General features: G+C 65.4%; 58 protein-coding genes and 1 tRNA gene (2 of these 59 running past the window's edge). 35 read left to right on the top strand and 24 right to left on the bottom strand.

Annotation, left to right across the window (positions count from 1 at the left end):
* The 3 genes from nudC to ACXAGF_RS00780 all read left to right on the top strand — a co-directional run.
* Nucleotides 1-137: the 3' end of an NAD(+) diphosphatase gene (gene nudC / locus ACXAGF_RS00790; RefSeq protein ID WP_475013729.1), read on the top strand. It extends 841 nt beyond the left edge of the window; the window shows 137 of its 978 coding nt (coding positions 842-978); its start codon lies beyond the left edge, outside the window; its stop codon occupies nt 135-137.
* Nucleotides 138-149: 12 nt separating this feature from the next.
* Nucleotides 150-839: a helix-turn-helix transcriptional regulator gene (locus ACXAGF_RS00785; RefSeq protein WP_475013728.1), complete on the top strand. Its 690-nt coding sequence runs from the start codon at nt 150-152 to the stop codon at nt 837-839.
* Nucleotides 840-907: 68 nt separating this feature from the next.
* Entirely contained in the window at nt 908-1162 is a 255-nt protein-coding gene (locus tag ACXAGF_RS00780; protein WP_475013727.1) for a hypothetical protein, read from the top strand.
* Nucleotides 1163-1258: 96 nt separating this feature from the next.
* On the opposite strand, the gene ACXAGF_RS00775 is transcribed toward ACXAGF_RS00780, so the two are convergent.
* Together ACXAGF_RS00775 and ACXAGF_RS00770 are read right to left on the bottom strand one after the other, a co-directional pair.
* Entirely contained in the window at nt 1259-2113 is an 855-nt protein-coding gene (locus ACXAGF_RS00775; protein ID WP_475013726.1) for a prephenate dehydratase, read from the bottom strand.
* A 10-nt stretch (nt 2114-2123) separates the two neighbouring features.
* Nucleotides 2124-2879: a 3-deoxy-manno-octulosonate cytidylyltransferase gene (locus tag ACXAGF_RS00770; RefSeq protein ID WP_475013724.1), complete on the bottom strand. Its 756-nt coding sequence runs from the start codon at nt 2877-2879 to the stop codon at nt 2124-2126.
* A 155-nt stretch (nt 2880-3034) separates the two neighbouring features.
* Between ACXAGF_RS00770 and ACXAGF_RS00765 the strand changes: the two genes are divergently transcribed.
* Both ACXAGF_RS00765 and ACXAGF_RS00760 read left to right on the top strand, forming a co-directional pair.
* The gene (locus tag ACXAGF_RS00765) at nt 3035-3760 is read left to right on the top strand and encodes a c-type cytochrome (protein ID WP_475013721.1); all 726 of its coding nucleotides are present in this window, start codon (nt 3035-3037) and stop codon (nt 3758-3760) included.
* 407 nt (nt 3761-4167) lie between these two features.
* Nucleotides 4168-4506: a hypothetical protein gene (locus ACXAGF_RS00760; RefSeq protein ID WP_475013719.1), complete on the top strand. Its 339-nt coding sequence runs from the start codon at nt 4168-4170 to the stop codon at nt 4504-4506.
* A gap of 57 nt (nt 4507-4563) precedes the next feature.
* Here ACXAGF_RS00760 and ACXAGF_RS00755 read toward each other — a convergent pair whose 3' ends face one another.
* Together ACXAGF_RS00755 and ACXAGF_RS00750 are read right to left on the bottom strand one after the other, a co-directional pair.
* Nucleotides 4564-4887: a hypothetical protein gene (locus ACXAGF_RS00755; RefSeq protein WP_475013718.1), complete on the bottom strand. Its 324-nt coding sequence runs from the start codon at nt 4885-4887 to the stop codon at nt 4564-4566.
* A gap of 379 nt (nt 4888-5266) precedes the next feature.
* Nucleotides 5267-5401, bottom strand: a complete 135-nt coding sequence (locus tag ACXAGF_RS00750; protein WP_475013716.1) for a hypothetical protein — start codon at nt 5399-5401, stop codon at nt 5267-5269.
* Nucleotides 5402-5624: 223 nt separating this feature from the next.
* On the opposite strand from ACXAGF_RS00750, the gene ACXAGF_RS00745 reads away from it, so the two are divergent.
* From ACXAGF_RS00745 to ppk2, 5 genes are all read left to right on the top strand, one after another.
* Entirely contained in the window at nt 5625-6263 is a 639-nt protein-coding gene (locus ACXAGF_RS00745; protein WP_475013715.1) for a thermonuclease family protein, read from the top strand.
* 844 nt (nt 6264-7107) lie between these two features.
* Nucleotides 7108-7455, top strand: coding sequence for a DUF3302 domain-containing protein (locus ACXAGF_RS00740; protein WP_475013714.1), 348 nt, complete (start codon nt 7108-7110; stop codon nt 7453-7455).
* A complete protein-coding gene (locus ACXAGF_RS00735) occupies nt 7455-8612 on the top strand; it encodes an HlyD family secretion protein (RefSeq protein WP_475013713.1) in 1158 nt (385 codons plus the stop codon). Before ACXAGF_RS00740 ends, ACXAGF_RS00735 begins: the two co-directional genes overlap by 1 nt.
* Nucleotides 8613-8652: 40 nt before the next feature.
* A complete protein-coding gene (locus ACXAGF_RS00730; protein ID WP_475013711.1) occupies nt 8653-10365 on the top strand; it encodes a SulP family inorganic anion transporter in 1713 nt (570 codons plus the stop codon).
* A gap of 16 nt (nt 10366-10381) precedes the next feature.
* The gene (gene ppk2, locus ACXAGF_RS00725) at nt 10382-11209 is read left to right on the top strand and encodes a polyphosphate kinase 2 (RefSeq protein ID WP_475013710.1); all 828 of its coding nucleotides are present in this window, start codon (nt 10382-10384) and stop codon (nt 11207-11209) included.
* Between the two features lie 17 nt (nt 11210-11226).
* Here ppk2 and ACXAGF_RS00720 read toward each other — a convergent pair whose 3' ends face one another.
* The 5 genes from ACXAGF_RS00720 to ACXAGF_RS00700 form a co-directional block, all read right to left on the bottom strand.
* Nucleotides 11227-12336: an AI-2E family transporter gene (locus tag ACXAGF_RS00720; RefSeq protein WP_475013708.1), complete on the bottom strand. Its 1110-nt coding sequence runs from the start codon at nt 12334-12336 to the stop codon at nt 11227-11229.
* A gap of 111 nt (nt 12337-12447) precedes the next feature.
* Nucleotides 12448-12903 carry a hypothetical protein gene (locus tag ACXAGF_RS00715; protein ID WP_475013707.1) on the bottom strand — a complete coding sequence of 152 codons (456 nt, stop codon included), beginning with the start codon at nt 12901-12903 and terminating at the stop codon, nt 12448-12450.
* Between the two features lie 218 nt (nt 12904-13121).
* Nucleotides 13122-15317: a TRAP transporter permease gene (locus ACXAGF_RS00710; RefSeq protein ID WP_475013704.1), complete on the bottom strand. Its 2196-nt coding sequence runs from the start codon at nt 15315-15317 to the stop codon at nt 13122-13124.
* A gap of 78 nt (nt 15318-15395) precedes the next feature.
* Nucleotides 15396-16364, bottom strand: a complete 969-nt coding sequence (locus tag ACXAGF_RS00705; protein ID WP_475013702.1) for a TAXI family TRAP transporter solute-binding subunit — start codon at nt 16362-16364, stop codon at nt 15396-15398.
* A 125-nt stretch (nt 16365-16489) separates the two neighbouring features.
* Nucleotides 16490-17407 (bottom strand): LysR family transcriptional regulator, encoded by a 918-nt coding sequence (locus tag ACXAGF_RS00700; protein ID WP_475013700.1) that lies wholly within the window; start codon nt 17405-17407, stop codon nt 16490-16492.
* Nucleotides 17408-17571: 164 nt separating this feature from the next.
* Between ACXAGF_RS00700 and ACXAGF_RS00695 the strand changes: the two genes are divergently transcribed.
* Nucleotides 17572-18645, top strand: a complete 1074-nt coding sequence (locus tag ACXAGF_RS00695) for a tartrate dehydrogenase (protein ID WP_475013697.1) — start codon at nt 17572-17574, stop codon at nt 18643-18645.
* Between the two features lie 339 nt (nt 18646-18984).
* On the top strand, nt 18985-19854 hold the full coding sequence (locus ACXAGF_RS00690; RefSeq protein ID WP_475013695.1) for an HD-GYP domain-containing protein: 870 nt from the start codon (nt 18985-18987) through the stop codon (nt 19852-19854).
* A gap of 239 nt (nt 19855-20093) precedes the next feature.
* Here ACXAGF_RS00690 and ACXAGF_RS00685 read toward each other — a convergent pair.
* Nucleotides 20094-20183 (bottom strand) — tRNA-Ser (locus ACXAGF_RS00685).
* A 234-nt stretch (nt 20184-20417) separates the two neighbouring features.
* On the opposite strand from ACXAGF_RS00685, the gene ACXAGF_RS00680 reads away from it, so the two are divergent.
* From ACXAGF_RS00680 to ACXAGF_RS00670, 3 genes are all read left to right on the top strand, one after another.
* Nucleotides 20418-20738: a hypothetical protein gene (locus ACXAGF_RS00680; RefSeq protein ID WP_475013692.1), complete on the top strand. Its 321-nt coding sequence runs from the start codon at nt 20418-20420 to the stop codon at nt 20736-20738.
* Nucleotides 20739-20784: 46 nt separating this feature from the next.
* Entirely contained in the window at nt 20785-21435 is a 651-nt protein-coding gene (gene msrA / locus ACXAGF_RS00675; protein WP_475013689.1) for a peptide-methionine (S)-S-oxide reductase MsrA, read from the top strand.
* Nucleotides 21436-21645: 210 nt separating this feature from the next.
* Entirely contained in the window at nt 21646-22638 is a 993-nt protein-coding gene (locus ACXAGF_RS00670) for a BMP family lipoprotein (protein ID WP_475013686.1), read from the top strand.
* Nucleotides 22639-22698: 60 nt separating this feature from the next.
* Here ACXAGF_RS00670 and ACXAGF_RS00665 read toward each other — a convergent pair whose 3' ends face one another.
* Complete coding sequence (locus tag ACXAGF_RS00665) at nt 22699-22929, bottom strand: SlyX family protein (RefSeq protein WP_475013685.1); 231 nt, start codon at nt 22927-22929, stop codon at nt 22699-22701.
* A gap of 167 nt (nt 22930-23096) precedes the next feature.
* On the opposite strand from ACXAGF_RS00665, the gene ACXAGF_RS00660 reads away from it, so the two are divergent.
* Genes ACXAGF_RS00660 through deoA form a run of 7 tightly spaced genes read left to right on the top strand, consistent with a single transcriptional unit; the run spans nt 23097 to nt 30020 of the window.
* A complete protein-coding gene (locus ACXAGF_RS00660) occupies nt 23097-24632 on the top strand; it encodes an ABC transporter ATP-binding protein (protein ID WP_475013684.1) in 1536 nt (511 codons plus the stop codon).
* Nucleotides 24629-25762: an ABC transporter permease gene (locus ACXAGF_RS00655; RefSeq protein ID WP_475013682.1), complete on the top strand. Its 1134-nt coding sequence runs from the start codon at nt 24629-24631 to the stop codon at nt 25760-25762. The genes ACXAGF_RS00660 and ACXAGF_RS00655 overlap by 4 nt, the downstream gene beginning before the upstream one ends.
* A 3-nt stretch (nt 25763-25765) precedes the next feature.
* On the top strand, nt 25766-26737 hold the full coding sequence (locus ACXAGF_RS00650; protein WP_475013679.1) for an ABC transporter permease: 972 nt from the start codon (nt 25766-25768) through the stop codon (nt 26735-26737).
* 2 nt (nt 26738-26739) lie between these two features.
* Nucleotides 26740-27132, top strand: a complete 393-nt coding sequence (locus ACXAGF_RS00645; RefSeq protein ID WP_475013677.1) for a cytidine deaminase — start codon at nt 26740-26742, stop codon at nt 27130-27132.
* Entirely contained in the window at nt 27129-27938 is an 810-nt protein-coding gene (locus ACXAGF_RS00640) for a purine-nucleoside phosphorylase (RefSeq protein ID WP_475013675.1), read from the top strand. The genes ACXAGF_RS00645 and ACXAGF_RS00640 overlap by 4 nt, the downstream gene beginning before the upstream one ends.
* The gene (gene deoC / locus ACXAGF_RS00635; protein ID WP_475013674.1) at nt 27931-28704 is read left to right on the top strand and encodes a deoxyribose-phosphate aldolase; all 774 of its coding nucleotides are present in this window, start codon (nt 27931-27933) and stop codon (nt 28702-28704) included. The genes ACXAGF_RS00640 and deoC overlap by 8 nt, the downstream gene beginning before the upstream one ends.
* A complete protein-coding gene (deoA, locus tag ACXAGF_RS00630) occupies nt 28701-30020 on the top strand; it encodes a thymidine phosphorylase (protein ID WP_475019185.1) in 1320 nt (439 codons plus the stop codon). Before deoC ends, deoA begins: the two co-directional genes overlap by 4 nt.
* Here deoA and ACXAGF_RS00625 read toward each other — a convergent pair.
* From ACXAGF_RS00625 to ACXAGF_RS00595, 7 genes are all read right to left on the bottom strand, one after another.
* Nucleotides 30010-30543: a TIGR02281 family clan AA aspartic protease gene (locus ACXAGF_RS00625; RefSeq protein WP_475013672.1), complete on the bottom strand. Its 534-nt coding sequence runs from the start codon at nt 30541-30543 to the stop codon at nt 30010-30012. The genes deoA and ACXAGF_RS00625 overlap by 11 nt on opposite strands.
* A gap of 124 nt (nt 30544-30667) precedes the next feature.
* Nucleotides 30668-31297: a uracil phosphoribosyltransferase gene (upp, locus tag ACXAGF_RS00620; protein WP_475013670.1), complete on the bottom strand. Its 630-nt coding sequence runs from the start codon at nt 31295-31297 to the stop codon at nt 30668-30670.
* Between the two features lie 130 nt (nt 31298-31427).
* Nucleotides 31428-32396 carry an adenosine deaminase gene (locus ACXAGF_RS00615; RefSeq protein ID WP_475013669.1) on the bottom strand — a complete coding sequence of 323 codons (969 nt, stop codon included), beginning with the start codon at nt 32394-32396 and terminating at the stop codon, nt 31428-31430.
* A complete protein-coding gene (locus tag ACXAGF_RS00610; RefSeq protein WP_475013667.1) occupies nt 32393-33622 on the bottom strand; it encodes a phosphopentomutase in 1230 nt (409 codons plus the stop codon). Before ACXAGF_RS00610 ends, ACXAGF_RS00615 begins: the two co-directional genes overlap by 4 nt.
* 119 nt (nt 33623-33741) lie before the next feature.
* Entirely contained in the window at nt 33742-34335 is a 594-nt protein-coding gene (locus ACXAGF_RS00605) for a TadE/TadG family type IV pilus assembly protein (protein ID WP_475013665.1), read from the bottom strand.
* The gene (locus tag ACXAGF_RS00600) at nt 34332-34907 is read right to left on the bottom strand and encodes a TadE/TadG family type IV pilus assembly protein (protein ID WP_475013663.1); all 576 of its coding nucleotides are present in this window, start codon (nt 34905-34907) and stop codon (nt 34332-34334) included. The genes ACXAGF_RS00605 and ACXAGF_RS00600 overlap by 4 nt, the downstream gene beginning before the upstream one ends.
* 215 nt (nt 34908-35122) lie before the next feature.
* Nucleotides 35123-35515: a pilus assembly protein N-terminal domain-containing protein gene (locus tag ACXAGF_RS00595; RefSeq protein ID WP_475019184.1), complete on the bottom strand. Its 393-nt coding sequence runs from the start codon at nt 35513-35515 to the stop codon at nt 35123-35125.
* Between ACXAGF_RS00595 and ACXAGF_RS00590 the strand changes: the two genes are divergently transcribed.
* The 10 genes from ACXAGF_RS00590 (at nt 35514) to ACXAGF_RS00545 (ending at nt 44967) form a co-directional block, all read left to right on the top strand.
* Nucleotides 35514-35699, top strand: coding sequence for a hypothetical protein (locus ACXAGF_RS00590; RefSeq protein WP_475019362.1), 186 nt, complete (start codon nt 35514-35516; stop codon nt 35697-35699). The two genes, ACXAGF_RS00595 and ACXAGF_RS00590, sit on opposite strands and share 2 nt — an antisense overlap.
* Before the next feature lie 222 nt (nt 35700-35921).
* The gene (locus ACXAGF_RS00585) at nt 35922-36098 is read left to right on the top strand and encodes a Flp family type IVb pilin (RefSeq protein ID WP_475013661.1); all 177 of its coding nucleotides are present in this window, start codon (nt 35922-35924) and stop codon (nt 36096-36098) included.
* A gap of 176 nt (nt 36099-36274) precedes the next feature.
* Nucleotides 36275-36787 carry an A24 family peptidase gene (locus ACXAGF_RS00580; RefSeq protein ID WP_475013660.1) on the top strand — a complete coding sequence of 171 codons (513 nt, stop codon included), beginning with the start codon at nt 36275-36277 and terminating at the stop codon, nt 36785-36787.
* A gap of 200 nt (nt 36788-36987) precedes the next feature.
* On the top strand, nt 36988-37797 hold the full coding sequence (gene cpaB / locus ACXAGF_RS00575) for a Flp pilus assembly protein CpaB (protein ID WP_475013658.1): 810 nt from the start codon (nt 36988-36990) through the stop codon (nt 37795-37797).
* Between the two features lie 14 nt (nt 37798-37811).
* Nucleotides 37812-39359, top strand: a complete 1548-nt coding sequence (locus ACXAGF_RS00570; protein WP_475013656.1) for a type II and III secretion system protein family protein — start codon at nt 37812-37814, stop codon at nt 39357-39359.
* Nucleotides 39360-39372: 13 nt separating this feature from the next.
* Nucleotides 39373-40071, top strand: coding sequence for a CpaD family pilus assembly protein (locus ACXAGF_RS00565; RefSeq protein ID WP_475013654.1), 699 nt, complete (start codon nt 39373-39375; stop codon nt 40069-40071).
* A gap of 56 nt (nt 40072-40127) precedes the next feature.
* Nucleotides 40128-41417: a CpaE/TadZ family protein gene (locus tag ACXAGF_RS00560; RefSeq protein ID WP_475013652.1), complete on the top strand. Its 1290-nt coding sequence runs from the start codon at nt 40128-40130 to the stop codon at nt 41415-41417.
* Between the two features lie 36 nt (nt 41418-41453).
* On the top strand, nt 41454-42944 hold the full coding sequence (locus ACXAGF_RS00555; protein WP_475013650.1) for a CpaF family protein: 1491 nt from the start codon (nt 41454-41456) through the stop codon (nt 42942-42944).
* 13 nt (nt 42945-42957) lie between these two features.
* A complete protein-coding gene (locus ACXAGF_RS00550) occupies nt 42958-43968 on the top strand; it encodes a type II secretion system F family protein (protein WP_475013648.1) in 1011 nt (336 codons plus the stop codon).
* A gap of 15 nt (nt 43969-43983) precedes the next feature.
* Nucleotides 43984-44967 carry a type II secretion system F family protein gene (locus ACXAGF_RS00545; protein ID WP_475013647.1) on the top strand — a complete coding sequence of 328 codons (984 nt, stop codon included), beginning with the start codon at nt 43984-43986 and terminating at the stop codon, nt 44965-44967.
* Between the two features lie 196 nt (nt 44968-45163).
* On the opposite strand, the gene ACXAGF_RS00540 is transcribed toward ACXAGF_RS00545, so the two are convergent.
* A complete protein-coding gene (locus tag ACXAGF_RS00540) occupies nt 45164-45982 on the bottom strand; it encodes a tetratricopeptide repeat protein (protein ID WP_475013645.1) in 819 nt (272 codons plus the stop codon).
* A gap of 133 nt (nt 45983-46115) precedes the next feature.
* Here ACXAGF_RS00540 and ACXAGF_RS00535 point away from each other — a divergent pair, with 133 nt between their 5' ends.
* The 3 genes from ACXAGF_RS00535 to ACXAGF_RS00525 all read left to right on the top strand — a co-directional run bounded on the left by ACXAGF_RS00535 (nt 46116) and on the right by ACXAGF_RS00525 (nt 48844).
* Complete coding sequence (locus ACXAGF_RS00535; RefSeq protein ID WP_475013643.1) at nt 46116-47507, top strand: leucyl aminopeptidase family protein; 1392 nt, start codon at nt 46116-46118, stop codon at nt 47505-47507.
* Nucleotides 47508-47637: 130 nt separating this feature from the next.
* Nucleotides 47638-47988 carry a MarR family winged helix-turn-helix transcriptional regulator gene (locus tag ACXAGF_RS00530; RefSeq protein ID WP_475013641.1) on the top strand — a complete coding sequence of 117 codons (351 nt, stop codon included), beginning with the start codon at nt 47638-47640 and terminating at the stop codon, nt 47986-47988.
* Between the two features lie 7 nt (nt 47989-47995).
* Nucleotides 47996-48844, top strand: coding sequence for a C40 family peptidase (locus ACXAGF_RS00525; RefSeq protein WP_475013639.1), 849 nt, complete (start codon nt 47996-47998; stop codon nt 48842-48844).
* A gap of 9 nt (nt 48845-48853) precedes the next feature.
* On the opposite strand, the gene ACXAGF_RS00520 is transcribed toward ACXAGF_RS00525, so the two are convergent.
* From ACXAGF_RS00520 to ACXAGF_RS00500, 5 genes are all read right to left on the bottom strand, one after another.
* Nucleotides 48854-49813 (bottom strand): 2-hydroxyacid dehydrogenase, encoded by a 960-nt coding sequence (locus ACXAGF_RS00520; protein WP_475013637.1) that lies wholly within the window; start codon nt 49811-49813, stop codon nt 48854-48856.
* Between the two features lie 46 nt (nt 49814-49859).
* Complete coding sequence (locus tag ACXAGF_RS00515; protein ID WP_475019183.1) at nt 49860-51494, bottom strand: ABC transporter ATP-binding protein; 1635 nt, start codon at nt 51492-51494, stop codon at nt 49860-49862.
* A 5-nt stretch (nt 51495-51499) separates the two neighbouring features.
* The gene (locus ACXAGF_RS00510; RefSeq protein WP_475013635.1) at nt 51500-52645 is read right to left on the bottom strand and encodes an ABC transporter permease; all 1146 of its coding nucleotides are present in this window, start codon (nt 52643-52645) and stop codon (nt 51500-51502) included.
* Nucleotides 52645-53727, bottom strand: a complete 1083-nt coding sequence (locus ACXAGF_RS00505) for a microcin C ABC transporter permease YejB (RefSeq protein ID WP_475013634.1) — start codon at nt 53725-53727, stop codon at nt 52645-52647. The genes ACXAGF_RS00510 and ACXAGF_RS00505 overlap by 1 nt, the downstream gene beginning before the upstream one ends.
* A 149-nt stretch (nt 53728-53876) precedes the next feature.
* Nucleotides 53877-54649: the final stretch of an extracellular solute-binding protein gene (locus ACXAGF_RS00500; protein ID WP_475013632.1), read on the bottom strand. Its footprint extends 1081 nt past the window's final position; only the last 773 of its 1854 coding nucleotides appear in the window; the start codon falls outside the window, past its right edge — the gene reads right to left on this strand; the stop codon is at nt 53877-53879.

Here is a 54649-nt window from a genome sequence, read left to right as displayed (position 1 = left end):
TCACCCGGGCCGAAACGGCGGAGATCCTGTCCCGCGCGGCACTGACCGATCCGGCGACCGGGGCGACCTCGTTCCCGCCGAAGGGCGCAATCGCCCACCGCCTGATGCGCGACTGGCTGGACTGGACCGACGAATAGGCTGAACAAGCGATGGCGCGCTCCGAACGCCTGCTGACCCTGTTGCAGACCCTGCGCCGATACCGCCGTCCGGTCAGCGGCGCGATGCTTGCGGCGGAGACCGGCGTCAGCATCCGCACGCTCTATCGCGACATCGCCAGCCTGCAGGCGCAAGGCGCGCTGATCGATGGCGAGCCCGGCGTCGGCTATGTGCTGAAGCCCGGCTTCATGCTGCCGCCGATGATGTTCTCGCAGGACGAGATCGAGGCGCTCGTGCTGGGCTCGCGCTGGGTCGCGCGCGCCGCCGATCCGCGCCTTGCCGCGGCAGGAGCGGACGCACTCGCCAAGATCGCCGACGTCCTGCCGCCGGAAATGCGCGCCGCGGTGGAGAGCTCGACCCTGCTCGTCAGTTCGCGGCTGCCGGTCGAAACGAAGGCCGACCTCAGCGCCATCCGCAAGGCGATCCGCACCGAGCGGATGCTGATGCTGACCTATGCCGACGAGAGCGGTTCGGTGTCCGTCCGCCGCATCTGGCCGTTCGCGCTCAGCTACTTCGAGCAGGTGCGCGTCATGGTCGCCTGGTGCGAGTTGCGGCAGGATTACCGTCATTTCCGCACCGACCGCATCATCGAGATGATCCCCGAGGAGGGGCGCTACCCGCGCCGGCGCGCGGTCCTGCTCCAGGAATGGCGCGACAGCGGCCAAGATGGCGGACGCGGGTGAAGCTACTGCCATAAACTGTCAGCAGGCGGCGCTATGATCCTTGTGCCTCAAAGCTAAAGGACATGACGATGGCGATCCTCAACCTCTCCCAGAATGTCGCCCCGATCCGGTTTGCCGGCCCGTTCGGACGGGATTTGCGACGCTCGCTGTTCTCGCGGCTCGTCGACCGCCTGTACCGCACCCGCGCCCCGCGCTGCCCGCGGCTCGACCTGGAGACGATGCCCGCATACCTGCAGCGCGACATCGGCATCATCGACTGGAGGCTGCCGTCCGGCTGCGAGACCGGCCGGCAAGCGCAATGGCCGGCCGCGCCCTGGACCTGAGCGGAGGTGCCCGCACCATTCGACCAGATGCCGGGCCGCCCCGCGGGTCGGCCCGGAGCAGCGCTTCCCGCCGTCAGGAAACGGCGGCGGGGAGCTTCAGAGCTGGTGGCGCATCGGATGGGCGGGATAGGTCCCGAGGATGCGCACCTTTTCGGAGAAGAAGCGAAGCTCGTCGAGCGCGCGACGGACATTGGCATCGTCGGGATGCCCCTCGATATCGGCGTAGAACTGGGTGGCGTAGAACTTGCCGCCGATCTGGTAGCTCTCCAGCTTCGTCATGTTGATGCCGTTGGTGGCGAAGCCACCCAGCGCCTTGTAGAGCGCGGCGGGGATATTGCGGACGTTGAAGACAAAGGTGGTGACAATGATCTCGTCGGGCTTCGTACGCGCCAGTTCCTTCATGTCACGTGCGAGCACGACGAAGCGCGTCACATTCGTCTCGATGTCCTCGACGTTCTCCGCGACAATCTCGAGCCCATAGAGTTCCGAAGCAAGGCGCGGCGCGAGCGCCGCCATGCTTCGGTCGCCGCTCTCGGCCACGAGCTTGGCCGCACCGGCCGTGTCGCCGGCGATCACCGGCTTCCAGCCGTTCAGTCGCACGATCTTGCGGCACTGGCCGAGCGCGTGGATGTGGCTGTGAACGGTGCGGATCTCGTCCTTTGCGACGCCGGGCAGGACCATCAACTGGAAGCGGATCGGCATGAAGTACTCGCCGACGATGTGCAGGCGCGATTCCGGCAGCAGGTGATGGATGTCGGCCACGCGTCCGGCGATCGTGTTCTCGATCGGGATCATGGCGAGGTCGGCGTCGCCGTTCTCCACGGCGAGAAACGCGTCCTCGAAGGTCTGACACGGCAGCGGCTCCATGCTCGGGAACATGTCGCGGCAGGCCATGTCGGAGTTCGCCCCGAACTCGCCCTGGAAGGCAATCCTGTTGTTCTTCTGCGTCATTGGAGGTCCATCACCGGGCCGGGGCCGGCAGCAGCCGGCGCGCCTTTTCAAGGTCGGCCGGAGTATCGACACCGAGCGGAACGGTGTCAACGATCTCCGCATCGATCCGGAGCCCGGCCTCCAGCGCCCGCAATTGTTCCAGCGATTCGCGCTTTTCAAGGGTCGAGGGCGAAAGCGAGACGAACGCCTCCAGGGCCTTGCGCCGGTAGGCATAGAGCCCGATGTGGTGGTACAGCGGCCCATCGCCGTAGGGCGCGGTCGCGCGGGTAAAATAGAGCGCACGCAGGCGATTCCGCCCGATCGGCGTGCCCACCACCTTCACCACGTTTGGGTTCACCTTCTCCTCCGGATCGGTGATCTCGGTCGTCAGCGTGGCAATGTCGGTGGCTGGGTCCGAGAGCGGGTTCAGCGCCGAAAGGATCGTCGCCGGATCGATCGTCGGCAGGTCGCCCTGGACATTGATCACTACCTGCGCGCGCCGATCGGGATCACACTTGAGGAGCGCCTCGTAAATGCGGTCCGAGCCGGACTGATGCTCGACCCTCGTCATCACGACCTCGAAGCCTGCTGCGGCGACCGCGTCGAACGTGTCCCGGTGGTCGACCGCAACGACCACCCGGCCAGCCCTGGACTCGGCGGCCCGCCTGGCAACCTGGACGATCATCGGCACGCCGCCGATGTCGGCCAGCGGCTTGCCGGGCAGCCGGGTCGAGGCCATCCGGGCCGGGATCAGCACGAGCGTTTCTTCAGATTTCGGAGGTTTCATGCTCTACCCTTCAAGGGTGCGCGATAGGTGTCAAAACGTCTCAGCGCACGGCGCACAATCACTGTTGCAACGAAGCAGCAAAAGACATAGGTTCCGCGCGATTTCAAGACTGGCCGGCTGCGATGTGCATGTGCCGGCTCCCAGGGGAGCTGCGGATGAACTCTTATGTGAACATGGGCGTGGGCGCCCTTCTCGGAACCGTCTTCGTCCTGATGTCGGTGTCGATCGCATCGGAAGGCATCTTCCACTCGGAAGCCCCGGAAACGCCCGGTTTTGCCATCGTCGCTGCAGAAGGCGGCGCCGAGGGCGCTGGCGAGGGTGGCGGCGCGGAACCGGCGGCCGTGCCGGTCGCCGAACTGCTCGCCAACGCCGACGCCACTGCCGGCGAGGCGGTCTTCAAGAAGTGCGCGGCCTGTCACACCAACGAGAAGGGCGGACCGAACAAGGTCGGCCCGGCGCTCTGGGGCGTCGTGAACCACCCCATCGCCTCGCATGAGGGCTTCAGCTACTCGGCCGGCATTAAGACCTTCGCCGAAGGCGGCAAGGTCTGGGACTTCGAGAACCTCAACCACTTCCTCGCAGCACCAAAGAAGTTCGTGCCGGGCACGGCCATGGGCTTTGCCGGCCTGAAGAAGGACGACGAGCGCGCCAACCTTCTGGCTTATCTGCGCACCCTTTCGGACGATCCGGCGCCGCTGCCGACGGCCTCCACCGAGGGCGCGGCAGCCAGCCCGGCCGCGCCGGAAGGCGAGGCCCCGGCCACCGAGGCCGAAGCAGCACCGGCAATGGAAGATCCGTCTCCGGCGGCCGAGACCGAGGCGGCGCCTGCCACGGAAGGCACGGCCCCCGCGGTCGAGCCCGAGACGCCTGCGGCGCAATAAGGACTGCGCACCCACGACGCAAAAGAAAGCCCGGCCCTGCGGCCGGGTTTTTCGTTTGTCCGGTGGCCGAGGGCCGGGCATGAAAAAAGCGGGGCCATGCGAACCCCGCTTCTTCATCCCCGGTCTTGCCGGGAAGTTTCCGTGCGCTGCCAGTACATCCGTGGTCAGCGGCAACGGAGGAGACCTTGTCCCGTCGCTGGTGCGCGAGTGCCTCTGCGCGGTTCCTAGTTTGCCTCGATAACAAGCATGTGACAGGATCCGCCATTGGCCGACTTCGCCAGCATGGGCGCGATTGGTTAACAAAGGGTTAACGCCAGGGCGCGACAGGCAATGTGTGCGGGCTAGGGAACCGCTTGCCCGTGCTCACAGTTCTTCCGGTGCAAACAGCGTTTCCAGGAGGGTCTGACATGGCAGACGACAAAGAAGCCGGCCGGCGCGCATCCCTCGGCGTCGTGCGCGACGGCGAAAAAAAGGCGAGCAAGAATGAGAGCGGCGGCAACACCGCGTCCGACGGGTCGACCGAAGCGGCAAAGGCCGCCGTCGTCGAGCAGATCGCGGTACTGAAGGAAGACGTTGCCCGGCTCAAGGAATCGCTCGGCGCGCTGGCCGAAAGCGGCAGCCACTATGCGGTGTCGCAAGCCAGCACGCTGCGGGAGGAGGTGCGGGCGACCGTGGTGGCAAACCCGCTATCGGCATTGTTCGGGGCCGCATTCCTCGGCTATCTGCTCGGCCTTCGCCGACGCTGACGCATCGCGCGCTGGCAGAGCCCGTGCGTGGCGTGATCGGCGGTCCCTGTCGGCGCGTCAGCGCCAGTACCGGCTGCGTGACGGTGGTTCTGATGAGCTGCCGATGAGAAAGCCGATTGCCACGCCGGCAAGCCCGGCCGCCATCACCAGCGTCGAGACCGCGGCGGGATGCTCGCGCGCCGTACGCGCGACTGCGGTTCCCTCGGAGCGCACGTAGTCGGCGCCGCTTCTGGTCGCCGACCGGATCGACCGGCCGGCACTGGCGGCCCGGCCTTTCACCTCTCCGTAGGCTGCCGCCGAGCGGGCTGCGATCTCCTTGTTCAGGCTGCTGACTTCTTCGCGGAGAGCCGCGATTTCTGCCTGAGCGTCAAAACTGGCCATGCCTGCCTCCTCTTCCGGTGGGGACGGTGACGCGCAGCGCCAGACGCATTGTTGCGCCAGGTCGGCACGTCCGCAACAGTCGAAACGAACAAGTGTACGGGAAGTTCCTGGAAAGGCGTCCGGCCGACTGGCCTCGGAAGGGGCGAAGGCGGCAACGACCGCCGAGCCGAAGGAAAATGTCCGAAAGAAAGTTCCCGGCGCCTCGCGAGGGCGCCGGGAAGCACAGGTTGGGACCTTTTCTAGGGTGAAGCTAGCACCACAACCGGGAGCTTAGATTCAATCAGCGTTTGTTCCAAGTAGAATTGGACAATCTAGATCGAATTATTGAGCAAATTTCGTATGTTGCAGCGCAAAACCAAGTAAACCGTGGCGCGGCCCGCTATTCGACGACGGCGACTTGCTCGCCCCCATTCATCCCATGGTAGCTGTCAACAAGGTCCGGCAGCAGGGCCAAACCGAACATGGCGGCGACAAATGCTGAAAATACCGTAACGCCCAAGGCAATGCGAATCATTCGGCCCTCCTTTTGCCGGGTCAGGCTACACCACCGGGATCTGCGGCGCTGTCACTTTCATGAACGGCAGATGAACAAAAATCCGTTACCTCGGAAAGTAACTATAAGTTTACGCCTGTCATGGAACGGTGCGCGCTCCGTCGACGCGGCCCGATCAGCAGCATGCCTCGCCCCTTTCGCCGCCCGGCGCCAGCGCCCATCCGTTCACAATCCGGACCAAGAAATGGCCAGCAAGCCGCGCAAACGCAAACGTTCGGGAAATCGCCGCTCCAATTCCATGCCCAGCCGGATGTGGCCATGGTATCTGCTTGGCGCGACGATGGTCGGTGTCATCGCCGCGCGGGAAAACCTGCCGGCCCTAGCCGACTGGCTGGAGCCGGCCAGCCCGATCCATGGCATCGAAACGGCACGTGTCATCAAGACAACGGCGAACAAACCGCAAGCACTCTCACCGCCCAGGCCGGAACAACGGCCGATACCGACACGCGCGTCCCTCGCCTCGCCGGCCACAGGCAAGGTGACCTTCTTCTATTGCGGGATCAAACAGGACAACTGCATCGTCGACGGCGGCAGCTTCATCTATCACGGCGCGCAGATCCGCATGGCCGACATTTATGTGCCGGCGACAAAGGAAGCCAAATGCGACCGCGAACGCCTACTCGGCGGCGACGCCAAGGAGGCACTGCGCGTCCTGCTCAATGCCGGGCCGTTCGAACTGGCCACTTGGCGGCCCATCGACGAGGACCAGTACGGCCGCAAGCTGCGTGTGGTAAGGCGGAACGGCCGGTCGATCGGCGATGCGCTTGTGGCCAAGGGGCTGGCCCGGCCCTGGGCGGGGCAACGCCAGAGCTGGTGCGGCTAGGAGAGGCCGGACCGCAGACGACAGTCTGCGACGGCAAGCCAACCCATCGGGTCTTCGCGGATGGCGCGCGGAAAACCAACACGGATCGGCGGCAAGCAGATGCTGACCATTGGCATTGCCGCGGAGGCGGGCCGGTCCGTTGCATTTCCGCGTTGAAGGCGAGTTGAGGCCCGACACTCGGTTCGACGCGCGTCCCGTCTTCGCTCGACGCGATGAGGCCCGGTAGACGCGTCCTCCCGCCTGACAGGCCCCGGCGCGATGCGTCGCACAGGGTCGGACAGGCGACGGGCAGCGCCGACGACCAGTAGCGCACCATGCCTACGATTTGCTTCCCTTCCGGATAGAAGCACAGGGCACTCCGGAGGTCGGCACGTCGCGCCGAAGACGACACGGCCGACATTCAGCAACCTCGATAAGCCATGAGCTTGCCGTCCGGCAAAGGCAGACGTTGGTCGGGCGCAAGGCCTGCTACTCGAAGCGACCATGAGTTGCAGGATCGGTTTGCCGTCGTATTGCGTGGCCACGGCTGATTGACGTAACATGTTGGAAAATGTGAACGTGGACCATGGCCGCTACTGCACGCGCGACGGGGAATGGCTGTGGGATGGGCGACCCCAGAGGCTGCCTATGCGGACGCTGCAGAGGCGCCCGCGATGGAGACGCACCGGTTCAATCGGCAGGAGCGGCCAGATTCGGCGATTGCCGACGGCCCGTACAAGGCAGCCTGCATGGTCTGCTCGACAGAGACTACAAGATGCTACGAGCATTGGTCCGCCAGGCGCGGTAGCTTGGATGAAGCTTGGGCGACTGCGTCGGCCAGGCGGGGCATTTCGGAGGGAAAAACGTGTTTCTGGACTATTTCGCGCTCGGCGTCCTGTTTTTCGTGGTGCTGACGCTGTTCTATGGGGTCATCGCGATCCACGACATTCCCCACCTGATCGCCAAGGCGCGAAACCATCCACACCAGGATGCGATCCACGTTGCCGGCTGGGTCAGCCTGTTCACCTTGCACGCCATCTGGCCGTTCCTGTTCATCTGGGCGACGATCTACCGGGAGGATCGCGGCTGGGGCATCCGCCCCGACGGCAAGCTCCAGTCGGAGGCCGAAGCCAATGCCGAGGTCGCCCGCCTGCAGGCGCGTATCGAGGAACTCGAGGAGGAACTGAAGGCGCACACGAGGGAGACCGCCTGATGGATCTGCTGCTTATTCTGACCTACGCCGCCATCTGCATCGCCGTCTTCAAGATCTTCAGGATTCCGGTGAACCAGTGGACGGTCTCGACCGCCACGCTGGGCGGAATCTTCCTGATCGCCGGCCTGATCCTGCTGATGAGCTACAACCACCCCTACTCCAGCGATGGCCGGATCTATTTCACCTCGGCTCCGGTCATTCCGGCTGTCGGCGGAATCGTGGTCGACGTGCCGGTGCAGCCCAACACCCCGCTGAAGAAGGACGACGTCCTCTTCAAGATCGATCCGCGGCCCTACCAATATGCGGTCGACCAGAAGAAGGCGGCGCTGGCGGAGGCCGAACAGGCGGTGCAGCAGCTGAAGTCGGCGATGGATGCCGCCTACTCCGTCGTCGACGGGGCGGTGGCCAACCGTGACCGGGCTCAGGAGAGTTACGAAAGCTACCTCGAGATCTTCGAGACCTCGAGGGCCCGGACAGGCCAGACCGCGGTCTCCGAACTCGAGGTCGAGAACCGGCGCGGCCTCTATCTGGCGTCCGTTGCCGCAGTCGGCACGGCGGAAGCTCAGGCCATGCAGGCGCGCCTGGCCTATGAATCGCAGATCAATGGCGTCAACCCTGCCGTCGCCCGCCTGACCGCCGAGCTTCGCAACGCCGAGTTCGAACTCGACCAGACGACGATCCGCGCGCCCAGCGACGGCTACGTCACGCAGGTCTTCCTGCGCCCCGGCATGATGGCCAATCCGCTGCCGTTTCGACCGGTGATGGTGTTCATCAACTCCGAGGACAGGATGCTTGCCGCCGCGTTCATCCAGAACTCGCTGCAGCGGGTGCGGGTCGGCGACGAGGCCGAGGTCTCCTTCAAGGCCGTCCCGGGCAGGGTGTTCAAGGCCAAGGTCAGCGGCATCATCGACGTGATGGCGCAGGGCCAGCTGCAGCCAACCGGCGCCCTGATCGACCCGCAGTCGCCCGAGCGGCTGCAGCCGGGGCAGACGCTCGCCAAGATCGATATCCTGGAGGACATCAGCACCTATCAGCTGCCCGGCGGCGTGGTCGCGTCCGTGGCGGTCTACACGGAGCACTGGCACCATGTCTCGATCCTGCGCAAGGTGCTGCTGCGCATGGGGGCCTGGATGAACTACGTGTTCCTGGAGCACTGACCTCGACTGCTGCTGACAGCCAAGCGCGAAGGAAGGCGAAATGAGCCGCATTCACGAGCTTCCGCTGTTCAAGGGGCTCTCGGGCTATCGCCCGGGCTGGCTGCGCAACGACATTTCCGCCGGGTTGTCCGTGGCCGCGGTCGGTCTGCCAAGTGCCATCGCCTATCCGGCGATCGCAGGGCTGCCACCGCAGACGGGCATTTACGCCAGCATCTTCGCCGCGATCGCCTATGCGATCTTCGGTGTCTCGCGAAGGCTGATCGTCGGGCCCGACGCCGGAACGATGACGGTGCTCGCCGCGGCGATCACGGCCGTTGTCGCCGAGATGCCAGCCGCCACGGCTTCGGACAGGGTGGCGGTGGCAGCGGCCCTCGCGATCGGAGTCGGCCTGATCTGCCTCGGTGCGCGCGCGCTGCGGCTCGGCGTGCTGGCGACCTTCCTGTCGCGACCGATCCTGGTCGGCTTCTTCGCCGGCATCTCGGTCTCGATCCTGATCGGCCAGATCGGACGCCTGACAGGGCTGAAGATCGAGAGCGACGGGCTGTTGCCTCCGCTGGTCGAGCTGGCGGGCAAGGCCGCCTCGATCCATTGGCCCACGGCCGCGCTCGCCACCACCATGTTCCTGTTGCTGCAACTCGCAAGAACGCTCAACTCTCCGGTCCCCGGGCCGGTGATCGTCGTGGTGTCGTCGGTTCTGCTTTCGGCCCTGTTCGACTTTGCCTCACACGGCATTGCCGTGGTCGGGGCAATCCCGAGCGGGCTGCCGGCCCTCGCCTTGCCGCCGCTCGCCGGCCTGCCGCTCGACAGCCTCGTGCTCGGCGCCGCCGCGATCTTCCTGGTCAGCTTCGGCTCCGGCATCGTCGCAGCGCGCAGCTTCGGCAACCGCATGGGCGAAACCGTCGATGCCAACCGGGAACTGATCGGACTGGGCAGCGCAAACGTCGGCGCGGGCCTGTTCAGCGGCTTTCCGGTCAGCTTTTCCGATTCAAGGACCGCGATCAACCTCTCCGTCGGCGGCCACTCGCAACTGTCCGGACTGGTCTCCGCAGCCACGCTGATGGCCACCCTGCTGTTCCTCAATGACGCCCTGACGATCCTGCCGGTGGCGGCGCTGGCTGCCATCCTGGTTTCTGCCGCGCTGAGCCTGATCGATGTCGGCGAATTGCGGCAGATCTGGCGGATCAGCCGGATGGAGTTCGTGTTCGCGCTGATCACCATGGCAGGCGCCATCAGTTTCGGCGTGCTGAACGGCGTGATCATCGCGATCGCGGCGACGCTCGTTTACCTGCTACGGGACATGATGTATCCCCGCGACGCCTTCCTCGGTCGCATCGCCGGCCGCGACGGCTTCTACAAGCTCCACCGCCTCGAGCAGGCACAGGCGGTACCCGGTCTCGTGGTATGGATGCTGCAGGGCAGCCTGCTGTTCTTCAACACCGACTACGTCCGGGCCCGGCTTAACGCCATTGCAGGCAATCTGCCGCAGGACACGCGCTGGTTCGTTCTGGAGGCCGGTGCCATCGCCCAGATGGACAGCACCGCCGCCGCGATGCTGGAGAGCGTGCGCGGAGACCTGGCCAAGCGCGGCATCCGGCTCTGTTTGGCCGAACTGCATGCCGAAGCGCGGGCGCTGCTGCTGCGGGCCGGCCTGGTCGACCGGATCGGCGCCGACCTGATTTTCGACGACCTCGACGACGCGCTTCGCGCCTTCCGTGAGGAGGCCGCAATTGGCCGGGTCACCGGCACCGAATGACAAGGAGGGATGGACGATGGACAAGAAACAGGATGAACACGACACCGCCGCGCGCGAAGCGCCGGGCGAAAAGGGCAAGGTCCGAAAGTACAACCGGCAGCTGGCCAAGCTGCAGGTCGAGCTTTCGCATCTCCAGGCATGGGTGAAGAAGTCGGGGGCCCGCATCGTCATCGTCTTCGAAGGGCGCGACGCGGCCGGAAAGGGCGGCGTGATCAAGCGCATCACCGAGCGTGTCAGCCCGCGTGTCTTCCGCGTCGTCGCCTTGCCGGCGCCGAGCGACCGGGAGAAGTCGCAGATGTACATGCAGCGCTATATCAGCCAGCTGCCGGCGGGCGGCGAGATCGTGATCTTCGATCGCAGCTGGTACAACCGCGCCGGCGTCGACCGTGTCATGGGCTTCTGCAGCGAAAAGAAGGCCCGGCGCTTCCTCGAGCTCATTCCCCGCTTCGAGGCGGCGATCGTCGAAAGCGGGACGATCCTGCTGAAATATTTCCTCACGGTGAGCGAGGAAGAGCAGGAGCGTCGCTTCCGCCAGCGGATCGACGACCCGGTCCGGCAATGGAAACTGAGCCCGATGGACCTCGAATCCTACCGGAAGTGGTGGGACTATACGCGCGCCTATGACGAGATGCTGCGGACGACCGACAGCCCCCATGCGCCGTGGTGGATCGTGCCGTCGGACGACAAGAAGCGGGCGCGGATCAACTGCATCTCGCACCTGCTCGCGTCGATCCCCTACGAAAAGGTCAAGTTCGAAGCCCCCGATCTCGGCAAGCGGCAGAAGCGCCCCGCCGACTACGAGGACGACAGGAGCCCGCGCCGGCTCGTGCCCGACGTCGCCTGAGGCCGCGCATCCAGCGATCAGGACGTACGCTTCCTGTCCGGCGCCGGCGTGCGCACCCATGCAGCCAGAAGGTCGTAGAAGACGCTGAGCACGATCGGGCCGAGAAACAGGCCGATCAGCCCATAAGACAGCGTGCCGCCGATGACGCCCATGAAGATCACGAGCATCGGCGTCGACAGTCCGCGCGCGACCAGGATCGGTTTCATCACATTGTCGATGACCGCGACCGGAACTAGCAACAGCGTCAACGTCGCCGCATAGCCAAGGTCCTTCGTCATCCACGCCCAGATGATGATCGGCAGCAGAATGATCGCCGGCCCGAGCTGGATGATGCACAGTATCAGGACAATGAAGGTCAGTCCGCCAGCGGCGGGGACATCGAAAACGTGCAAGACCAGCCCGGCGAGAAGGGTCTGAAGCAGTGCGACCCCGATCACGCCGGTGGCCACGTTCCGGATCGTGGCGCCGGCCAGACGCACGAAACCGATTCCCCGGTTGCCCGCGACGCGTTCGGCAAAGCGGTTGATTCCGACGGCCAGTTGCGGGCCGTGCCCGAACAGAAAGCCGGCGATAATAACCGAGGCCATGAAGCTGAGGAGGCCCAGCCCGATCCGGGCGGCCTTGCCAAGCACGAAGCCGCCGAGCTGCAGCAGCGTCGATTCGAAACGCTCCAGCGTCCCCTCGAGGTTTTCGGCCGCAAGGGTCCAGGCATGGTAGAGGCGCTCGCCAATGACAGGCAGCTCGCGAATGTTCTCCGAGGGGGCGGGAACCTGCAGCGTGCCGGCCTCCAGCTTTGTCATGAGCCAGCGTGTCGCCTCGACGAAGTTGAGCGCGGTTGCAGCCAACGGCCCGAGGATGATCGCCAGACCAAGCAGGGTGATCGCAAAGGCGGCGAGGCGCTGGCTGCCGCCGAGTGCGACGGCCAGGGCCCGGTACGGAGGATAGAGGGCGACGGTGATGATGGCCGCCCAGATCACGATCACGAGAAAGGGGGCGACGAGGGTGAAGGACCAGTAGGCGAACAGGGCGACGACGCCAAACCGGACGAATTCGGTGATCCGTGTCTCCATCGAGCGCCCGTGCTCGTCCGGCGCGTCGTCAGATGCGGAAGAGGATTTGTCGCCCATATGCTCTCCCGCCGTCATCCGGCCTGACATCGCCCCCGGAGATCGGGCCAGGGAATGCCCCCACGACCTCGCCTTGTGAAACGTGGCGCCGGTCGACGAGAGCGGTCCGGGCTAGGCGATCGGCGGCTCCCAGTTCAGATAGAAGCCGATGTCACCCGGGACGCCACCGGGAAAACTGATGACCATCGCCTTCAGCCGGTAGCCCTGCGGCTGTGCCACCTCCTTGAAGCGGTCGTAGAGTTCCTTGGCCTTGCCCTGGAGCGTGTTCGGCCAGTCGGGGTCGGCGTTGTTGATTGCCCGACCGCTGTCTGTGCAGAAGTCCGACGGGAAGGTGTAAACCAGAGCCTCCATCTTGCCGTCCTTGACCGCGCGGGAGACGATGTTTCGGATTATCACCCGCTCCTGTTCGCCGACATGCTTGTGAAAGAAGTCGTCGGCGAACTTGGTGAGTTCATCCTTCTTCTGGTCTCTCTGCTTGTCCTCCCGCTCCATGTCGGCGAGCTGTCTTTCGAGAATCTGCTTGCGCAAGTCGTCCGCGCTGACAATGCCCTTGTCGTTCTCGCTCATGTGCCATCTCCACCGCTAGTGCTCACAGGAAGGTACGCCTGAGGGCGACCGGTTCGCAGTATCATACGGGAGTCTATTGGTATTTTACCGACCCCGGGAGAAAGCGCAAATGCTCGCGCTCAAATGGCCCTCGGTAACTTCAGGCGGGCTCCTTCCCGGGGCCGCGCGGCGAGAACCAAGCCGGCGCTCGGCCTGGGTACTGTGCCGTGCCGTTCCCGTCACTCCGCTCCCAGGTGCAGTTTCCCGCGCGCGGGCCATTTCTGGCGCAGCAGCAGTCCGCCTCCGATCACCAGGCCGACGAGATCGGTCACCAGGCCGGCATCGAGCATTCCCAGGGCGCCGCCGATCAGGAGCGCGCGGGCGATCCATCCGATCCGGCCGAAGAACCAGCCGATAATCCCGGCCGACAGCAGATAGATGCCGAGCAGGGCGGAGGCCACCACATGGACCGTCTCCACCCAGCTTCCCTGAAGCAGCAGCGCGTCCGAGAAGAAGAACATGTAAGGCACAACGAACGCTGCGAGGCCGATGCGGAAGCTCTCGACGCTGGTCTTCATCGGGTCGGACTGCGCGATCGCGGCCCCGGCATAGGCGGCGAGCGCTACCGGCGGGGTGATGGCCGACATTACCGCGAAATAGAAGATGAAGAAATGCGCCGTCAGCGGCTCGATGCCGAGATTGATCAGGCCCGGCGCGATCACCGACGCGGCAACCGCATAGGCCGCGGTCGTCGGCATGCCCATGCCGAGAACGACGGCGACGAGCATGGAACACATCATCGCCAGCAACTGCGACTGGTCGGCGATGCCGAGCAGCAGCGCCGAGAAGCGCGTGCCCACCCCCGTGAGCGCGATGACGCCGACAATGATGCCGGCCGCGGCGCAGACGGCGATCAGTTGCAGGCTCATTCTCGCCCCGAGATCCAGCGCATGGAAAAGCTGCCGCGGTCCCATGCGGTTCGGCGTCAGCCAGGAAACCACCGCGGCCGTCACCATCGCCAGCGTACCGCAGCGGATCACCGAGTAGCCGACGAAGAGGGCCCAGACCAGCACCACGATCGGCGCGAACAGATAGGCCTGCCGCATCAAGGCGCCGATCTTTGGCAGCACCGCCCGCGGCAGCCCGACCATCGAGAAGCGCTGGGCCATCAGGTCGACCATGAAGAAGACCGAGGCAAAGTAGAGAATCGCCGGGATCAACGCCGCCCAAATGATGTCGGTGTAGGGAATGCCGGTGATCTCGGACATGATGAAGGCGCCTGCGCCCATGATCGGCGGCATGATCTGGCCGCCGGACGAGGCTGCCGCCTCCACGGCAGCGGCCGTCTGGGCGCGATAGCCGACCTTCTTCATCAGGGGGATGGTCAGACTGCCGGTGGCCACGACGTTGCCGGCGGACGTGCCATTGATCATGCCCATGAGACCGCTTGAGAAGATCGCGACCTTGGCAGGCCCGCCGCGCTTGTGGCCGGCCGCCGCGAAGGCCACGTTGACGAAGTAGGCACCGACATGGGTGGCCTGCAGGAACGCGGCGAAGATAACGAACAGGATAATGTAGGTCGATGAGATCGCGATCGGGGCGCTCAGGATGCCGTTGTCGGTGAAAATATAGGAAAAGAAGCGCTTGGCCGTATATCCGCTGTGCGCCAGGATCCCGGGCAGCCACGGTCCGGCAAAGGCGTAGGCGACGAAGACGAGCGCGATGACGACGAGCGCGAGGCCCGCCAGGCGACGCACCGCCTCCAGGATCAGGATCACGCCGACGATGGCGGCCCACATGTCCGACGGCTGCGCCATCGGCATGCCCGCACGCATCTGCAGGGCCCTTGCAAAATAGATGACGTAGCCGACGGAGGCGACGGTGGCGACCGCCAGCAGGATGTCGGAGGGCGCAAACCGGTCGCTGCGGGGGACCGAGAACAGCCATCCGTGCAGTACGGTCAGCAAACTGCCGACCGTCAGCGGGATGCCGAAACTCGTGACCGCCCATGCCGGCGGCTTGGCCGATCCTAGGAACCACCAATTGGCCCAGATCGCCGCAATCGCAAGCGCGCCATAGACGACGCCGCAGGTCGCGCCCGACAGGACGATCAAGTCGGCCATCGTTCGTCGGGGCCGGGACCCGTCCGGATCCACGGAATGCGCCCCGAACAGCAGGAAGCCCAGAGCCAACCCGCCTCCCAGGTGAATCAGCCGGTAGGTCCACGTCTCCAGCGGATAGAGGTTCATGACCAGGAGGTGAAACAGCGCATAGGCGGCACAGGCGGTGGCGAAAACATGGGCTCGCCAGCCAGAGAAACTGCGCTGGTTGCCGGCGGGCGGATCCTCGTCGGCGGCCGCGGTCGCCGCGACGGGGGCGGCAAGTTCGGCAAGCGGTTCCGATGAGGGGCTCTCACCGGGTTCGGGTCGGGTCATGGCATCACCGGTGCGTTGGAAATTCGGTCGCCGCAGGCCGGGAACCCAGCCCGCGGCACTCGCATCACCTGGCGGAACTCAACGCAGTTGATCCGGAATCTTGATGCCGATTTCCTCGTAGTAGCGAACGGCCCCCGGGTGGAACGGCATGAAGTTGTTCTTGTCCCAGTTCTCGGGGAGCGCCTCGATGGCGGAGGCATGGATCTGCACCATCCGCGGGTTGTCCTCCAGCGCCAGCTTGGTGATCTCGTAGGCCAGGCTGTCCGGCATGGACGCATGCGCGATGGCGAAGTTCCACATCGCCACCGAAGGAATGTCGCTGTCCTGCCCCTTGTAGGTTCCGGCCGGAATGGTGAAGGGCTGCATCGACGGCACCGCATCGATGAAACGCTTGATGTTGTCGTCCGAGAGCGGCAGGAATTTCACGTCGTTCTCGATCGCCAGCTGGCTGAAGGCGCCCGTCGGCAGGCCGGCCGCGTAGACGAAGGCGTCGATCAGGCCGTCCGCAAGCTGGCCGGCGCCATCCGAAGCGCCGGCGAAGCTGGCATTGACGTTGAGGCCGGTCTGCTCGAAGTAGCGCTGCCAATAGGTCGCGGACGTGCCGGAGGCAGGCCCGAGATTGACGCGCTTGCCGGCCAGATCCTCAATGGAATTGATGCCGGACCCAGCCATGACGACCGCCTGCAGCGGCGTCTGGTACATCGGGAACAGCGCTCGCAGGCTGACCGCTTCCGTGCCCGGCATCAACTCGCTTTCCCCCTTGATGGCCTCCTGCCCCGGCCCCGTGGTGGTAAAGCCGAGCAGCGTTTCCCCGGTCTCCACCAGCGCCACGTTCTGCCCGGGCCCGCCGGTCACCTCCACGCTCGTGCCCAGCCCCAGTTTCTCGCCGATCAGCGACGCCAGTCCGGATCCCCAGACGAAATAGGCTCCTCCCTGAGACCCGGTGGAGATGCTGAGGCTCGACGGCCAGTCCGAACGATCCTGCGCGGCAGCCGGAAAGGCTGCGACCACACCGGCAATCAGCGCTGCAAAAGCGGTAACTTTCATTGTTCTGTTCCCTCCCAAAGACTCCTCCAGCACCGTGCCACCAGGGCGGGCGCCATCGCGACCGATCATGCAGGAGATGTGCCATCGAAGAAACGCAAGAAAGATTATATTATGAACCGGAATAATTAAGCGCTGGCCTCGATCCGCTCGAGATTGCTGTCGAGGGTCGCCAGCAATGCGTCGCGGCGCGGGTCGCGTGTCCCGCGCGCCCAGGCCGCCGCCAGAATCAGCTTCGACCGCGTCGCCCCGCCTTCCGGCATGGCCAGCGGAACGAAGGAGACCCCGGGCACGGCGATGCGGGCGGTCCATCTGGGAACGATCGCCAGACCGGACCCGGTCGCGACGAGCCTGACGATGGTGTGCTTTTCTTCGGCCATCTGGGCGATGCGCGCCGTCAGCCCGGCTTCGAGAAACAGCTTGATCGTCAGGTCGTGCGAGTGCGGCCGCGATCGGCGGTCGGGCACGATCAGCGGCTCGTCCGCGAGATCCCCGATCGATATTTCGTGGCGGAGAGCCAGCCGATGGCCGCTCGGCAGCGCGACAACCGCGGTCTCGAAGAACAGGGTCCGGAATGCGATGCGCGCCGGCCGCACGTCGGGCGGTCGGCAGAAGGCGATGTCGAGACTGCCGCTCAAAAGCTTCGGCAGCAGATGGATCGTCTTCTGTTCGAACAACCGCACCTCGATGTCCGGGTGCTCGGCGCGCAGGTACTGCAGCAGCTGCGGCATGAGCCCCGCCGCGGCGCTGTCGATGGCGCCGACCTTCAGGGCCGGGACACCGACCTTGCCGATGGCGCGCACGCTCGTCTCCAACCGGTCGGCCCGGTCGACGAGCGCCCGCGCGTCCTCGAGGATGGCCCTGCCCGCGTCCGTCAGGACCACGGAGCGCGTGGTGCGGGAGAACAGGCGGACCTCCAGCCGGTCCTCCAGCGCCTTGACCTGGCGCCCCAGCGACGCCGGGAGGATGTCGAGCGATTGCGCTGCGCGGCCGAAATGCAACGTGTCGGCGACCGCGAGAAAACATTTCAGCTGCGATATGTCCATTCACCCACACCATATTATACTGATAATATATATAATCTCACAGTCGTTGAGCCGTCTACCCCTTCAGCCGTAGGTTCCGGCCGAGATCGGCGGACCGGCAACGGGGTGGTTTCCTGAACCGCCCCGACCGATCGCGATCGGCCTCCAGCCAATGGACCTGAACCATGAGACGCTACAAGATCGCCGCCATTCCCGCCGACGGCATCGGCCCCGAAGTCATTGCCGCCGGTCTGCAGGCGCTGGAAGCGCTGGCTCGGCGCGACGGGGGATTCGCCCTGGACGTCGAGCAGTTCGACTGGGGCTCGGCGCGATACAAGCGGACCGGCGCGCTCATGCCGGACGACGGCCCAGCACGGCTGAAGGATTTCGACGCGATCTTCTTCGGTGCCGTCGGCGCACCGGACGTGCCCGATCACGTGACCTTGTGGGGCCTGCGCCTGCCGATCTGCCAGGGCTTCGACCAGTACGCCAATGTGCGGCCGACCCGGATCCTACCCGGGATTCGGTCGCCGCTCGCCGGTGTCGGCCCGGGCGACCTCGACTGGGTCATCGTGCGCGAGAACTCCGAAGGGGAATATTCCGGTCACGGCGGCCGCGCCCACCGGGGACTGCCGGAAGAGGTCGGCACAGAGGTGGCGATCTTCACCCGCGTCGGCGTCACCCGGATCATGCGCTATGCCTTCCGCCTCGCCCAGTCGCGCCCCCGCAAGCTTCTGACCGTCGTGACGAAGTCGAACGCCCAGCGCTTCGGCATGGTCATGTGGGATGAGATCGCCGCCGAGGTGTCCCGGGAGTTTCCCGACGTGACCTGGGACAAGATGCTGGTCGACGCGATGACCGTGCGCATGGTGAAGAACCCCAAGAGCCTCGACACGATCGTGGCCACCAATCTCCATGCGGACATTCTCTCTGACCTCGCCGGCGCCCTCGCCGGCAGCCTCGGCGTCGCCCCGACCGGCAACATCGATCCCGAGCGGCGCTACCCCTCGATGTTCGAGCCGATCCACGGATCGGCCTTCGACATCACCGGCAAGGGCATCGCCAATCCGGTGGCGACCTTCTGGACGGCGGCCCAGATGCTCGAGCACCTCGGGGAGAGGTCCGCGGCCGAGCGCCTGATGCGCGCAGTCGAACGGGTCTGCGCCGACGGCATCCTGACGCCGGACGTCGGGGGCGGGGCGACGACGCAAGAGGTGACCGACGCCGTCTGCGATGCAATCCGCGGCGACAACGTCTGAAGGTGCGGCAGCGGGCCTCCGACAACATCGCGGCCAGCCGGAGATCCCGGGGCGGTGCCTCGACGCCTGCCGGTCTCGCGAAAGAGGGCTCTGTACGGGATTGCGCGCGAAGCCTCGCGATGGCTCGGCGGCGAGCCCCCGCGGCAGCCCGGACCGGTGGCGGCCGATGCCCGGGGCCATTGAATTACCTCCCGTTAACTCATCCCGTCGAGTGTCGGGCGGCATCCCTAAAACTAGGAGTTTATTAGCTGTTGAAAGCATACAAGCAGGGTGCACTTGCAGAAATGAGGGTCCCCCGGTGTGATTCTGCGCGTTCCGAAACATATGCTCTGCAAAGGAATGTATGTAGAAGCCGTCGAGTGCTCGGACCTTGAGTTCTCCGGACGACGCTTCCTGCTTGAGACGGATGCCGTCCTGAATTCGATCCTCGCCTCTTCGGCGGAAGTCGTTCTGGTCAACCGCGCGAAAAGCAAAGTCGGTTGTGGCTGGCCCGAGTCCCCCGCTTCGGAGGAACATGCCCAATCCAAGTTGCGGGCCGGCATCGAGCAGAGCGTGTCGCAAGCAACCGTGACCTTGCGGGAAGCTCTCGGCGATATCAAGCTGGGCCATTTCGACATTCACCTGCTGACCCCTGCGGTAAAGCACATAGCCGCCGCCTTGAATGCCTCGCCATCCTTGATGGTGGCGGTCACCCGACTGAAGACCAAGGACACGGGAACCTACGTTCATTCGCTGGCGGTCAGCGGGCTGATGACCGGGCTTGGAGAGCTTTCAGGCCTGAAAGGCGATGCCGTCAAGGAGCTGACCATTGCCGGCCTGGTGCACGATGTTGGCAAATTGCTGATATCGAACGAGATCTTGAACAAGAACGGGCAATTGACGGATACCGAGAAGCAGACGGTGCGCAGCCATCCCGAGCGGGGCTATGAACTGCTCAAAGAACATCCGGAGGTCTCCGATCTTGTCCTTGAGGTTTGTCGGCTTCACCATGAAGCCATGGATGGAAGCGGCTACCCGCTTGGCCTGCGTGCCGATCAATTGAGCTTGCCGGTGCGCATATGCACGGTATGCGACGTGTTTGACGCCCTCACCAGCGTCCGCCCCTACAAGCGCGCCTGGTCCAATGCGCAAGCGCTGCGATGGATGTTCGAACGAGGCCATCTCTTCGACAAGAGGCTGATCCTGCGGCTCGCGAGCATGCTGGACTAACGCCTGTCGCAGGGGCCGCGCGCCTCGAGCCATGCTGGCGCACGGATCGTCGCGAAGGTCTCCAAAAACGCGTCGGGCGCATTTCAATCATGAAGCAGGGAGCGCGGAGGACCTTGCGGACCTTCGCGGGCAGTTGGGCTTTCATCGACCGGGATGTTGCAAGTCGACGTGACGATCGATCACGGACATTGCGCGCTGGCCTGAGATGCTCCCTTTTTCAGGAGGTTAGGAAAGTGTGATGGCGGACAGAGAGGGATTCGAACCCTCGATACGCTTTCACGTATACACGCGTTCCAGGCGTGCGCCTTCAACCACTCGGCCACCTGTCCGTCCGCAAACGACCGGCGGTTAACCCGGTGCGGGCCGCCTTCCTGGGGACAGTCGGGCGGGACGGCGCGATATATACCGATGATGACGGCGCAATCAACCGCTTTCTGACAGATTTTTGTCATCGGCCGGCTTGCCGGCACGGCCGGGCGGATTGCAACGGGAACCGGCGCCACTTATCTAATATTGCATGCAACGGTCCGCTCAGGACCGTGTGCCTTGGAGTCAGGCAATCGATGTTTCGCTTCGTCTTCCGGATGCTTAGCGTGGTCGCGCTCGCGATGGCGATCATGGCCGCCACGCTGGACGCGATCCAATCGGTCGCAGCCTCGCAGCCGGTGCTGACGCCGCTCGCGGTCGCCTGGACCGATGCCAGTCCCGATTCGCTCGCATACCTGGCGGACACGATCATGAACCGGCTGCACCCGACCCTCTGGGACCCGGTGGCGCTCTGGATCCTCGCACAACCGGCCTCGGTGGCGCTGCTGGCGCTGTCGCTCCTGTTCTGGATGGCGGGTTACCGGCGCCGGCCCTTCGCCGGCCGCTTCACCGCCTGACTGACCAATCCGCGCCGGCCACGGTCTGACCAAAGGAGCCTTCCGCTTGTTTCTGATCGACATGTTCAACAGGAAGACGACGATGCCGACGCCGGAAAATGCCCTGCCCGGCCGGCCGGATCCGATCGCCACGGCGGACACCCACTTCGTCAACGGTCGCCCCCTGGCCGGCCCCTGGCCGGACGGCATGCGCGAAATCCTGCTCGGTCTCGGCTGCTTCTGGGGCGGCGAGCGGCTCTTCTGGCAGGTCCCGGGCGTCTACGTCACCGCGGCGGGCTACGCCGGCGGCCTCACGCCCAACCCGACCTACCAGGAGACGACGACCGGGCTCACGGGACATGCCGAGGTCGTGCGCGTCGTCTACGACCCGCGGGCGGTTTCGACGGGGGCGCTGCTGAAACTGTTCTTCGAGCGGCACGATCCGACCCAGGGCATGCGCCAAGGCAATGACATCGGCACGACCTACCGCTCGGCGATCTACACGACCGACGACGACCAGCATCAGACCGCGCTCGGGATGCGCGACCGGTACCAGAGGGCGCTGGCCGCGGCCGGGCTAGGCAAGACCATCACGACCGAGATCGCCGCGGCCCCTCCGTTCTATTTCGCCGAGCCCTTTCACCAGCAATACCTGGCCAAGAACCCGGCCGGGCGCTGCGAACTGCGCGGCACCGGCGTTGCCTGCGTCATCGCCTGACCGGCCCCACGGCGTCGTGGCGGCCGCACCCAGCAACCCAGCCTCGCAATGATTTTTTACCAACTGAAAAATTTCTGGTGAATTTTTCCAGCAGCCGTGCAAGGATCGCGCCGCCTGGCCCTATAGGGAACGGGGCTGGCGGCTCCGCAAACCCGCCCTGAGCGGGGCGTGCGGGAGGACCCGGAAAAACAATTGCAACAGGGCTGCACGATGAAAAAAACTTTACTGACTCTTCTTGCCACGGCGGCACTGTCGGCGACGGCGCTGGCGGCCGACATCAAGCCGGCGATCATCTATGACCTGGGCGGCAAGTTCGACAAATCCTTCAATGAGGCAGCCTACAATGGCGCCGAGAAGTTCAAGGCCGAAACCGGCATCGACTACCGCGACTTCGAGATCGCCAATGATGCCCAGCGCGAGCAGGCGCTGCGTCGCTTCGCCGGTGACGGCAACAACCCGATCGTGATGGCCGGCTTTTCCTGGGCCGCGACACTGGAGAAGGTCGCCGCGGAATACCCTGATACGCAGTTTGCGATCATCGACATGGTCGTCGACAAGCCGAATGTGCGCTCGGTCGTCTTCAAGGAAGAGGAAGGGTCCTGGCTTGCGGGCATCCTGGCCGGCATGGCGTCGCAGTCGAACACAGTCTCCTTTATCGGCGGCATGGACATCCCGCTCATCCACAAGTTCGCCTGCGGCTACATCGGCGGCGCGAAGTCGACCGGCGCCGACGTGACCGTGCTGGAGGCCTATACCGGCACGACGCCCGACGCCTGGAACGACCCGGTCAAGGGCGGCGAAATCGCCAAGTCCCAGTTCGACCAGGGCGCGGACGTGGTCTACCACGCCGCCGGCGGCACCGGCGTCGGCGTGCTGCAGGCGGCGGCAGATGCGGGCAAGCTTGGCATCGGCGTCGATTCCAACCAGAACGGCCTGCATCCGGGCAAGGTGCTGACCTCGATGCTCAAACGCGTCGACGTCGCCGTCTATGACGCCTTCAAGTCGGCGAACGACGGAAACTTCACTCCCGGCATCAACGTGCTCGGCCTGAAGGAAGACGGCGTCGGCGTCGCCTTGGACGAAAGCAACGCGCCCCTGATCAGCGACGACATGAAGGCCGCGATCGAAAAGGCCAAGGCGGACATCGTCGCGGGCACGATCACCGTCCACGACTACATGTCGGACGAGTCCTGCCCCTACTGATGGTAGCGATAGCGAGGCCCGCCCGCGTCAATCGGGTGGGCCTTCGCTTGTTTGCATGCCTCAGTAGTGCGGCGGCCGGGTGATCGCCGGCGCCTCGAGAGCGCCCTCCTCCAAATCCAGGAAGCGCTCGACCAACTGGTCCAGCTTCGCCCGCGTCTGTTCGACGATCTTCCACTGGTCGGCCAATTGCTCGGACAGTTCCTCGATCGTGCGGTCCTGATGGGCGATGCGCTCCTCGAGCGCGGCAATGCGGCGGACGCTGTCTTCGTCGGGGGTGACGGGATGGGTCATGATCTGATCGGGCTCCGTCGGCGCGGCCTGTTCCGCTCCATCGCTGGAGTCTATCCAATGACGCGGCCGCCCGCAATGATGCTGGACAAGCGGGGCGGAAGCAACAAGACTGAGCCGGAAGAATCCGCCCCAAGCGGACGAATGGCTTCCAAGCGGGAAATCGACGCATGGGCGAATTGGCAATTGAACTGCGCGGCATCGACAAGCGTTTCGGGCTCGTCCATGCCAACAAGGACATCAACCTGCAAGTCCGCAAGGGCACGATCCACGGCATCATCGGGGAGAACGGCGCCGGAAAGTCGACGCTCATGTCGATCCTCTACGGCTTCTACCAGGCCGATCGCGGCGAAATCCGGGTCGATGGCCGTGCCGTACACATCCGCGATCCCGACGCGGCGATCGCCGCCGGGATCGGCATGGTGCACCAGCACTTCATGCTGGTGGAGAACTTCACCGTTCTCGAAAACGTCATGCTCGGTGCCGAGCAGAGCTGGGTGCTCAATGCCGGCATCGCCAACGCGCGCGCCGAATTGAAGCGGCTGGAAGAGGAATACGCGCTCGAAGTCGACCCGGATGCGGTGATCGAGCAGCTTCCGGTCGGCCTGCAGCAGCGTGTCGAGATCCTCAAGGCGCTTTACCGCAAGGCTGACATCCTGATCCTGGACGAGCCGACCGGCGTGCTGACCCCGGCCGAGGCCGACCACCTGTTCCGGATCCTCGAGCAGCTGAAGGCGCAGGGCAAGACCATCATTCTCATCACCCACAAGCTGCGCGAGATCATGGCGATCACCGACGAGGTCTCGGTGATGCGCCGCGGCGAGATGGTGGCGACGCGCCAAACACGCGACACGTCGGTGGAGGAACTGGCCGAACTCATGGTTGGCCGGCGCGTGCTTCTGCGCGTCGAGAAGGGCGCGGCGGTTCCGGGCGACGTCAAGCTCGCAGTCCGCAACCTCACGGTTCGCGACAACCGCGGCGTCACCATGGTCGACAACGTCTCCTTCGAACTGCGCGCCGGCGAGATCGTCGGCATTGCCGGCGTCGCCGGCAACGGCCAGTCGGAACTTCTGGAAGCGATCTCGGGCATCCGCCGGGCCGTGTCCGGCAGCGTTGCACTGAACGACCAGGCCATCGACGTCACCGGCCATGCCGATCCGGCCGAGCTTCGCCGGCGCGGTCTCGCGCATGTGCCGGAAGACCGGCATCATGTCGGCCTGGTGCTGAAGTTCGAGGAGAGCGAGAACGCCATCCTCGGCTATCATGGCGACCACCGCTACCGGAAGGGCCCGCTGCTCGACATCGATGCGATCCGCGCCGACGCCGAGGAGAAGATCGAAAAATACGACATCCGCCCGCCGAACGCGCGGCTGAAAACGGCGAACTTCTCCGGCGGCAACCAGCAAAAGATCGTTCTGGCACGGGAAATGGAGCGCAATCCTGACGTGCTGCTCATCGGCCAGCCGACGCGCGGCGTCGACGTCGGCGCGATCGAATTCATTCACAAGCGCATCATCGAGATGCGCGATCAGGGCAAGGCGGTGCTGCTGGTCTCGGTCGAACTCGACGAGATCCGCGCCCTGTCGGACCGGATCCTGGTGATGTTTGCCGGTCGCGTCGTCGGAGAACGCGGTCCCGACGCCACCGAAGGCGAACTTGGCCTGCTGATGGCCGGCGTGGAAGGCCCCAAGGAGGCCGCAGAATGAGCGTTCCCTATGCAAAGCTTCCGGCCTGGGTCGAGTACGGGATGATCCCGCTCGTCAACCTCGTGGTCGCCTTCGCCGTGGCCGGCCTCGTCGTGCTGCTCGTCGGCGAGAGCCCCCTGGAAGCCGCCTACCACATGATCAATGGCGCCTTCGGACGCGGTGAGTATATCGGCTTCACGCTCTACTACGCGACGACCTTCATCTTCACCGGCCTTGCCGTCGCCGTCGCCTTCCACGCCGGGCTGTTCAACATCGGCGGCGAGGGCCAGGCCTATGTCGCCGGCATCGGCGTGGCGCTCGCCTGCCTCGCCTTCGACCGGGTGCTGCCCTGGTACGTGGTGTTCCCGCTGGCCATCCTCGGATCGGCCCTGTTCGGAGCGGCCTGGGCCTTCATCCCCGGCTGGCTGCAGGCCAAGCGCGGCAGCCATATCGTCATCACCACGATCATGTTCAACTTCATCGCCGCCAGCCTGATGAACTACATGCTCAACCGGGTGATGAAACCGCTCGGCTCGATGTCGCTCGAAACCCGCACCTTCGATGCCGGCGGGCAACTGCCGAAGCTCGACTGGCTGATGTCGATCTTCGGCCTCAGCGTCGGCACCTCGCCCTTCAACGTCACCTTCCTCCTGGCGCTGGCCGCAAGCTTCGGCGTCTGGGTGCTGATCTGGCGGACGAGGCTCGGGTACGAAATGCGCACCATGGGCCACAGCCCTTCGGCCGCGCGCTACGCCGGCGTCAAGGAGGCGCGTATCATCGTCGTCACGATGCTGATTTCCGGCGCACTTGCCGGCATGATGGCGCTGAACCCGGTGATGGGCGAAACCTACCGGCTGCAGCTCGATTTCGTGCAGGGCGCGGGGTTCGTCGGCATTGCCGTCGCGCTGATGGGGCGCTCGCACCCCGCCGGCATCATCCCGGCGGCGATCCTGTTCGGCGTGCTTTACCAGGGCGGGGCCGAAATCGCCTTCGAGATGCCTGCGATTTCGCGCGACATGATCGTCATCATCCAGGGTCTGGTGATCCTGTTCGCCGGCGCGCTCGAGCACATGTTCCGCCCGGCCATCACCCGCATCGTCCTCGCCCTTTCCGGGCGCAGCGGCCGCGAAGCTGTGGTCAAGGGAGCCTGATCGATGGATTACCTGCAGCTCTTCCTCGAACTGGCCCAGTCGACGGTTCGGCTCTCCACGCCGCTGATTCTCGCCGCCCTGGCGGGCCTGTTCTCCGAACGGGCCGGCGTCTTCGACATCGGCCTCGAGGGCAAGATGCTCGGCGCCGCCTTTGCCGCCGGCTGCGTCGCCTTCATCGCGCAGTCGGCCATGGCCGGGCTGCTTGCGGCCATCGTCGTGTCGGTCCTGCTCGCGCTCGTCCACGGCTATGCCTCGATCACCCAGCGTGGCAACCAGATTGTCTCCGGCGTCGCGATCAACTTCATCGTCGCCGGCGCGACGGTGATCCTCGGCGAGGCCTGGTTCCGCCAGGGCGGGCGCACGCCGGCGCTCGGCGAAGGGGCGCGCTTCCAGGCGATCGCGCTGCCCTTCACCGAAACCCTGCGCGGCGTGCCGGTGCTGGGGCCGATCTATGCCGAACTGATCTCCGACCACCAGGCACTGACCTACCTCGCCTTCCTGATGGTGCCGGCAACCTGGTGGATCCTCTACCGCACCCGCTTCGGCCTGCGTCTGCGGGCGGTCGGGGAAAACCCCGGGGCAGTCGATACCGCCGGAATTTCGGTCCTCTGGATGCGGTACCGCGCGGTGATCTGCTGCGGGATCCTGTGCGGCGTGGCTGGAGCCTATCTGTCGCTGGCGGCGAACGCCGGCTGGACCAAGGGCATGACCGCCGGCAAGGGCTATATCGCGCTGGCGGCGCTGATCTTCGCCAAGTGGCGGCCGGTCAACGTCATGTTCGCCTGCCTGCTGTTCGGTTTCCTCGATGCGTTTGCCATCCGATACCAGGGAACGCCCCTGCCGCTGGTCGGCAAGCTGCCGGTGCAGCTGATGCAGGCGCTACCCTACATCCTCACCGTCGTCCTGCTGGCCGGCTTCATCGGCAAGGCCATCCCGCCGAAGGCCGGCGGCGTGCCCTATGTGAAGGAGCGTTGACAATGTCTCACGAACTGTTCGAAGCGGCGCGCGCCGCCATGGCGTTTGCGCATGCGCCGTATTCGAAGTTTCCGGTCGGCGCGGCCATCCGCGCCGAGGACGGCAAGGTCTATGCCGGCGCCAATGTCGAGAACATCTCCTTCCCGCAAGGCTGGTGCGCCGAGCCGACGGCGATCGGTGCGATGATCATGGGCGGCGCGAAGAAAATCGTCGAACTGGCGGTGATCGCCGAAAAGCTGCCGCTCTGCCCACCCTGCGGCGGCTGCCGGCAGAAGATCGCCGAATTCGCCTCTCCGTCGACGCGCATCTATCTCTGCGACGAGACGGGCGTGAAGGAGACGCTGACGATGGACCAGCTGTTGCCGCGCAGCTTTGCGACGGAGGTCATCGGATGAAGGCCGCGCTCGATCACCTGGTTCCGGCCCTCGGCGGGTTGGCTCCGCGCTACGGGATCGTCCTCGGTTCGGGGCTCGGTTCGCTGGTGGAGGCGGTTGAGGACGCCGTGCGCATTCCCTATGCCGAGCTTCCGAGCTTTCCTTCGGGCTCGGTGTCCGGTCACGCCGGCGAACTGGTTGTCGGCCGCCTCCGCGGCGTCGCCGTCATCATGCTTTCCGGACGCGTGCACTATTACGAGCGAGGCGACGCGGACGTCATGCGCGGCCCGATCGAGGTGCTGAAGGGGCTCGGCGTGACGTCGCTGCTGTTGACCAATTCCGCCGGTTCACTACGCGAGGATATGCCGCCCGGCTCCGTCATGCGGATATCCGACCACATCAATTTTGCCGGCGCCAACCCGCTGATCGGAATCGAAAGCGACGACCGCTTCGTCGGCATGACCAATGCCTATGACGCAGGGCTGGCGGCCCGGATGGAGCGGGCGGCCGAAAGAACCGGCACGCCGCTGCACCAGGGCGTCTACATGTGGTTTTCCGGTCCGAGCTTCGAGACGCCGGCCGAGATCCGCATGGCGCGCATCCTCGGCGCCGACGCGGTCGGCATGTCGACCGTGCCGGAGGTGCTGATCGCGCGCTTCCTCGGACTGAAGGTGGCGGCCGCTTCGGTGATCACCAACTTTGGCGCGGGCATGACCGGTGCGGAGCTCAGCCACCACGAGACCAAGGACATGGCGCCGGTCGGCGGGGCACGGCTCGCCGCCATTGTCGCCGAAATGCTTGCAGACGGAGGCAAGGACGATGAATGAAACCACGCCCCGGCAGGTCGCCGCCAAGGCCCTGTCGCTGCTGGACCTGACCGATCTCACCGACGGCTGCGACGCGACGGCGATCGAGCGGCTGTGCCGGCAGGCCAGCACCCCCTTCGGCCACGCCGCCGCCATCTGCATCTGGCCCCGCTTCGTCCAGCAGGCGCGCGGCCTGCTCGGCCCCCACAGCCCGATCAGGATCGCGACGGTGGTCAATTTTCCGTCCGGAGACCTGCCGGTCGACGACGTCGTCGCCGAGACCGAACAGGCGATTGCCGACGGGGCCGACGAAATCGACCTGGTGATTCCCTACAAGGCGCTGATGGGCGGCGACGAGGCCGCGGTCCACGCGATGATTGCGGCGGTGCGCACCGTCTGCCGGCCGCCGGTGTTGCTGAAGACGATCCTCGAGACCGGCGAATTGCGGGACCGGGACCTGATCCGCAATGCCTCGCACCTGGCGATCTCCGCCGGTTCGGACTTCATCAAGACCTCGACCGGCAAGGTCGCCGTCAACGCCACGCTGGAGGCTGCGGACATCATGCTGAACGCCATCCGCGAGAGCGGCCGCAACGTCGGCTTCAAGCCGGCCGGCGGCGTACGCACGGTTGGCGATGCTGCGCTGTACCTCAACCTGGCGGCAGCGATCCACGGGCCAGACTGGGCCATACCGTCGACCTTCCGGTTCGGCGCCTCCGGGCTCCTGGGCGACGTCATCGCCGTTCTTGAAGGCCGCGGCTCAGGCGGCGCCAACGCGGCCTACTGACCATGCTCCCGCAGGAGACGATACGGCGCAAGCGCGACGGCGAGGTCCTGTCCGCGGAAGAAATCGGCAGCTTCATTGCGGCGCTGGCCGACGGCAGCGCCAGCGAAGGTCAGGTCGCCGCCTTCGCCATGGCCGTGTGGTTCCGCGGCATGGACGCCGGCGAGACGGTGGCGCTGACCCGAGCCATGCGCGATTCCGGCGACGTGCTCGACTGGCGCGACATTGACCGCCCCGTGGCCGACAAGCACTCGACCGGTGGCGTCGGCGACAATGTCTCCTTGATGCTGGCGCCGATCGCTGCCGCCTGCGGGCTGGCGGTGCCAATGATCTCCGGGCGCGGCCTTGGCCACACCGGCGGCACGCTCGACAAGCTGGAATCGATCCCCGGCTATGCCGTCAACCCGCCCTCGCAGCTGTTCCGACGCGCGGTCAAGGAAGTCGGCTGCGCCATCATCGGCCAGACGGCCGACCTCGCCCCGGCGGACGGGCGCCTCTACGCCATTCGCGACGTGACCGCGACGGTCGATTCCGTGCCGCTGATCACCGCCTCGATCCTGTCGAAGAAGCTGGCGGCCGGGCTGCAGTCGCTCGTGCTCGACGTGAAGCTCGGAAACGGTGCATTCATGACGGAGCGAGCAGACGCCGAACGCCTCGGCCGGGCGCTGGTAGACGTGGCCAACGGCGCCGGGCTGCGCACCACGGCGCTGATTACCGACATGAACCAGCCGCTGGCCGATGCCGTCGGCAACGTGGTGGAGATCGAAAGCTGCCTCGCCTTTCTTCGCGGCGAAGAGCGGGGAAGCCGGCTCGAGCAGGTCGTCCTGGGCCTGGCCGCGGAGATGCTGGTCGCCGCCGGGATCGAACCCAGCGCCCCGGCCGGCCACGCGCGCGCCCGACGTGCCCTTGACGGCGGCGACGTGGCCGAGACTTTTTCACGCATGGTTGCAATGCTCGGCGGTCCGACCAGGCTGCTCGACGAGCCGGCCGCATTCCTGCCGAGGGCACCGGTGGTCCTGCCGGCGGCTCTGGACACGGCCGGTTATCTTTCCGCCTGCGATACCCGCGGCCTCGGCCTTGGCGTGATCGAACTCGGCGGAGGCCGGACAAGGCCGAACCAGGCAATCGACCATCGCGTCGGATTCGACCGGCTGCGTCCAATCGGCAGCTGGATCGAGAAGGGCGAGGCGATCGGTCGCGTGCATGCCCGCACGCTGGACGATGCACGCGCCGGCGTCGCCCGGCTGCGCAGTCTTTACACCGTGTCCGAGGCGGCGCCCGAACCGGTCAGCCCGATCGTCAGCCGGATCAGCGGATGAGCCGCATCTGGTTGCCGTCGACCTGATAGGAGGAAAGGCCGCGGAGGAACGTCATGCCGACCAGCATGCCCGACAGGGACCTGTCCTCGAGCACCATGGCCCCGACGTTGGCGACGCGAACGCCACCGATCTCGACACTGTCGAGCCGCACTGCGGCGGCGCGCACCTTGCCGTTGGCCGTGTCGACGACGTGGCGGAAATCAAGGTCCTTGCGGGCAAACCCCAGCCGCTGGGCGATGGAAAGATTGATCGCGACCGAACTGGCGCCCGTGTCGATCATGCCCCGTTCCTTGCGGCCATTGATGGTGAAGACACCAAAGAAATGCCCCCTGGCGTCGGCCTGCAGGGTCGTGCCGCTGGTGCCGGTGTAGCGGGCAGGCGGCGCCGCCTGCCCGGCGGCCGACACCGCCGGTTCCGGACTCTTCGTCATCGGCGCGTTCGCGAGGTAGCTTTCCGCGATGCGCGGCACAAGCACGGCTGCGAGCGCAACGGCGGCGACAATGAAGAGGCTGCGGGCGAGCATGGGCATCTCCTCCGGGAAACGCCACGACTAGACCACGTCCGGGTTGACGGAAGGGAAAGATCGGCTGGAACGGGCCGTTTCGCCGCGCCGAACGCGCGCGGTGGCTAACGGCCCGTTAACGGCCCTACTTGGTACCGTACATGCGGTCGCCGGCGTCGCCGAGACCCGGCACGATGTAGCCCTTGTCGTTCAGGCGGCTGTCGACGGAGGCGGTGTAGATCGGGACATCCGGATGGGCGGCACGGAAGTTGCGAATGCCTTCGGGCGCCGCCAGCAGGCACAGGAAGCGGATGTTGGTCGCACCCCGCTCCTTCAGCTTGTCCATCGCCGCGATCGCCGAGTTGCCGGTCGCAAGCATCGGATCGACGACGATGACCAGACGCTCGTTCAGCAGGTCGGGCGCCTTGAAGAAGTATTCCACCGCCTCGAGCGTGTCGTGATCGCGATACACGCCGATATGCGAAACGCGGGCGGAAGGGACGAGTTCGAGCATGCCCTCGAGCAAGCCGTTGCCGGCGCGCAGGATCGAGGCGAAGACGAGCTTCTTGCCCTCGAGGATCGGCGCGTCGATTGCCTGCAGCGGCGTCTCGATGCGCTCGGTGGTCAGCTCAAGGTCGCGCGTGACCTCGTAGCACAGCAGCGTCGAGATCTCGCGCAGCAGCCGCCGGAAGCTGCCGGTCGACGTCTCCTTCTTGCGCATGATGGTCAGCTTGTGCTGCACGAGCGGGTGATCGATGATGGTGACGCCGTCCATGGACAAACCTTCCCTGTTCCTTCGTTGATCGGCCTCTTTTTCCACGTTCATCCACGCCCCGCAAGGGACCGGCAGGGGCGCGCCTCCCCATTCCTCGTTCCCGCACGGATCGCGCACCCGGGCGTTCCGGTCAAAGGCGCGCCAGCAGTGCGGTCCGGGTCGTATCGTCGACGAAAGCCGCCTCGATGGCGGTCCGCGTCATCGCATCGATGTCCGAGTGTGCCATCCCCATGACTTCGGCCGCGACGCGGTATTCACGTTGCAGCGAGGTGCGGAAGAACGGCGGGTCGTCGGAATTGAGCGTCACCCGGACGCCGGCCGCGCGGAGGCGGCGGAGCGGATGGGCGGCGAAGTCCGAAAAGACGCCGAGCGCCACGTTCGATCCGGGGCAGACTTCCAGCACCACGCCCTCGTCCGCCAACCGCGCGACGAGACCCGGATCCTCGATGGCGCGCACGCCATGGCCGATGCGTGAGGGGCGCAACCGGTCCAGCGCGTCGCGCACACTGACAGCGCCGCAGACCTCGCCCGCATGGACGGTGATGCCGAGGCCGGCGTCGCGGGCGATATCGAAGGCACGGGCAAAATCGGCAACGCGTCCGATGCGCTCGTCGCCGGCCAAGTTGAAGCCGGTGATGAGCGGATTGCGGCTGTGCGCGGCAAAGCGCGCCGCCCACTCGACCCGTTCCGGCCCGCGATGACGCAGCCCGACAACAACCATGCGGCATTCGATACCGGTCCGGGCCTGCGCCGCCTCGATGCCGCGGCCAATGCCGGCGACGTAGCCTTCAGCTCCGAGACCGACCGCCTCGCCATGATCGGGAGACACGAACAGTTCGCTGTAGATCGCACCGGCGCCGGCCAGTTCGTCGAGATAGGCCTCGGCCAGCTGCGCAAAGTCCTCCTCGGTGCGGAACAGGTTCGCGACCGCGTCATAGGCCGCGAGGAAGCTGGTGAAGTCATGCCAGATATAGGCGCCGTCGCGGAGGAAGCCGTCCGTCCGCACGCCGTACTTTTGCGCCTGGGCGAGCGCCAATGACGGCGGCGCGGCCCCTTCCAGGTGGCAGTGCAGTTCCGCCTTCTTCAGATGCGCGGTCACAGGAAGCTCGTCCCGTGCCGGCCCGGCGGGATCCCGAGGTGCATGGCGATCGTTTCGCCGATGTCGGCAAAGCTGGGGCGTGTCTGCAGCAGACGCGAGCGGATGCCGTGGCCGAAGGCAAGAACCGGCACGCGCTCGCGCGTGTGATCCGTCCCGCGCCAGGTCGGGTCGCAACCGTGGTCGGCAGTCAGGACCAAAAGATCGCCCGGACGCAGATTGCGATCGACCTCCGGCAGACGCCGGTCGAAGGCTTCGAGCGCGGCGGCGTAGCCGGCCACGTCGCGGCGGTGGCCATAGAGCATGTCGAAATCGACGAAATTGGTGAAAACCAGATCGCCGTCCTTCGCCTCGCCCATCGCCTGCAGCGTCGCGTCGAACAGCGCCATGTTGCCGTTCGCCTTGATCAGGCGACCGATGCCCTTGTGGGCGAAGATGTCGCCGATCTTGCCGACGGCATGGACGGTGCGACCGGCCTCGGTCAGCCGCTCCAGCAGTGTCGGTTCCGGCGGCGGAACAGAATAGTCGCGCCGGTTTCCGGTGCGCTCGAAGCTGGCAGGCGACTCGCCGACAAAGGGACGGGCGATGACGCGGCCGATCCGCCCGCCGGGCCACTCGTCGAGAATGGCCCGAACCGTCTGGCAGAGCGACAGCAGCCGATCGAGGCCGAAATGGGTCTCGTGTGCGGCGATCTGGAACACGGAATCGGTGGATGTATAGCAGATCGGCCTCGCCGATCGGATGTGCTCTTCGCCGTGGCGGGCGATGATTTCGGTCCCGGAGGCGTGACAGTTGCCGAGAATCCCCGGCACCTCCCCGATCTCGCAGATCGCAGCCACCAGTTCCGGCGAAAAGGCGGCGCCTTCCGAGGGAAAGTAACCCCAGTCGAACATGACCGGCGTGCCGGCGATCTCCCAGTGGCCCGACGGCGTGTCCTTGCCGCGCGAGATCTCCGTGGCAGCCCCATGGTGGCCGAATACGCGCTCGGGAACGGCCATGCCGGGCGGGAAGCGTCCGGTAGCGGCCCGGGCCGCATGCAGGAGCCCCAGCGCCGACAGGTTGGGAAGGTTCAACGGCCCCGCCCGAAGCCCGGCCCTGTCGGCGGCGCCCGCGGCGCAGAACTCGGCGATGTGGCCCAGCGTGTCGGCCCCATCGTCGCCGAAGGCCGCCGCGTCGGGGCCGCCGCCGATGCCGAAGGAATCAAGTACGAAAAGAAATGCCCTGGCCATGCCTCACCTGTCGCAAGCGGCATGCGCTCCCGAACGGATGACGCAGGACGCTGACTGGAAATGGCATGGAAGAAGCCGTGGGCTCAAGAAAAATCGTCCGCCGGCGATGCGTGCCGTGATCAGGTGCAGCCGGTGCAGGTGATCGTGGTGCCCTTGCGGATGCGGCTGTAGCTTGTCCGCTTGAGCGTTGGCCTGCTCCAGTCGTAGTCGGCCGGAACCAGCGGCAGCTTATACTGCATTACCAACTCGGTGCGGATGAAGAACGTCCTCGTCTTGGTCATGTCGTTGGGCAGCGGGATCGGGCTTCCCTTCAGGTACGGTGTCTGCCCACTATCCGCCCGAGACCAGGCGATCGTCGCGTTTCCGTTGTCATCCACCTGGATGCCGGTGATCAGGACGTCGAACTCGTCGGCGTTGAACGGCGCCAGGATCGTCTCGGCGACAAACTTCATTTCCGCCAGCTCGTTGGTGGTGACATTTCCCAGCTGCGTCAGGTAGTCGGAGATGGTGGCGGAGGCGCGGCCGACCTTGTTGTAGACGGACATGCCGACGGAAATGCCGTATGAGCCGACATAGCCGGCGATCAGCAACGGCGCGAGGATGGCAAATTCCACCGCGCCAGCGCCGTCCCGTGCGCCTGCAAGGCTCTTCAGCCTTGTCCAGACCCAGCCGCCAATGGCTGACTGCAACCGTTCCACGCCGCGGCCCATCATTGGTAATCCTCGTTCTTGAACACCGTCGTCGCGACCAAGAGCTGCTCGTCCACCGACGAAGTGCTGCCCCGCCAGAACGTCAGCACGCGCAGGTAATCCACCAGCACCGGCCACCGGTAATAGGCCCGCACGATGTTCTTGGTGGCCTTTCCACCGGGGGCGAAGTGATTGGGAAGGGGGCTAGGGGTGGTGTTGGGAACGTCGAACGTCGTCGTGCTGCGCACGTCGATATAGAGGCGCGAGGGGATGTCGGCCTCCTCGGGAGAGCACGACAGGAGCACGGTGAGGTTCTCGCAGTAGATCTTGCGGAACTCTTCCCTGTCCACGTCCGTCGGGCGATCCATGTTGAAGGTGATGTGGCCCATCCTGATGCTGCGCGCCACCGCGTCGTTGGCGTCGAGCAGGACCTGCTCGGCGAGATAGGCCGTGAAGGTCTCGACGATGGCGATCACCAGGCCGAAGAACACCGGCGCAAGGATGGCGAACTCGAGGGCGGAGGCGCCGCTCCGCTCACCGATGAACCGCTTCAGCCGTCCGGGCTGTCCGTCTCTGCGCTTCTCTGCTTCCAGCATGGCTGCGCTTCACCTTCCGTTCCCATCCCGTGCCCGCCTGGAACGCGGGACCGCGTCCTCCACGCGTGAGCCCAGGGACGCTCGAGGCAACCCCTCCAGGGCGCATGAGCGCAAGACTACGCGATGGACCGTTTACAATTGGTATGCGCGATGGATCGCAGTTTAGCGAATTGCCACTTTCGCGCCGGTGTTGCCGGATGGCGCCGGTGCAGCCTTTAGGGCGAGGTCTCGGTGGCGCGCTTTGCGTGCTGCTCGCAAATGGGCGTGCAGGAGAGCACGGAGCGATCGGTCTGGCGGAAGACGCGAACCGTGTTGCCCTCGTCGATGGAGACGAGAATGCGCTCGTCGACGATCGCATTGCCGTCCGCGTCGAGCAGCACAAGGTTCGTGGTGCCGAAGTTACGCCCGGTCAGAACGATCGTCTGGGCGTCGGCGACCGTCGCGTCGGCCACCTCGGCATTGCCGACAATGACCTTGCTGACCGGCCGATCGAGCTTCAGCACGCGCGCGTGGTCCATGTAGACCCGCATCATCTCGCCATCTTGGGCGCGGGCAGCGCCGCTTAGGGAGCACGCCTGCGAAAGCAGAATGCCGATGGCTAGGCGCATGGCCCTGGAAGTGGCAAGTGACCGCACGGTTCTCATCCCGAATATCCTGAAGCTGTCGCTATTGGCGAGCATCGCCGCGAATGGTGAACGAAGACTTAAGAAGACCGACAAAACATCGCGCCGCACGAAAGACTACCACCGCGCGACCGCCGGCACGAGCCCGTATCTCCGGTCTTGCACTTGAACGCGCCCATGCCTACCCGCGCCCGCGCGCGCGCCTCTCTCCGCGAGACTGTCCGGCATTGGCCATTTGTTTACCACGATATCTGACAAGTCGCGCTAACGATCGATTAACCGACTTCATTAAGCAGGCGGCAATGCGGCGCCTGTAGGTTGCAGTCATCCGAACAACGGCAAACAGTTGTCGGACGTGCTGAACCAACACCTCTGGAGTTAGGAGAATCCCATGACCAAGATCTTCGCCCGCCTGCTGAAGGATGAGTCCGGTGCGACGGCAATCGAATACGGCCTGATCGCCGCCCTCATCTCCGTCGCCCTGATCGCCGGCGCTTCCGCCCTCGGCGACTCGCTGAACGAGACGTTCTCCAACCTGTCCGGCGAGCTCGACGCCAACCAGCCGTAAGCCAGGGCAGACGCGGGTCGCTCGCGACCTGACAAATCTCATGAACGCGCAAGGGGCCGCCTTTTCCGAAGGCGGTCCTTTCCTTTTGGGAGCCCGCCGTGCCCGTCCGTCCACATCGAACGGCTTGGCAAATCTTTAAGGCCCGTGCGCTAGCATCGGCCGAAATGGAGCAAGTCATGACCGAAGCTGCGATCTTTGTCGTCTTTCCCCTCTGCCTGGCGGTGGCGGCCTGCTCCGACTTCTTCACCATGACCATCCCCAACCGGGTCTCGGCGATCCTTCTGGCCGGGTTCATCGTGGTTGCGCCGCTGGCCGGGCTGAGCCTTGCCGAGATCGGCATGCATCTTTTGGCCGGGCTGGCCGTGTTCGGGGTCTGCTTCGCGCTTTTTGCCATCAATGTCATGGGCGGCGGCGATGCCAAGCTGCTGACGGCCAGCGCCGTCTGGTTTGGCCTGACCCACTCGCTCTTTGCCTATCTCGTCTATGTGTCGCTGTTCGGCGGTCTGCTCACGCTCGTGGTCCTGTCGCTGCGCAGCCGCGCCCATACGATCATGGCCGCCGGCCTGCCGCTGCCGGACCATCTGCTGACGGAAAAGAAGGTGCCCTACGGCATTGCCATCGGCATCGCGGCCTTTGTCGCCTACCCTTCGTCGCCGCTGATGCTGGCCGCACTCGGCAGCCCGCACTGAGCATCCGACCACTTCGACCATTCCACACCTGCGGGCGCAGGCGCGCCAATGCACGCAAAGACGGTATCGTCGAGCCTGCGTGCTGCACTGCCAGGCGGCGACACTTCGTTAACCAAGATCTTAAGCAAGTCGTTAACCATAATTATACCAATTCATGGCCAAGGTGACGTTACGCACTTCTGTACGTCCAGGGGCCAACCATGAAACCGGCACGAATCATCATTCTGGCAGTGGCCGTCATCTCGGCAGGCGTTGCAGGCTACCTTGCCCTGCAACTGGCCCGCGGCAACAAGATTTCGGTGGCGAGCGAACCTGTGGTCGAGCGAGAGCCGACCATCAACGTTCTGGTGGCCAGCCAGAGCCTTCCGATCGGATCGAGGCTCAGTGCCGATACGCTCGGCTGGAGCGCCTGGCCGCAGGGCAGCGTCGTCGAAGGGTTCATCACCGATCAGATCCGCCCTGACGCCGTCGAGAAGCTTGCCGGCGCGGTCGTCCGCATGCCGATCTTCAACGGCGAGCCGATCCGCCAGGAAAAGGTCGCCGACTCGAACAGCAAGATCATGTCGTCGCTGCTCCCGGCCGGCAAACGGGCAGTCTCGACCGAGATCTCCGTGGCCACCGGCGCCGGCGGTTTCATCCTCCCGAACGACCGCGTCGACGTGATCATGGTCCGATCGGGCGACGAGGAGACCATGATCACCGAGACGATCCTGAACAATGTGCGGGTGCTCGCCATCGACCAGCAGATCCAGGAGAAGGACGACGGCTCGAAGACCGTCGTCGGCACCACGGCGACGCTCGAGCTGACCCCTGACCAGGCGAAGGTGATCACGGTGGCCCAGCAGATGGCCGAACGCCTCCAGCTGGCGCTCCGCAGCGTCGCCGACGCACAGGAAGGCGATACCGCCGCCGCGGACTATCTGCTGAATGGCGGCGACGGCGCCCCGATCATCCAAGTCATCAAAACAGGCGAGATCATCAAGTCCAACTCGCCCGCCGTCAACAAGTGAAGCAGGAGCGCAACGTGCGTGGATTCGGAAAGAAATTTCGGGCCTCTGTCGCCGGCGGGATGACCTTCTGCCTCACCTTCTCGGGCATGCCGGCGGCGGTGGTGACCGGGGCCACGGTCGACCGGGCCGAAGCCGCCACGACCTCAGTCGTACGCATCAGCGATGTCGGGGCGGGCGCGCGCAAGTCGCTCAAGCTCGGACTCAACAAGGCGATCGTCGTCGACCTCCCGACCGATGCGCACGACATCCTTGTCGCCGATCCGGCCAAGGCCGACGCGGTCACCCGCACGTCGCGCCGGATCTACATCTTCGGCAAGGAGATCGGGCAGACCAACGTCTTCATCTTCGGACCGAACGGCGAGGAAATCGTCAGCCTCGAACTCGCGGTCGAGCGCGACATCAGCGGCCTGCAGGCGCACCTGCGCCGGTTCATCCCGGACTCCGACATTTCGGTCGAGATCATCTCCGACAACATCGTGCTGACCGGCACCGTGCGTACCCCGCAGGACGCGCTCCAGGCGGCACGGCTTGCCGACATCTTTCTCACGGGCGGCGAGGCGACGACCCGCACGATCACAGCCCAGGGCAACAATGGCGACGCCGCCATCTTCGGTGAGGACCGCCAGAAGTCGCAGGTCGTCAACATGCTGAAGATCGAGGGCGAGGACCAGGTCACGCTGAAGATCACGGTGGCCGAGGTCAGCCGTCAGATCCTCAAGCAACTCGGCTTCAACGGCTCGGTCTCGGGGAGCGACGGCGGCATTGCCTTCCGCAACCCCACCAACCTCGGCGGCGCCGTCGACTGGGCGACGAACGGGGTGCTGACCGGTTCGATCGGCGGCACCGCGATCGCGAGCTATATCAGCGCCATGGAGCAGGCGGGCGTGATGCGCACCCTCGCCGAGCCGAGCCTGACGGCGATCTCCGGCGAAGCGGCCAGCTTCTATGTCGGCGGCGAGTTCCGGCTGCTCAGCGAGCAGAGCATCACCGAGAACGAGGACACCGGCAATCCGGAAGTCACGCGCAACTACGATACCGTCGACTACGGCATCCGACTGAACTTCAAGCCGGTCGTCCTTTCCGCCGGACGAATCAGCCTGCGGGTCAACACCGAAGTGTCCGAACCGACCTTCGAGGGTTCGGCCCCGCTGATCGGCAACCAGGGCATTCCCGGCGCCATGGCACTCGGCATCCGCCGTCGTCAGGCTTCGACGAGCGTCGAACTGCCCTCGGGCGGCTCGATCGTGATCGCCGGCCTCGTCAAGGACGACATCCGCCAGGCAATGTCGGGCTACCCCGGCCTGTCGAAGGTTCCGGTTTTCGGCACGCTGTTCCGCTCGAAGGACTTCGTTCGCAACGAGACCGAGATGGTCATTATCGCCACGCCCTACCTGGTCCGCCCGGTCGCCCGCAACGAGCTGAACCGTCCGGACGACAACTTCAACCCGACGAACGACGCCGCGAGCTTCTTCCTCGGCCGGGTCAACCAGATTTACGGCCGCAAGGAAGCCGGCCTTCCGACCGGCACCTACAACGGCGCCGTCGGCTTCATCTACAAGTGATCGGGGAACGGACATGACCGCACGCACAAGCTCCAAGGGCCCCTCCGAAAGGCTCCGCCACATGCTGCTCAATCGCCTGGTACCGGCCGCATTGCTCGTCGCCACGGCGACGCTCGCCGGCTGCGCCTCGCGCGACGCCACCACGACCGCCTCGATCCCCGACGACTATCGCACGCGGCATCCGATCGTGCTGACGGAAGCCGAGCACACACTGGACGTCCCCGTCTCCGCGCGGGACCGCACCTTGACCGTTCCCATGCGCGACAATATCCGCGGCTTTGCCCAGGACTACGAAGCGAAATCGAAGGGTACGGTGCAGATCATGGTGCCGCACGGCTCGCACAATGCGGCCGCGGCGGCATCCGTCCGCAAGGACATCCGCGCGACGCTGATCAAGGCCGGCGTGCCGGCCAAGCGCATCATCGAGACCTCCTATAGCGCAACGGGCCAAGGCGACTCCGCGCCGATACGCCTCGCCTTCTCCTCCATCACCGCCAAGACCAACACCTGCGGTCAATGGCCGGAAGACCTGACGGTTAACACCATCGAAAACAAGCAGTACTACAATTTCGGTTGCGCCACGCAGGCGAACCTGGCCGCTCAGATCGCCAACCCGATGGATCTCGTCGGTCCACGCGGCATGACGCCGATCGATGCGGAGCGCCGCGCGACCGCGATCCAGGACTATCGCGACGACGGAACGGACTTCTGATGACACGGTCCAGACGGTCACCCGACGCGCCTGACAAACAGGATGAGGCTTGAGAGATGACGAGCATCGAATACGGCATTGAGGCGCAGCAATCCTCAGAAACCTTCGTCGATGAGGGCAGACACGTCGAGGAACTCGATCGTCTGCGCCCGCTTCCGCGGATCTCGATCCATGCCTTTTGCGAGAGCGAGGAGATCCTGCATCTGATGGAGCGCTGCGCGAACGACCGCCGCATGGGCAAGGTCAGCCTTCGCGTCAACAACGGCAACATCGCGATGGCGGCGAACATGTTCGCCTCGGCGCCGACACCGAACCTCGTCATCCTCGAGACCGCGACGCAACCCTCCGCGCTGATGGCCGAGCTGGCGCCGCTCGCCGAGGTCTGCGATCCGAGCACGAAGGTCGTCATCATCGGCCGCCACAACGACATCTCGCTCTACCGCGAGCTGATCCGCAGCGGCGTGTCGGAGTATCTGGTCGCACCGGTCAGCATGGCCGAGGTTCTCAACGCCATCGCCGGCATCTTCATCGACCCCGAAGCCGAGCCGCTCGGCCGCACGATCGCCTTCGTCGGCGCCAAGGGCGGGGTCGGTTCCTCGACGATCGCGCACAACTGCGCCTGGGGCATCTCCAGCCTGTTCTCGACCGAGGTGGTCCTGGCCGACCTCGACCTGCCCTACGGCACCGCCAACATCAACTTCGACCAGGATCCGGCCCAGGGCATGGCCGAGGCCGTATACGCGCCCGACCGGCTCGACGAGGTCTTTCTCGACCGGCTGCTGTCGAAATGCTCCGAACACCTCTCGCTGCTCGCCGCGCCGTCGACGCTCGACCGGGGCTATGATCTCGAGCGCGGTTCGTTCCAGCCGATGATCGAGGTCCTGCAGCGCAACGCCCCGGTGAACGTGCTGGACGTGCCGCATGCCTGGTCGGAATGGACCCGCACGCTGCTCGGCGAGGTCGACGAGGTCATCGTCACCGCCATGCCGGATCTCGCCAATCTGCGCAACGCCAAGAATATGTTCGACGCGCTGAAGAAGCTGCGGCCGAACGACCGCCCCCCGCACCTGATCCTCAACCAGGTGGGAATGCCGAAACGTCCGGAGATCGCTCCGGGCGACTTCTGCGACCCGCTCGGCGTGCAGCCGATCGCAATCATCCCCTTCGACGCGCAGCTGTTCGGCACGGCCGCCAATAGCGGGCGGATGATCGCCGAGATGGACAAGAAGTCGCCGGCGGCGGAGACGTTCTCGCAGATCGCGCACGTCGTGACCGGACGGGCAACGGTGAAGAAGCCCAAGAAGGGCGGGCTCGGCAAGATGCTGGGCATGCTCGGCCGCAAATGATGCCCCTGACGGGGCCCTGAAAACGGAAGAAACAGCATGTTCGGTAGACGCGGAAACGAAGGCATTGGAAAGAGCGGCGGTTCGGCCGGCCATGCGCCACAGGCCGCACCGGCACCTGCTGTTGTCGAGCGCGCGGCGGCGCCGGCTGCGACCGCGGCTGCGGCCGAACCGGTGCGCGAGCCGGCGGCGAGCACCTTGCCACCACCGCCGCCGCCCTCGCCGATCGGCCGCAAGCGCTCGCCACGGACCGAGGACTACTATGACACCAAGTCGCAGGTGTTCTCCGCGCTGATCGACACGATCGACCTGTCACAGCTGGCCAAGCTGGACACGGAAAGCGCGCGCGAAGAAATCCGCGACATCGTCAACGACATCATCACGATCAAGAACTTCGCGATGTCGATCTCCGAGCAGGAGGAACTGCTCGACGACATCTGCAACGACGTGCTTGGCTACGGCCCGCTCGAACCCTTGCTGGCAAGGGACGACATCGCCGATATCATGGTGAATGGGGCTGGCAAGACCTACATCGAAGTCTCCGGCAAGGTGCTGGAATCGGAAATCCGCTTCCGCGACAATGCGCAGCTGCTCTCGATCTGCCAGCGTATCGTCAGCCAGGTGGGCCGGCGCGTCGACGAATCAAGTCCGATCTGCGACGCGCGCCTTCCCGACGGCTCGCGCGTGAACGTGATCGCGCCGCCGCTCGCCATCGACGGGACCGCGCTCACCATCCGAAAATTCAAGAAGGACAAGCTGACGCTGGACCAGTTGGTGCGCTTCGGCTCGATCACGCCCGAGGGGGCGACGCTGCTGCAGATCATCGGACGCGTGCGCTGCAACCTCGTCATCTCCGGCGGCACCGGCTCGGGCAAGACGACGCTGCTCAACTGCATGACGCGCTACATCGACACCGACGAACGCGTGATCACCTGCGAGGATTCGGCCGAACTGCAACTGCAGCAGCCGCACGTGGTGCGCCTGGAAACCCGCCCGCCCAATATCGAGGGCGAGGGCCAGATCACCATGCGCGACCTGATCAAGAACTGCCTGCGCATGCGCCCCGAGCGCATCATCGTCGGCGAAGTGCGCGGACCGGAGGTGTTCGACCTCCTCCAGGCGATGAACACTGGCCACGACGGTTCGATGGGAACGATCCACGCCAATTCCCCGCGCGAGTGCCTGAGCCGAATGGAATCGATGATCGCCATGGGCGGCTATACGCTGCCGGCCAAGACCGTGCGCGAAATCATCGCCGGCTCGGTCGACGTCATCATCCAGGCCTCGCGCCTGCGCGACGGTTCGCGTCGCATCACCCACATCACCGAGGTCGTCGGCATGGAAGGCGACGTCATCGTCACCCAGGACCTGATGCGGTTCGAGATCGAGGGCGAGGACGCCAACGGTCGCATCATCGGCCGGCATGTCGGCACCGGCATCGGCAAGCCGCACTTCTGGGATCGTGCACGCTACTTCAACGAGGAGCGCCGCCTGGCCTCGACGCTGGATATGATGGACAAACCGGAATAGCCGAGGGCCCTTGATGTTCGGACTGGATCTCACCATCGTTGCGATCGTCGCCCTGGCGGCGATCGCTGCCGGCGCGCTCGGATACGGCGTGCTGTTCTCGCGCATCGAGACGGAAAAGAAGGCCGAAAATCGCGTCAACCGGGTGAAAACCGCCGAGACCGACCAGAGCAAGGTCAAGGCTGCGCGCGAGCGCATGCAGGAGATGACGAAGCGGCGCAAGTCCGTGCAGGACTCGCTGAAGGAGCTCGAAAAGAAGCAGCAGGAACGAACCAAGAAGGCCTCGCCGGACCTGAAGGCGAAGCTCTCGCAGGCCGGCCTCGCCCTCAGCCCCACACAGTTTCTCGCCATCGGGATCGGCGTCGGGCTGTTCATTTCCCTCGCGTCAATCGTCGTCGGCGCGCCGCTCGCCATTTCCGCCGGCCTGTTCGTCGTCACCGGCCTTGGTGTGCCGCGCTGGGTGCTCAACTTCATGGTCAAGCGGCGCATGAACAAGTTCCTCGAGGAGTTCCCGAACTCGCTCGATGTGATGGTCCGGTCGATCAAGTCGGGCCTTCCGCTGACGGACGCCCTGCGCCTGATCGCGGCGGAGGGTCAGGAACCGGTCAAGACCGAGTTTCGCCGCGTCATCGAATCCCAGCAGATGGGCCTGAGCATTCCCGAAGCCTGCGCCCGCATGTACAATTCCATTCCGCTGCAAGAAATCAACTTCTTCTCGATCGTGATCGCGATCCAGAGCCAGGCGGGCGGCAATCTCTCCGAGGCGATCAGCAATCTCTCGCGCGTGCTGCGCGAGCGGCGCAAGATGCGCGCGAAGGTCAGCGCCATGTCGATGGAGGCGAAGGCCTCGGCGGCGATCATTGGCGCCCTGCCGCTGATCGTGATGCTGCTCGTCTACCTGACATCGCCCGACTACATGATCATCCTGTTCACCGACCCACGCGGCCACCTCATCCTCGGATGTTCGGCCGTCTGGATGACGATGGGCATCCTGGTGATGCGCAACATGATCAATTTCGACATCTGAGAGGGACGGGCCGAAATGGTAGAACTGGCCAGAATGCTCACGAATCCCGACTTTCTGCTGCCGCTGTTCGTCGCCGTCGCGGTGCTTGCGACCGTCTACTCGCTCGCCGCGCCCTATTTCGAGCGCGGCGACCTCGACAAGCGGATGAAGTCGGTCGCGCTGGAACGGGACCAGATCCGGGCCCGCGAGCGGGCGCGCATGAATGCCGAGGCGTTGCAGGGCCGTGGGTCGCTGCGGGTACAGCACAACACCTCGGTGCGCCAGGTCGTCGACCGCCTGAACCTGCGCGAGGCGCTGGTCGATGCCGGCACTATGAACCGGCTGCGCCAGGCGGGCTACCGGTCGCAGAACGCGTTGAACATCTTCCTGTTCGCACGCTTCGTCCTGCCGTTCGTGTTTTTCGCCGTCGGCGCCTTCTACATCTTCTACCTCGGCTATCTCGGGGACAAGCCGCTATCGATCCGTATCCTTGCGGCGATCGGCATCGCCTATCTCGGCTTCTATGCGCCGAACATCTACATCACCAACCGCGTTTCCAAGCGCCAGCTGTCGATCACCCGGGCCTGGCCCGATGCACTTGACCTGCTGTTGATCTGCGTCGAATCGGGCATCTCGATGGAAGTGGCATTGCGTCGCGTGGCTGACGAAATCGCCATCTCATCGCCTCCACTCGCCGAAGAACTGGTGCTGACGACGGCCGAGCTGTCCTTCCTGCAGGACCGGCGGGTCGCCTATGAGAACCTCGGGACACGCACGGGTCTGGATATCGTCAAGGCGGTGATGCAGGCGCTGATCCAGGCCGAGCGCTACGGCACCCCGATCGCCCAGGCCCTGCGTGTTCTGGCGCAGGAGAGCCGCGACACGCGCATGAACGAGGCGGAAAAGAAGGCGGCCGCGCTGCCGCCGAAGTTGACGGTGCCGATGATCCTCTTCTTCCTGCCGGTGCTGATCGCGGTTATCCTCGGTCCGGCCGGAATCCAGGTGGCCGACAACTTCTAACAGGCCGCCAGGCGCCGGCGACATGCGTGTTGCGGGCGCCCCTTTACTTTCGCTGCCCTGACCGTCGGTCGCGGGTAGCCGAGGCCAAGCCTGTTCCTGCCACCCAAGACGGCCATCGTTCTGCGAAGCGGTCTTACGATGGGGCATGGCCGCGCCGCTGCCGGCTGTCGCAGACACCCGATGGCGGGACGTCAGGTCAGTTGGTGTTGCCGGCTTCGTTCTTGGAAAGCTGCTTCCAGGCGTCGCGCTGCGAGAGCATGCCGCGGAGATAGGCGACGTTCGCTTCGGCCTGTTCGGGGCTGAGCTCCTGGCGGGCAATCTGCTCCGCTTCGTCGAAGCGGCCCTGGAGCCCGATCGTGAGGGCAAGGTTCTGCCTGACGCTGCTGTCCGCGCCCGGCTGCTGGGCGGCTGAGCGGAGATAGGTCTCGGCGGTGCGGAGGTCGCGCTCGAGCAGGTAGGACATGCCGAGATTGGACAGAACCGACGGTTCGTTTGGCTGCAGGTCGAGCGCCTGGCGATAGCGCGCGCGCGCGTCGGCGGAACGGCCCAACTGGTCGAGGACCGCACCTTCGGCCGATTTCAGCCGCCAGTCCGGGCGATCGGGAGTCTGCGCCCGCTGGATCGTGCCCAGCGCCTGCTCGAGGCGGCCCGCGGCGGCCTGCGCCTTGCCATAGGCCGCAAGCACCTCGCGGTCGGTCGGATGGTAGATCGCCACCTGCTGCATCACCGCCAGCGCCTGATCGTTGCGGCCGGTCATGCGCAGCAGGTTGGCGTAGTTCAGGCCGGCCTGACGATCCTTCGGATTTTTCTCGTAGGCCTTGCCCACTCCCTCGGCCGCCCTTTGCAGCTCGCTGGCGTTCATGTCCGTCACGGGCTTCGACAGCTTCGGAATCGAACCCGTCGTGAGGTCCTTGTGTTTGTCGCCGGCGCAGCCGGCAAGCACCGTCGCCACCAGTGCGGTGGCGGTCAGGAGAAGCAGTTTTCGGCTGAAGTTCGCAGGCGCGGAGCTGAACATGACGGGTCCCCAAGGCTTTCTTGCGGCGCATGTGCGAAGGAATCACGCCACAATCCTCACGCCAGCAATAATCTGTTAACCCTAACAGAGTGTTAATTTCCCGAATCCGGACCGTACCGCAAAGGCAGTGCCAATGGCTCCCTACCAGTTCATCGATCGCCCTTCTCCGTTCAACACCCGCGGTGGCCGGACCCTGCCCATTTTCGCCATCACGCCGGCTCATATCGAGACTGGCACGATCGATCCGATCGCGTTGGACTGGGCGCGGAAGGCGGGTTTCAGGGCGGACGCCGGGGCGCTGCTCTTGATTCCGACCGAGGACGGGCACCTCGGCGGCGCCTTGTTCGGCCTCGGCAAGTCGCCGTCCGACGCCCCGTTCCTGACCGGCAAGCTGGCGCGGGCGCTGCCGGCGGGCGACTGGCATATCGAGACCGCGCCGCTGACGGCATCCCGGCTGTCGCTCGGCTACGGGCTCGGCAGCTATCGATATGAGCGCTACCGCGCCGCCAGCAACGATGCGCCGACGCTGATGATACCGGCGGATGCGGACGCGACCGACATCAAGCGCCAGCTCGCCGGCGTGTTCCTCGCCCGCGACCTGATCAACACGCCGACCAACGACATGGGACCGGAAGCGCTCGAGGACGTCTTCCGCGCACTTGGCGCGCACTACAAGGCGAAGGTCTCGGTGATCCAGGGCAACGACCTGCTGAAGGAGAACTTCCCGCTGATCCATACGGTCGGCCGCGCCTCCGCCGAGGCGCCGCGTCTGCTTGAGATGCGCTGGGGCAAGAAGGGCCATCGCAAGGTCACGCTGGTCGGCAAGGGCGTCTGCTTCGATACCGGAGGCCTGGACATCAAGCCGGCGGCCTCGATGCTGCTGATGAAGAAGGACATGGGTGGCGCCGCCAACGTCATGGGCCTGGCGCTGATGATCATGGACGCCAGGCTGAAGGTCGACCTGCGCGTGCTGGTGCCGGCGGTGGAAAACTCGATCTCGGCCAACGCGTTCCGCCCCGGCGACATCTATCGCAGCCGCAAGGGGCTTACCGTGCAGATCGACAACACCGACGCCGAGGGGCGGCTGGTCCTGGCCGACGCGCTGACGCTCGCCGACGAGGACGAGCCGGACCTCCTGATCGACATGGCGACGTTGACGGGGGCCGCCCGAGTCGCGCTCGGTCCGGATCTCCCGCCTTTCTTCACCGATGATGAGGAACTCGCGGCGGATCTGGTCGACGCCAGCCTTTCGGTCGACGACCCGCTCTGGCGCATGCCGCTCTATATGGGCTACGACAAGGACGTCTCCGCCCGCATCGCCGATCTGACCAATGCTCCCGCCGGCGGCATGGCCGGCGCCATCACCGCCGCGCTGTTTCTCAAGCGGTTCGTCACGCGGACCAAGAGCTGGGCGCATTTCGACATCTTCGGCTGGGCGCCTGCGGAGCGGCCGCACTCTCCGGTCGGCGGCGAGGCCCAGGCCGTCCGCGCCCTGTTCCACCATCTGAAATCGGTATCCGGCTAACTCGTACCCTCAGCGCCCGGGTCTGGCAAGAAGGCGTGAAGGCGTGCTCGACGACGGCAACGCTTCTTTTCTTCGCGGCAACGATACGTTACCGTAACGAAAAGCGTCGCCACCTTTCGGAGATTGGCCCTTGCCGCTGGAACTATCGGCCTCGCAGGCGCTCGGCCTCTGGCACACGGTGTCGCTCGAGCAGGTGAGGCTCGACGGTCGCGACCTGAGTCTGCGCCAGATCGCGATCCTGCTGGAGATCTACCTCGTGCCGCCGCCGCACACCGTGCGCGGGCTCGCCGCCAGGCTCGGCGTCACCAAGCCGGTGATCACGCGGGCGCTGGACACCATGGGCGAACTCGGCCTGGTGGCGCGCGAACGCGACGCGTGCGATCGGCGCAACGTCGTCATCAAGCGCACCGTTGACGGTTCACTCTACCTTGAGAGGCTCGGCGACCTGATCATCGGCCAGGGCCGTGCACTAACCCCGTGAGATTGCCATGAACAGCCTTCCCGACCGACGCCTCAACGCCTATCGCGCCGACCTCGCCGAGGAAGGGTTGCGGGACGTCTTCGTTGCTTCGCGCTACACCGCCGGCCTACCGGCACAGGTCGCCGCGCCCGTCGCCGGCCTGCGCCCCCGGCCAGACCCGGCAACCGGCATCGACACCGAGCTCCTGTTCGGCGAAACCGTTAAAGTGCTCGACCGGGCCGACGGCTGGGCGTGGGTAAAGGCCGATTTCGACGGCTATGTCGGCTACCTGCCAGACGCGGCGCTTGCTTCGGCGGGCACGGCGACGCACATCGTCGCCGTGCCGCGCACCTTCGCCTACACGGGCCCGGACCTGCGCACCCCTGCCGCCTTCGCGCTGTCACTCGGCAGCCGGGTTGAGGTTGTCGCCGAGAGCGAGACCCGGGGGACGCGCTACCTGACGCTCGCGGGCGGACAGTCGGTGATCGCCTCCCACTGCGTGCCGATCGGCCAAACCGCGGACGACTACGTGGCGGTGGCCGCACGTTTCCTCGAGACGCCCTATCTCTGGGGCGGGCGCAGCGGCTTCGGCATCGACTGTTCCGGCCTGGTGCAACTGGCGATGATGATGACCGGCCGCACGGCCCCGCGCGATTCCGACATGCAGGCAAGCGGCCTCGGCACGCCGATCGGACGTGAGGAACTGCGGCGCGGCGACCTGGTGTTCTGGAAGGGCCACGTCGCGATCATGGAAGATGCAGAAGCGATCGTGCACGCCAACGGCCATACCATGAGCGTGGCCCGCGAGGGCCTGAATGCTGCGGTCGAGCGGATCGGATGGCTGTATGGGCAGCCGACCGGCTACCGCCGCCCGTGAGGCCCCGGGTCAGTAGCCGGCGGAGCGATCGACGACGTGCTCGAGCGGCTGGCCGCCCTCCAGCCGGGCCATCTGCTGCTCGACGTGGGCAAACAGCGCCCTGACGTCGGACGCCGCCGCTGCGTGCGGCGTCACGAACACCTTCTCATGCGTCCACAGGGGGCTCTCCAGCGGCAGCGGCTCCTGCTCGAAGACGTCGAGCGAGGCGCCGGCGAGAATCCCGCTGTCGAGCGCGGAAAGAATATCGGCCTCGACCTGGCTGCCGCCGCGCCCGGCATTGATGAAGATCGGCCCGCCCAGCGCGCCGTCGCGGCGCAGCCTTGAAAACAGGCCGGCATTGTAGATGCCGCGGGTCTCCGCCGTCAGCGGCAGCAACCCGACGAGAATGTCCGTCTTCGCGAGGAACGCATCGAGGCCGGCCGCATCGAATGTCTCGATGCCGGCCTTTGCCTTTTTCTGCCGCGACCAGCCGATGACGTCGAAACCAAGGGTCTTGAGCTTCCGTGCCGCGTCGGCACCGAGCACGCCGAGCCCCATGATGCCGACGGTCACCTCCTTGGCCTCCGGCTGCGGCAGTTCCCGCCAGAGGCGCTTGCCGTTCTGCGCCTCGTAGGCCTTGAACTGGCGAAGATGCAGCAGGCACTGCAGCACCACCCACTCGCTCATGCGCGTCGTCAGCGAATGGTCGACGAAACGCACGACGGGGACGTCCGGCAGGCCGGGCAGCGTCAGCACGTGGTCGACCCCGGCCCCGCCCGAAAACACGGCCTTGAGGTCCCTGGCACGCGCGAACAGGTCGGCGGAGGGCCGCCAGACGACGGCATAGTCGATGTTCGAAAGGTCGCGCCCGCGGTTTGCCGGGTGACCGAGGTCGACGATCTCGCGGTCGGCGAAGGCACCCTTGAGGGCGGCGGCGATTTCCTCGCGATCAAACTTCAGGTCGATGATGACGGGGCTCTTGTTCTGCACGTTCAACCTTCACTGACTTGCACCGACGGCGGGCGTGGAGCGCCCGCTACTGGCGGATGATCTCGGACTTGACCGCGGCCAGATCGAAGGCGGCCGCCATCAGGGCTTTGGTGTAGGGCATTTCCGGCGCGCCTATGATCCGTTCTGCCGGACCTTTCTCGACGACCTTGCCGGCGCGCATGACGATGATGTCGTTGGCAAGAGCACGCACGACCTTCAGGTCGTGGCTGATAAAGAGATAGGCAAGGTCGTGCCTGGCCTGCAGGTCGCGCAGAAGGTCGACCACCTGCGCCTGCACGCTCATGTCGAGCGCCGAGGTCGGCTCGTCGAGCATGACGAACTGCGGCTTCAGCACCATGGCCCGCGCGATCGCTATGCGCTGCCGCTGGCCGCCGGAGAACTCATGCGGGTAGCGCCAGCGTGTCGCCGGGTCGAGACCGGTCTCTTCCAGCGCCGCCGCCACGCGGCGGTCGCGCTCGTCGGCGGTCAGCGATGGCTCGTGGATCTCCAGCCCTTCGGCGACGATGTCGGCCACCGACATGCGCGGCGACAGCGAGCCGTAGGGATCCTGGAAGACGATCTGCATGCGGTTCCTGAGCGGCCGCATCGCCCTGAAGGAATAGTCGGCGATGTCCTTGCCGACAAAGGCGATCCGGCCGGTCGAGGCGATCATCCGCGTCAGTGCCAGGCCGAGCGTCGTCTTGCCGGATCCGGATTCGCCGACGACGCCGAGCGTGTGCCCCGCCTGCAGCTTCACGTCGATGCCGTCGACCGCCTTCACGTGGTCGACCACCTTGCGCATGAAGCCGGCCTTGATCGGGAACCAGACCTTGACGTCCTCGGCCTCCATGATCACCGGCTTGGCCGCGTCGGACGGCAGCGGCGCGCCGCGCGGCTCGGACGCCAGGAGATGGCGCGTATATTCATGCTGCGGATCGGTAAAGATCGCCTCGACCGGACCGCTCTCGACGATCTGCCCCCTGGTCATCACGCAGACCCGGTCGGCGAACTTGCGCACGATGCCGAGGTCGTGGGTGATGAACAGCATGGACATGCCGTGCTCGTCCTTCAGCGTCTTCAGAAGTTCGAGGATCTGCGCCTGAACCGTCACGTCGAGGGCCGTGGTCGGCTCATCGGCGATCAGCAGTTCCGGCCGGTTGGCGAGCGCCATCGCGATCATCACGCGCTGGCGCTGTCCGCCGGAAAGCTCGTGCGGATAGGCGGCCAGGCGTTTTTCCGGCTCGCGTATGCCGACCTGGTTGAGCAGTTCGAGCGTGCGGATTCGCGCCTTCGGTCCCTTCACGTCCTGGTGCAGTTCGAGGATCTCGCCGATCTGCCGCTCGATCGAATGGAGCGGGTTGAGCGAGGTCATCGGCTCCTGGAAGATCATGGTGACGTCGTTGCCGCGCACGGCGCGCAACTCGGCGTCGGGCGCATGCAAAAGGTCACGGCCCTTGAAGATCACCTCGCCGGACGGGTGGCTCGCGGCCGGATACGGCAAGAGCCTCAGGATCGAGTTCGCCGTCACCGATTTGCCCGAACCCGATTCGCCGACCAGCGCCACCACCTCGCCGCGCCCGATCTCGAAGGAGACGCGATCGACGGCAAGGGAGGTCTTCCCGCCCTGGTGAAAGGCGACCGAGAGGTCCTTGACCGCAAGGATCGGATCGTGATCGTTCAGGGCGCTCAACGGAAGGTCTTCCTCGGATCGAAGGCATCACGGGTCGCCTCGCCGACGAAGATCAGCAGCGACAGCATCAGCGACATGATGGCGAAGGCGGTCAGGCCCAGCCACGGCGCCTGCAGGTTCTGTTTACCCTGGGCGATCAGTTCGCCGAGCGAGGGCGATCCCGGCGGCATGCCGAAACCAAGGAAATCGAGCGAGGTCAGGGTGGTGATCGAGCCGGAAAGGATGAACGGCAGGAAGGTCAGGGTGGCGACCATCGCGTTCGGCAGCAGGTGCCGCACCATGATCGTGGCGTTGCCGACACCGAGTGCGCGGGCAGCGTTGACGTACTCGAAATTGCGCGCCCGCAGAAATTCCGCACGCACGACGCCGACGAAACCGACCCAGGAAAAGAGCAGCATGATCGACAGCAGGATCCAGAACCCGGGCGGCAGGATCGCCGAGATGATCAGCAGGATGTAGAGCACCGGCATCGACGACCAGATCTCGATGAAGCGCTGCATCAAGAGATCGGTCCAGCCACCGAAATAGCCCTGCACCGCGCCAGCGGTAACGCCGACGATCGCCGAGGCGATGGTCAGGGCCAGGCCGAACAGCACCGAGATGCGGAAGCCGTAGATCACGCGGGCGAGCACGTCGCGAGCCTGGTCGTCGGTGCCGAGCCAGTTCAGGTTGCCGAGGATGCAGGCGGGATCGTCGGCGCCCAGCGGATAGCCGGAACAGCGCTGGTCCCGGTCCATCAGCCAGAACGGCGGGGTCGGGGCGGAATGGGGGATGTTGGAATTGGCGGTGCGATAGGAATAGCGGATCGGCGGCCAGACCATCCAGCCGTTCGCCTCGATCTCGTCACGGATGAAGTCCGACTTGTAGTCGGTCACGGCGAGGAAGCCGCCGAACTTCTCCTCCGGGTAGTTGACCAGCACCGGGAACAGGAGCTCGCCCTTGTAGGAGGCGATGACCGGGCGGTCGTTGGCGATGAATTCGGCGCACAGGCTGAGGCCGAACAGCACGAGAAAGATCCACAGCGACCAGTAGCCACGCCGGTTGGCCCTGAAGTTCTCCCAGCGCCGGCGGTTCGTCGGCGAGAGGAAACCCTTCGGTCGTGCATCCGCGCGCAAGCTTCGGGCATCGGGCAGCGCGGTCATCACACGTCCCTCCGCTCGAAGTCGATGCGCGGGTCGACCCAGGTGTAGATCAGGTCGGACAGCAGGCTGACGAACAGCCCCATCAGCGAGAAGATGTAGAGGGTTGCAAACACGATCGGATAGTCGCGTCGGACCACCGCGTCATAGCCGAGCCGGCCCAGCCCATCGAGGGAAAAGATATACTCGATCAGCAGCGAGCCGGTGAAGAATGCCGAAATGAAGGCGCCGGGAAAGCCTGCGATGATGATCAGCATGGCGTTGCGGAACACATGGCCGTAGAGCACCTGCCGGTCGGTCAGGCCCTTGGCCCGGGCCGTCACCACGTACTGCTTCTTGATCTCGTCGATGAAGGAGTTCTTCGTCAGCAGCGTCGTCGTCGCGAAGGCCGACAGCAGCAGCGTGATGATCGGCAGCGCCATGTGCCAGAGATAGTCGAGCGGCTTCTTCCACCACGGAAGCTGCCAGAAGTCGTCCGAGACGATGCCGCGCAACGGGAACCAGTCGAAGAAGGATCCGCCGGCGAAGACGACGATCAGAAGGATGCCGAACAGGAAGCTCGGGACGGCGTAGCCGACGACGATGACGGCGGAGGTCCAGACGTCGAAGGCCGAGCCATCCGAGACGGCCTTTCTGATCCCGAGCGGGATCGAGATCGCATAGGACAGTATCAGGATCCACACGCCGAGCGAGACCGAGACCGGCATCTTTTCCAGGATGAGATCGACGACGGAGGTGTTGCGGAAGAAGCTCTCGCCGAAGTCGAAGCGCAGGTAGTTGCCCATCATCGCTACGAAACGCTCGAGCGGCGGCTTGTCGAAGCCGAACTGCCGCTCCAGCTTGGCGATGAATTCCGGATCGAGGCCGCGTGCACCGCGATAGCCCGAGGAGGCGTCCTGCGAGAAGTCCTGCAGCATGTCGCCGGAGCCCGACAGCCGGTCGCCGCCGCTCTGGCTGGTCAGGTCGGAAATCACCTGCTCGACAGGGCCGCCCGGCGCGAACTGCACCACGATGAAGGAGATCGCCATGATGCCGACGATCGTCGGTATCATCAGAAGCAGGCGGCGGAGGATATAGGCCCCCATCAGCCGGATCTCCGCACGAGCGCGGGTGCCATGCCGCTTACTGTCGCCCTGTCAGCTTTCAATCCGCCAATTCCCGATGCATTCGTACCGCCGCGGCGGTGATTCGTGTTCTCGCAATTTGGAGCGCGGCTCCACTCCAAAGCAAGCCTTCATTCCGGCGCCACCTCGGTCGACCACCATGCGTCCGGGAAGCCGATGCCGTAGGTCGGAAGCTCCTTTGGCCGGGCGATCCGGCTCCAGTAGGCAATCGGCTCCGACATGCGGTAGTACATCGGGACCACGTAGTGGTGGGCGAGCAGGACGCGATCCAGCGCCCGTGTCGCAGCTACGAGTTCTTCCCGGTCCTTGGCAAAAATGATCCGGTTGATCAGCGCGTCGACGGCCGGGTCGGCGATACCGGCATAGTTCTGCGATCCCTCGCGCTCGACCGAATAGGATCCCCAGTAGTCGCCCTGCTCGTTGCCGGGGTGAAGCGTCTGCCCCCAGACATGCCAGGTCATGTCGTAGTCGAAGGTCCGCATGCGGTTCGTGTACTGCGAGGCGTCGACCGTGCGCACACGCGCGTCGATGCCAATGCGCTTGAGGTTGTTGGCATAAGGCACCGCGACCCGCTCGAGGATCGGGCTCGAAAGCAGAATCTCGAAGGACAGCGGCTCGCCGGTGTCGGCGTTGACCATGCGATTGCCCTGCAACTGATAACCGGCTTCCTTCAGGAGCGCCACCGCCTTGCGCAGGTTCTCGCGCGCCTTGCCGGGATCCCCGCCGACCGGGTTCTCGAACGGCTCGTCAAAGACGCGCGCCGGAACCTCGTCCTTGAGCTCGGTCAGGATCTCCAGCTCCCTTCCTTCCGGCAGGCCGGACGAGGCCAACTCGGTTCCGAAGAAGAAGCTGTCGACGCGCTTGTACTGGTCGTGGAAGACGG

It is taken from the genome of Mycoplana sp. ABR4_002 (assembly GCF_056159645.1).
Note: the sequence above shows the minus strand (reverse complement) of the source record. Positions and strands in the feature narration are given on the sequence as shown.

What these genes read in the sequence shown, in the direction of transcription:
- ACXAGF_RS00785 (WP_475013728.1), top strand. Translation starts at nt 150, where the DNA reads ATGGCGCGCTCCGAACGCCTGCTGACCCTGTTGCAGACCCTGCGCCGA.
- ACXAGF_RS00780 (WP_475013727.1), top strand. Translation starts at nt 908, where the DNA reads ATGGCGATCCTCAACCTCTCCCAGAATGTCGCCCCGATCCGGTTTGCC.
- ACXAGF_RS00775 (WP_475013726.1), bottom strand. Translation starts at nt 2,113, where the DNA reads ATGACGCAGAAGAACAACAGGATTGCCTTCCAGGGCGAGTTCGGGGCG.
- ACXAGF_RS00770 (WP_475013724.1), bottom strand. Translation starts at nt 2,879, where the DNA reads ATGAAACCTCCGAAATCTGAAGAAACGCTCGTGCTGATCCCGGCCCGG.
- ACXAGF_RS00765 (WP_475013721.1), top strand. Translation starts at nt 3,035, where the DNA reads ATGAACTCTTATGTGAACATGGGCGTGGGCGCCCTTCTCGGAACCGTC.
- ACXAGF_RS00760 (WP_475013719.1), top strand. Translation starts at nt 4,168, where the DNA reads ATGGCAGACGACAAAGAAGCCGGCCGGCGCGCATCCCTCGGCGTCGTG.
- ACXAGF_RS00755 (WP_475013718.1), bottom strand. Translation starts at nt 4,887, where the DNA reads ATGGCCAGTTTTGACGCTCAGGCAGAAATCGCGGCTCTCCGCGAAGAA.
- ACXAGF_RS00750 (WP_475013716.1), bottom strand. Translation starts at nt 5,401, where the DNA reads ATGATTCGCATTGCCTTGGGCGTTACGGTATTTTCAGCATTTGTCGCC.
- ACXAGF_RS00745 (WP_475013715.1), top strand. Translation starts at nt 5,625, where the DNA reads ATGGCCAGCAAGCCGCGCAAACGCAAACGTTCGGGAAATCGCCGCTCC.
- ACXAGF_RS00735 (WP_475013713.1), top strand. Translation starts at nt 7,455, where the DNA reads ATGGATCTGCTGCTTATTCTGACCTACGCCGCCATCTGCATCGCCGTC.
- ACXAGF_RS00730 (WP_475013711.1), top strand. Translation starts at nt 8,653, where the DNA reads ATGAGCCGCATTCACGAGCTTCCGCTGTTCAAGGGGCTCTCGGGCTAT.
- ppk2 (WP_475013710.1), top strand. Translation starts at nt 10,382, where the DNA reads ATGGACAAGAAACAGGATGAACACGACACCGCCGCGCGCGAAGCGCCG.
- ACXAGF_RS00720 (WP_475013708.1), bottom strand. Translation starts at nt 12,336, where the DNA reads ATGGGCGACAAATCCTCTTCCGCATCTGACGACGCGCCGGACGAGCAC.
- ACXAGF_RS00715 (WP_475013707.1), bottom strand. Translation starts at nt 12,903, where the DNA reads ATGAGCGAGAACGACAAGGGCATTGTCAGCGCGGACGACTTGCGCAAG.
- ACXAGF_RS00710 (WP_475013704.1), bottom strand. Translation starts at nt 15,317, where the DNA reads ATGACCCGACCCGAACCCGGTGAGAGCCCCTCATCGGAACCGCTTGCC.
- ACXAGF_RS00705 (WP_475013702.1), bottom strand. Translation starts at nt 16,364, where the DNA reads ATGAAAGTTACCGCTTTTGCAGCGCTGATTGCCGGTGTGGTCGCAGCC.
- ACXAGF_RS00700 (WP_475013700.1), bottom strand. Translation starts at nt 17,407, where the DNA reads ATGGACATATCGCAGCTGAAATGTTTTCTCGCGGTCGCCGACACGTTG.
- ACXAGF_RS00695 (WP_475013697.1), top strand. Translation starts at nt 17,572, where the DNA reads ATGAGACGCTACAAGATCGCCGCCATTCCCGCCGACGGCATCGGCCCC.
- ACXAGF_RS00690 (WP_475013695.1), top strand. Translation starts at nt 18,985, where the DNA reads ATGTATGTAGAAGCCGTCGAGTGCTCGGACCTTGAGTTCTCCGGACGA.
- ACXAGF_RS00680 (WP_475013692.1), top strand. Translation starts at nt 20,418, where the DNA reads ATGTTTCGCTTCGTCTTCCGGATGCTTAGCGTGGTCGCGCTCGCGATG.
- ACXAGF_RS00670 (WP_475013686.1), top strand. Translation starts at nt 21,646, where the DNA reads ATGAAAAAAACTTTACTGACTCTTCTTGCCACGGCGGCACTGTCGGCG.
- ACXAGF_RS00665 (WP_475013685.1), bottom strand. Translation starts at nt 22,929, where the DNA reads ATGACCCATCCCGTCACCCCCGACGAAGACAGCGTCCGCCGCATTGCC.
- ACXAGF_RS00660 (WP_475013684.1), top strand. Translation starts at nt 23,097, where the DNA reads ATGGGCGAATTGGCAATTGAACTGCGCGGCATCGACAAGCGTTTCGGG.
- ACXAGF_RS00655 (WP_475013682.1), top strand. Translation starts at nt 24,629, where the DNA reads ATGAGCGTTCCCTATGCAAAGCTTCCGGCCTGGGTCGAGTACGGGATG.
- ACXAGF_RS00650 (WP_475013679.1), top strand. Translation starts at nt 25,766, where the DNA reads ATGGATTACCTGCAGCTCTTCCTCGAACTGGCCCAGTCGACGGTTCGG.
- ACXAGF_RS00645 (WP_475013677.1), top strand. Translation starts at nt 26,740, where the DNA reads ATGTCTCACGAACTGTTCGAAGCGGCGCGCGCCGCCATGGCGTTTGCG.
- ACXAGF_RS00640 (WP_475013675.1), top strand. Translation starts at nt 27,129, where the DNA reads ATGAAGGCCGCGCTCGATCACCTGGTTCCGGCCCTCGGCGGGTTGGCT.
- deoC (WP_475013674.1), top strand. Translation starts at nt 27,931, where the DNA reads ATGAATGAAACCACGCCCCGGCAGGTCGCCGCCAAGGCCCTGTCGCTG.
- ACXAGF_RS00625 (WP_475013672.1), bottom strand. Translation starts at nt 30,543, where the DNA reads ATGCTCGCCCGCAGCCTCTTCATTGTCGCCGCCGTTGCGCTCGCAGCC.
- upp (WP_475013670.1), bottom strand. Translation starts at nt 31,297, where the DNA reads ATGGACGGCGTCACCATCATCGATCACCCGCTCGTGCAGCACAAGCTG.
- ACXAGF_RS00610 (WP_475013667.1), bottom strand. Translation starts at nt 33,622, where the DNA reads ATGGCCAGGGCATTTCTTTTCGTACTTGATTCCTTCGGCATCGGCGGC.
- ACXAGF_RS00605 (WP_475013665.1), bottom strand. Translation starts at nt 34,335, where the DNA reads ATGATGGGCCGCGGCGTGGAACGGTTGCAGTCAGCCATTGGCGGCTGG.
- ACXAGF_RS00600 (WP_475013663.1), bottom strand. Translation starts at nt 34,907, where the DNA reads ATGCTGGAAGCAGAGAAGCGCAGAGACGGACAGCCCGGACGGCTGAAG.
- ACXAGF_RS00590 (WP_475019362.1), top strand. Translation starts at nt 35,514, where the DNA reads ATGGCCCTGGAAGTGGCAAGTGACCGCACGGTTCTCATCCCGAATATC.
- ACXAGF_RS00595 (WP_475019184.1), bottom strand. Translation starts at nt 35,515, where the DNA reads ATGCGCCTAGCCATCGGCATTCTGCTTTCGCAGGCGTGCTCCCTAAGC.
- ACXAGF_RS00585 (WP_475013661.1), top strand. Translation starts at nt 35,922, where the DNA reads ATGACCAAGATCTTCGCCCGCCTGCTGAAGGATGAGTCCGGTGCGACG.
- ACXAGF_RS00580 (WP_475013660.1), top strand. Translation starts at nt 36,275, where the DNA reads ATGACCGAAGCTGCGATCTTTGTCGTCTTTCCCCTCTGCCTGGCGGTG.
- cpaB (WP_475013658.1), top strand. Translation starts at nt 36,988, where the DNA reads ATGAAACCGGCACGAATCATCATTCTGGCAGTGGCCGTCATCTCGGCA.
- ACXAGF_RS00565 (WP_475013654.1), top strand. Translation starts at nt 39,373, where the DNA reads ATGACCGCACGCACAAGCTCCAAGGGCCCCTCCGAAAGGCTCCGCCAC.
- ACXAGF_RS00560 (WP_475013652.1), top strand. Translation starts at nt 40,128, where the DNA reads ATGACGAGCATCGAATACGGCATTGAGGCGCAGCAATCCTCAGAAACC.
- ACXAGF_RS00555 (WP_475013650.1), top strand. Translation starts at nt 41,454, where the DNA reads ATGTTCGGTAGACGCGGAAACGAAGGCATTGGAAAGAGCGGCGGTTCG.
- ACXAGF_RS00550 (WP_475013648.1), top strand. Translation starts at nt 42,958, where the DNA reads ATGTTCGGACTGGATCTCACCATCGTTGCGATCGTCGCCCTGGCGGCG.
- ACXAGF_RS00545 (WP_475013647.1), top strand. Translation starts at nt 43,984, where the DNA reads ATGGTAGAACTGGCCAGAATGCTCACGAATCCCGACTTTCTGCTGCCG.
- ACXAGF_RS00540 (WP_475013645.1), bottom strand. Translation starts at nt 45,982, where the DNA reads ATGTTCAGCTCCGCGCCTGCGAACTTCAGCCGAAAACTGCTTCTCCTG.
- ACXAGF_RS00535 (WP_475013643.1), top strand. Translation starts at nt 46,116, where the DNA reads ATGGCTCCCTACCAGTTCATCGATCGCCCTTCTCCGTTCAACACCCGC.
- ACXAGF_RS00525 (WP_475013639.1), top strand. Translation starts at nt 47,996, where the DNA reads ATGAACAGCCTTCCCGACCGACGCCTCAACGCCTATCGCGCCGACCTC.
- ACXAGF_RS00510 (WP_475013635.1), bottom strand. Translation starts at nt 52,645, where the DNA reads ATGACCGCGCTGCCCGATGCCCGAAGCTTGCGCGCGGATGCACGACCG.
- ACXAGF_RS00505 (WP_475013634.1), bottom strand. Translation starts at nt 53,727, where the DNA reads ATGGGGGCCTATATCCTCCGCCGCCTGCTTCTGATGATACCGACGATC.